The organism is Streptomyces sp. NPDC003077, from assembly GCF_040611095.1.
Lineage (GTDB): Bacteria > Actinomycetota > Actinomycetes > Streptomycetales > Streptomycetaceae > Streptomyces.
The window spans coordinates 57672-98446 of sequence record NZ_JBEXNM010000016.1 but is presented as its reverse complement, the minus strand read 5'-3'; the positions used below and the strand labels follow the sequence as shown (position 1 = coordinate 98446).

34 protein-coding genes, 1 CRISPR repeat array and 1 riboswitch (1 of these 36 only partly in view) are annotated in these 40775 nt (G+C 73.2%); of the genes, 18 read left to right on the top strand and 16 right to left on the bottom strand.

Annotated elements, in window-relative coordinates; translation table 11 throughout:
• Positions 1-164: 164 nt before the first annotated feature.
• From ABZX96_RS14165 to ABZX96_RS14155, 3 genes are all read right to left on the bottom strand, one after another.
• Positions 165-254, bottom strand: coding sequence for a class III lanthipeptide (locus ABZX96_RS14165; protein ID WP_355543112.1), 90 nt, complete (start codon positions 252-254; stop codon positions 165-167).
• A 76-nt stretch (positions 255-330) separates the two neighbouring features.
• Positions 331-2976 (bottom strand): class III lanthionine synthetase LanKC, encoded by a 2646-nt coding sequence (gene lanKC / locus ABZX96_RS14160; protein ID WP_355543109.1) that lies wholly within the window; start codon positions 2974-2976, stop codon positions 331-333.
• Positions 2977-3083: 107 nt separating this feature from the next.
• The gene (locus ABZX96_RS14155) at positions 3084-3629 is read right to left on the bottom strand and encodes a hypothetical protein (RefSeq protein ID WP_355543106.1); all 546 of its coding nucleotides are present in this window, start codon (positions 3627-3629) and stop codon (positions 3084-3086) included.
• 261 nt (positions 3630-3890) lie between these two features.
• Here ABZX96_RS14155 and ABZX96_RS14150 point away from each other — a divergent pair, with 261 nt between their 5' ends.
• Positions 3891-4550, top strand: a complete 660-nt coding sequence (locus ABZX96_RS14150; RefSeq protein ID WP_355543104.1) for a response regulator transcription factor — start codon at positions 3891-3893, stop codon at positions 4548-4550.
• Positions 4551-4587: 37 nt separating this feature from the next.
• Positions 4588-4842: an acyl carrier protein gene (locus ABZX96_RS14145; protein WP_355543101.1), complete on the top strand. Its 255-nt coding sequence runs from the start codon at positions 4588-4590 to the stop codon at positions 4840-4842.
• A gap of 126 nt (positions 4843-4968) precedes the next feature.
• On the opposite strand, the gene ABZX96_RS14140 is transcribed toward ABZX96_RS14145, so the two are convergent.
• Entirely contained in the window at positions 4969-5631 is a 663-nt protein-coding gene (locus ABZX96_RS14140; RefSeq protein ID WP_355543098.1) for a flavoprotein, read from the bottom strand.
• Positions 5632-5820: 189 nt separating this feature from the next.
• On the opposite strand from ABZX96_RS14140, the gene ABZX96_RS14135 reads away from it, so the two are divergent.
• Positions 5821-6750: an acyl-ACP desaturase gene (locus ABZX96_RS14135; protein ID WP_355543095.1), complete on the top strand. Its 930-nt coding sequence runs from the start codon at positions 5821-5823 to the stop codon at positions 6748-6750.
• A 338-nt stretch (positions 6751-7088) separates the two neighbouring features.
• Here the strand turns inward: ABZX96_RS14135 and ABZX96_RS14130 are convergent, their stop codons facing one another.
• The 4 genes from ABZX96_RS14130 to ABZX96_RS14115 form a co-directional block, all read right to left on the bottom strand.
• Positions 7089-7427 carry a hypothetical protein gene (locus ABZX96_RS14130; protein ID WP_355543092.1) on the bottom strand — a complete coding sequence of 113 codons (339 nt, stop codon included), beginning with the start codon at positions 7425-7427 and terminating at the stop codon, positions 7089-7091.
• A 735-nt stretch (positions 7428-8162) separates the two neighbouring features.
• Positions 8163-9707: a hypothetical protein gene (locus ABZX96_RS14125; RefSeq protein ID WP_355543089.1), complete on the bottom strand. Its 1545-nt coding sequence runs from the start codon at positions 9705-9707 to the stop codon at positions 8163-8165.
• A 288-nt stretch (positions 9708-9995) separates the two neighbouring features.
• Positions 9996-11123: a hypothetical protein gene (locus ABZX96_RS14120; protein WP_355543086.1), complete on the bottom strand. Its 1128-nt coding sequence runs from the start codon at positions 11121-11123 to the stop codon at positions 9996-9998.
• 386 nt (positions 11124-11509) lie between these two features.
• A complete protein-coding gene (locus ABZX96_RS14115) occupies positions 11510-12316 on the bottom strand; it encodes a class II aldolase/adducin family protein (protein ID WP_355543083.1) in 807 nt (268 codons plus the stop codon).
• Positions 12317-12563: 247 nt separating this feature from the next.
• On the opposite strand from ABZX96_RS14115, the gene ABZX96_RS14110 reads away from it, so the two are divergent.
• The 3 genes from ABZX96_RS14110 (at position 12564) to ABZX96_RS14100 (ending at position 15244) form a co-directional block, all read left to right on the top strand.
• Positions 12564-13469, top strand: a complete 906-nt coding sequence (locus ABZX96_RS14110; protein ID WP_355543080.1) for a lysozyme — start codon at positions 12564-12566, stop codon at positions 13467-13469.
• A gap of 139 nt (positions 13470-13608) precedes the next feature.
• The gene (locus ABZX96_RS14105; RefSeq protein WP_355543077.1) at positions 13609-14895 is read left to right on the top strand and encodes an inorganic phosphate transporter; all 1287 of its coding nucleotides are present in this window, start codon (positions 13609-13611) and stop codon (positions 14893-14895) included.
• Positions 14896-15007: 112 nt separating this feature from the next.
• Entirely contained in the window at positions 15008-15244 is a 237-nt protein-coding gene (locus tag ABZX96_RS14100; RefSeq protein ID WP_355543074.1) for a hypothetical protein, read from the top strand.
• A 100-nt stretch (positions 15245-15344) separates the two neighbouring features.
• Here the strand turns inward: ABZX96_RS14100 and ABZX96_RS14095 are convergent, their stop codons facing one another.
• The gene (locus ABZX96_RS14095; protein ID WP_355543071.1) at positions 15345-16676 is read right to left on the bottom strand and encodes an amino acid permease; all 1332 of its coding nucleotides are present in this window, start codon (positions 16674-16676) and stop codon (positions 15345-15347) included.
• A 105-nt stretch (positions 16677-16781) separates the two neighbouring features.
• On the opposite strand from ABZX96_RS14095, the gene ABZX96_RS14090 reads away from it, so the two are divergent.
• On the top strand, positions 16782-17270 hold the full coding sequence (locus tag ABZX96_RS14090; RefSeq protein WP_355543068.1) for an Lrp/AsnC family transcriptional regulator: 489 nt from the start codon (positions 16782-16784) through the stop codon (positions 17268-17270).
• A 46-nt stretch (positions 17271-17316) separates the two neighbouring features.
• Here the strand turns inward: ABZX96_RS14090 and ABZX96_RS14085 are convergent, their stop codons facing one another.
• The 3 genes from ABZX96_RS14085 to ABZX96_RS14075 all read right to left on the bottom strand — a co-directional run bounded on the left by ABZX96_RS14085 (position 17317) and on the right by ABZX96_RS14075 (position 22162).
• Positions 17317-18699, bottom strand: coding sequence for an extracellular solute-binding protein (locus tag ABZX96_RS14085; RefSeq protein ID WP_355543065.1), 1383 nt, complete (start codon positions 18697-18699; stop codon positions 17317-17319).
• Positions 18700-18832: 133 nt separating this feature from the next.
• Positions 18833-21571: a caspase family protein gene (locus tag ABZX96_RS14080; RefSeq protein WP_355543062.1), complete on the bottom strand. Its 2739-nt coding sequence runs from the start codon at positions 21569-21571 to the stop codon at positions 18833-18835.
• Positions 21572-21577: 6 nt separating this feature from the next.
• Complete coding sequence (locus ABZX96_RS14075; protein WP_355543060.1) at positions 21578-22162, bottom strand: hypothetical protein; 585 nt, start codon at positions 22160-22162, stop codon at positions 21578-21580.
• Positions 22163-22366: 204 nt separating this feature from the next.
• A riboswitch (cobalamin riboswitch) is annotated at positions 22367-22516 on the top strand.
• A gap of 131 nt (positions 22517-22647) precedes the next feature.
• Here ABZX96_RS14075 and ABZX96_RS14070 point away from each other — a divergent pair.
• The 5 genes from ABZX96_RS14070 to ABZX96_RS14050 all read left to right on the top strand — a co-directional run bounded on the left by ABZX96_RS14070 (position 22648) and on the right by ABZX96_RS14050 (position 30002).
• Complete coding sequence (locus ABZX96_RS14070) at positions 22648-23631, top strand: cobalamin biosynthesis protein (protein ID WP_355543057.1); 984 nt, start codon at positions 22648-22650, stop codon at positions 23629-23631.
• A 212-nt stretch (positions 23632-23843) separates the two neighbouring features.
• Positions 23844-25421: a cobyric acid synthase gene (locus ABZX96_RS14065; RefSeq protein ID WP_355543249.1), complete on the top strand. Its 1578-nt coding sequence runs from the start codon at positions 23844-23846 to the stop codon at positions 25419-25421.
• 136 nt (positions 25422-25557) lie between these two features.
• Positions 25558-27783, top strand: a complete 2226-nt coding sequence (locus ABZX96_RS14060; protein WP_355543054.1) for a putative cobaltochelatase — start codon at positions 25558-25560, stop codon at positions 27781-27783.
• Positions 27783-28379, top strand: coding sequence for a cob(I)yrinic acid a,c-diamide adenosyltransferase (gene cobO, locus ABZX96_RS14055; protein WP_355543051.1), 597 nt, complete (start codon positions 27783-27785; stop codon positions 28377-28379). The genes ABZX96_RS14060 and cobO overlap by 1 nt, the downstream gene beginning before the upstream one ends.
• A gap of 72 nt (positions 28380-28451) precedes the next feature.
• Complete coding sequence (locus ABZX96_RS14050; RefSeq protein ID WP_355543048.1) at positions 28452-30002, top strand: cobyrinate a,c-diamide synthase; 1551 nt, start codon at positions 28452-28454, stop codon at positions 30000-30002.
• Positions 30003-30054: 52 nt separating this feature from the next.
• On the opposite strand, the gene ABZX96_RS14045 is transcribed toward ABZX96_RS14050, so the two are convergent.
• A complete protein-coding gene (locus ABZX96_RS14045; RefSeq protein WP_355543246.1) occupies positions 30055-30780 on the bottom strand; it encodes a ZIP family metal transporter in 726 nt (241 codons plus the stop codon).
• 284 nt (positions 30781-31064) lie between these two features.
• Here ABZX96_RS14045 and cobC point away from each other — a divergent pair, with 284 nt between their 5' ends.
• Both cobC and ABZX96_RS14035 read left to right on the top strand, forming a co-directional pair.
• The gene (cobC, locus tag ABZX96_RS14040) at positions 31065-32690 is read left to right on the top strand and encodes an Rv2231c family pyridoxal phosphate-dependent protein CobC (protein WP_355543243.1); all 1626 of its coding nucleotides are present in this window, start codon (positions 31065-31067) and stop codon (positions 32688-32690) included.
• Between the two features lie 422 nt (positions 32691-33112).
• Positions 33113-33629: a CRISPR direct-repeat array (repeat unit 29 nt; unit sequence GGGACCACCCCCGCACGCGCGGGGACCAC).
• A 309-nt stretch (positions 33630-33938) separates the two neighbouring features.
• The gene (locus tag ABZX96_RS14035) at positions 33939-34937 is read left to right on the top strand and encodes a bile acid:sodium symporter family protein (RefSeq protein ID WP_355543240.1); all 999 of its coding nucleotides are present in this window, start codon (positions 33939-33941) and stop codon (positions 34935-34937) included.
• A 24-nt stretch (positions 34938-34961) separates the two neighbouring features.
• On the opposite strand, the gene ABZX96_RS14030 is transcribed toward ABZX96_RS14035, so the two are convergent.
• Positions 34962-36053 (bottom strand): amidohydrolase family protein, encoded by a 1092-nt coding sequence (locus ABZX96_RS14030; protein ID WP_355543045.1) that lies wholly within the window; start codon positions 36051-36053, stop codon positions 34962-34964.
• Positions 36046-36465: a pentapeptide repeat-containing protein gene (locus ABZX96_RS14025; RefSeq protein WP_355543042.1), complete on the bottom strand. Its 420-nt coding sequence runs from the start codon at positions 36463-36465 to the stop codon at positions 36046-36048. The genes ABZX96_RS14030 and ABZX96_RS14025 overlap by 8 nt, the downstream gene beginning before the upstream one ends.
• 562 nt (positions 36466-37027) lie before the next feature.
• On the opposite strand from ABZX96_RS14025, the gene ectA reads away from it, so the two are divergent.
• The 4 genes from ectA to thpD all read left to right on the top strand — a co-directional run bounded on the left by ectA (position 37028) and on the right by thpD (position 40424).
• Entirely contained in the window at positions 37028-37513 is a 486-nt protein-coding gene (ectA, locus tag ABZX96_RS14020; RefSeq protein WP_355543237.1) for a diaminobutyrate acetyltransferase, read from the top strand.
• A gap of 127 nt (positions 37514-37640) precedes the next feature.
• Positions 37641-38909: a diaminobutyrate--2-oxoglutarate transaminase gene (gene ectB, locus ABZX96_RS14015; RefSeq protein WP_355543039.1), complete on the top strand. Its 1269-nt coding sequence runs from the start codon at positions 37641-37643 to the stop codon at positions 38907-38909.
• A gap of 67 nt (positions 38910-38976) precedes the next feature.
• On the top strand, positions 38977-39417 hold the full coding sequence (locus ABZX96_RS14010) for an ectoine synthase (protein ID WP_355543036.1): 441 nt from the start codon (positions 38977-38979) through the stop codon (positions 39415-39417).
• A gap of 107 nt (positions 39418-39524) precedes the next feature.
• Positions 39525-40424, top strand: a complete 900-nt coding sequence (gene thpD, locus ABZX96_RS14005) for an ectoine hydroxylase (protein ID WP_355543034.1) — start codon at positions 39525-39527, stop codon at positions 40422-40424.
• A gap of 162 nt (positions 40425-40586) precedes the next feature.
• Here thpD and ABZX96_RS14000 read toward each other — a convergent pair whose 3' ends face one another.
• On the bottom strand, positions 40587-40775 hold the final stretch of the coding sequence (locus tag ABZX96_RS14000) for a maleylpyruvate isomerase family mycothiol-dependent enzyme (RefSeq protein ID WP_355543031.1). Its footprint extends 1335 nt past the window's final position; only the last 189 of its 1524 coding nucleotides appear in the window; its start codon lies beyond the right edge, outside the window; the stop codon is at positions 40587-40589.

Genomic DNA, 40775 nt, shown 5'->3' with positions numbered 1-40775 from the left:
GACCGTGCTGGCCGCCATCAGGGCCGACTCCTCCTGAGAGGTCTCCAGCTCCTGCAGCTCGAGGATGGACTCCACGTTGATCACCTCCTTCCGGGAAACTCGTGCCCGCGCCGCACGGGCGGCGCCGGGATACGGGGGCGGTCACACGGACCGCCGGGAACAGGTCAGCAGCTGTTGCTGACCGTGCTGGCCGCCATCAGGGCCGACTCCTCCTGAGAGGTCTCCAGCTCCTGCAGCTCGAGGATGGACTCCACGTTGATCACCTCCTTCCGGGCATCGCCGGGACGACCCCGCCGGGGCGGCGGGGCCACGACTTGGGATGGGCTCGGCTCAGCCAGACCCGGACGTGACCGGGCGCGGGCCGAAGAACGGCAGGAAGGGCGCTGCGCCGTCGACCGCCGCGGTGATGCCGAGCAGGACGCCCGCGGATCCGGTCGCCAGGTCCGACGACAGGCGGTAGGACTGCTCCCCGGCGAACGCCAGGTGTCCCCGGTGGGCGAGCGCGTGCCAGGCCAGGCGCTCCAGGTGCAGGGCCACGGCCGCCCTCGCCCGGCCCTCCGTGTCGCGCCGGGCCAGCCGGGAGACCACCGCCATCAGTCCCGAGCGTCCGTTCAGCAGGTGGGGTTCGATGACGAACTCCGCCTCGCAGGCGCGCCGGATGCCGGTGACGGCCTCGGCGAGAGCCGGATCGTCACGGTGCTCCAGCAGTTCGTCGGCGACCAGGGCGATACCGCCACTACCCACGTCGAGGTAGGCGAGCGTGCGGACGCCCCGGTCCGCCACCTGGAGGCTGCCGTTGCTCTGGGGCACGCATCCGGCGAGGTCCAGGCCGAGGGCCCGGGCCGCGCGCTCGAGGTGCCGCTCGTCGCCGGTCGCCTCGTACATCCGTATCAGGAACAGGGCGGGGCCGGACCATCCGCGCATCAGCCCCGCCTGGGCGGTGCCGGGCGCGCCGGGCAGCGCCGGGTCGTCGATGAGGGCGGCAACCCGCTCGGCGAGGCCAGCGGCACGGGCGAGCAGCCGGTCGTCGCCGTAGCGCCGGGCCAGGTGGACGAGGTTCAGGCCGACCCCGGACAGGCCGCGGAAGAGTCCCGGGTCGCGGAGCCGGTCGACGTTCGCGTCGGCCTGCCCGACCAGCCGCAGAGCCTCCTCGTCATGACCGAATCCCGCCAGGACGTGCGCGGTTCCGTGCAGGCCCGTGTAGAACCCGGGCACCGGGTGGAGGCCGTCCCGCACCCGCTCCAGCAGCCACTCCTCGTGGTCCGGGAAGCGTCCCCGACCGGCCGCGTCGAGGGCCCAGAGCACGCCCGCCGCTCCGTACGCGAAGCACGCCCCGTCGGTGGAGAACTGCTCGGCGTCGCCCGGGAAGAGACGGTCACGGCGGTGCGGGGTGGCACCCGCCAGGATGCCCTCCGCGAGGGACTGGCGCACGGCGTCCCAGTCGGTTCCCGGGCCCCCTGGCGTCACCTCGCAAGGCAGGCCGAGGAGTTCCTCGCGGCGACGGCGCAGCCGGGCCCGCCGCGGCGACATCGGCGCGCCGCCGGCCGCGTCGGACGGCCGGGGCGGGGTGAGCCGTTCGGTGATCGTCTTCAGTACGCCGGGGGCGAGCAGGTGCCCGAAGCGCTGCTCCGCCGCGTGAACCCAGCCGAGCTCCCTGCCGGGGGACAGGGCAGCGAGCCGGTTCAGCGGAAGCAGGAACCAGGCGCGCAGGACGGCGAGCGCGTAGTGGTCCACTGCGGGGCCGTGGAAGCCCTCCGGCGCCATGAACCCCTGGGCCCCGAGGGCGGAGCGGCCGGTCGGCTCGTCGGCGGGGAAGGCGGCCTCGAAGTCGATGAGGCCGACCCGCCCGTCCTCGGTGACCAGGATGTTGCCGGGGTGCAGGTCACCGAAGACCACACCGCGCTCGTGCAGGGCGTCGACAAGCCGCTCCACCCGGTCCGCGAGGGCCATGGCGCGGTCCGCGTACGCGGCTTCCTCCGCGTGGCCGGAACCGGAGAACAGCAGCGGGTGGTACGTCGCCAGCCAGAGCCACAGCATCTCGCCGTCGACGTACTCCATCGCGAGGAAGCGGTGTCCGCCCACGGTGAAGCGATCGTACAGCTCGGGCACGCCCTCGACGTCGGTGAGCCGCTCCAGGGCCCAGCCCTCGCGCTCCAGCCGGGCGACCGCGTCGCGTCCCTGAGAGTCCAGGCCGGCGCCGGGGCGCGCCTCCTTGAGGACCACCGTGCGCCCGTCGGCCTCGCGCTCCGCGAGGTACACGCCGCCGCCGTTGGAGAAGTGCAGGGCTCGCAGCACGCGGTAGCCGTGCTGCTTCAGGTCTCCGCCGCTCGCGGGCGGCTGCTCCGTGAGGAAGGCGGGCACCTCGACCCACGCCGGGGCGTAGCGGCCCGGCTTGCGCTCGTCGGGCACGAGCGTGCCGCCGGGGCCGACCAGGGCGGGGACCCGGTGGCCCCGCTCGTCGACGAGGTAGCGCTCACGGAACGCGCCGTAGCGGACGGACAAGGGGCCTTCGTTCCAGCGAAGGTCGGTGAGCACGTGGGGGCTGGGGCGGCCGTTGAGCAGGGCGTCCAGTCCCCGCAGGGTCCGCTCCAGCTCCGCTTCGTCGGCCGGGTAGACCGTGATGAGCTTCCCGCTGCCCTGCCGAGGCATGTACTTGGCGTTGAACAGCTCGAACAGGTCCATGCCGCCGAGGAATTTGTGCGCCGTGCCGTGCTCGGTGCAGTACTCCGACACCGTAGAGACGGTGTCCTCGGCGTCCTCGCCGACGGCCGATACATGGATCTTCCAGCCCTGATCGGGCAGGTTCGCGCCCGGCGGCCGCAGCACCGTCCACACGCCTCGCGCGGTACGGGTCCAGCCGTCCGGCAAGTCGCGCACGGCGGCGCCGAACTTTCTTGTCTCGCCATGCTGTTCGCCCGGCGCCTCGTAGAACACCGGGTCCGCCCACCCGTACAGATGGCGCTGTTCAATCATCATCTACCTAATTCCGAACAGGGGGGAGCGAATGTGTGGGTCAGGGAACGCAGGCCACGTAGGGCTCCGCGCGTACGCGATGTTCCGGCTCTCGGCGTGGGTCGCAGCCGCTATTCCCCGGTATTACGGGACGCCGTCTCTTCCGGTTTCCGTCCCGGCCGGATCGTCACGATGACCGGCCACACGAGGCTGTAGATCAGGATTTTGGTCAGGGGGTTCAGCCACGCCAGAAGAAGCGCCCCCCGTTCAACGCCGCCTACGAACCACGTCATTCCGATGAGCAGTGCGCAACTCACCGCGTAGGCAAGCAGGAATCGCAGCCACGAGCGCCATTCGCGCATGACGCGGTCCCTGCCGTACAGAATCTCTCGCGGCCTTTCCGGGACGCCACCGAAGCGCCGGCCGAACTTCTCGTCCGCCCACCGCAGAGTGTCGTGACCGAAAGCAACGGTGAACCCCAGATACGCGGCCGAAAGCCCGTGCCAAATGTCGACCTCAGCTCCGTCCTTGAGGCTGATGACCGTGGCAACGAACAGGACGATATCCAGCAGGGGAACACAGAGCAGGATGCCGCCGCCGAGCCGCTTCCACCCCTTGACATAGCGAGCGGTCAGGCCAGCTGCCAGCAGGACCCAGAAGAGGATGTCACAAAGCATGATCAGGTACAGAATGGCTGGCTCACCTCTAAGCCTGGTTCTTGCCGCTTGGCCGGAAAGTCATGCTTTCTCGGCGGCGGAACCAGTCTGGGGCCTCGCCCGAACCGGCGTCCTCCACCTTGATGAGTACTCCCCGTAGTCCTTTAGTTGACCAACGCATTACCCCCCCCGAGGTTGGTGCGCTGGCTCCACCTGCCAAGATCAACTTGCAAGGTGGTGACGCCCCGCAACCCGGGGCAACCGCGATAAGGGGGAAGTGTCATGGGCATCAAGTTAGTAGTCTTCCACGAAGAGGACCTGGTCCGGGCGGCGCTCTCGCAAGTTCTGCAAGGCTGGCCGGAAACCGAGGCCGTGGTGGAGGCCGCGGACGCCGACCAGGCCGTGCGGGCCGCGGAGGTCCACCAGCCCGATCTCGTCATAATGGAGGCGCGTGGGAAGGCTTCCGAACGGGCGGCCGCGATCCGGGCCATCAAGGAGCAGAGTGACGCCGACGTTCTGATGCTCGCCGAGGAGGGCCGCGATCGGGATGCGCTGCATCTTCTCAGTTCCGGTGCCGTGGGCTGGTTATATAGTAGTGCGACCGCCGAAGAATTGATCGGCGTGGCCCAACAGATAGTGTCCGGGCGCGGATTCATCGAGCCGGCCGCCGTACGTACACTGGTGGAAACTGTTGCCGACCACAACATATCCACTGTCGACCGCATCGACGAGGGACGGCTCAGAAGCGCATTGACCTCGCGCGAGCTCGAGGTGATGGAGCACGTCAGCCGAGGGCTGTCGAATCAGCAGATCGCCTCGCGTCTTTCCGTTTCTGAGAACACCGTCAAGACGCATGTCAGTCGCACGCTCAACAAGTTGGGAATGCGCAGCCGAGTGGAAGCTGCGCTCGTCGTGCGCAATCTCCATGCAACCGCTCGCTGACATCACGTCAGCCAGTCTCAAAAAGGGGAACTTCAGAATGTCCAGCACCATCACCACCGAGAAGCTCTTCGAAGCAGTGACCGCCCTGCTCGAGGAGATCGCGGAAGTTCCGGCCGACACCGTCACCCGCGAGAGCCACTTCCGGGACGACCTCGACGTCGACTCCCTGCTGATGGTCGAGCTCAGCGCCGCCATCGAGGACCAGTTCAACGTGGACATCGCCGACGACGAGTACAGCACCATCCAGACCGTCGGCAACCTCGTCGACATCATCGCGCGGGCCCAGGCCTGACACGGCGCGGAGTCGCCTCCGCGCGGAAGACGCCGGTGTACGGAGCAGATCTCTCCGGACACCGGCGTCTTCACGTTGCCGGGCACGCGGCCGCGGGGGAAGTGGGCCCGCGTGCCCGGCGGCTCCTCACCCCTGCTCCGGGGCCTCCTCCCGGCCCTGCTCCAGGACCTGCTGCGTGAAGCGCAGTGTGGCGACGAGGTCCGGCATGCCCGAGGCGATCTCCCCTCCCTTGTGGGCGGAGACGCCGGGCCGCGGGGGCACGACATGGAAGCCGTCCTGCCGCAGGGACTCCAGGTTGCGGCGCACGGCTGGCCGCTCCAGCGTGCTTTCCGGGATGCTGGGGGCGATGACCACAGGCGCACGGGTGGCAAGTACGGCGCTCAGCACGAGGCTGTCCGGCATGCCCAGGGCGCACTTGGCGATGAAGGCCGTCGTCGCCGGCGCCACGATGACCAGGTCGGGCCACTCCGCGAGTTCGAGGTGTGGCACGATGCCCGCCGAGGTCCGCCATTCCGGCCCTTCGACGGGAGCCTGGGTGGCAGCCGCCAGGGCGTCGCCGGACACGAGTGCGGCCGCCGAGTGTGTGAGTCCGGCGCGCAGCGACCACCCGTACCACATGCGCATAAGCAGGGCCCAGCTCGGCAGGCCAGTGACCCCGAAGGCGCCGGTCCCCACCAGGAGTACCCGGCCGCGCGGCAGAGTGATCTCGGGCCGACCCCCCGCCGCCTTGCCGGCGCTGCCCACAGCCTGTTCTCCGCCGGTGCGGTCTGCGTCCTGCTTCGTCACCATAAGGCCTTCCACTACTCCACGCGAACATGAGCCAAAGGCCACTCGATCACTTTCACCGGTCCTTGAAATCCTCCCAGAAGGACAACTTCAGGTCACCTTTCGAATGACATCGACAACCTTGTCCGTGCCATGCGCGCCGCTTTATCCTCCACTTGCCATGCCCTGACGTGCGCGGGAGAGAACAGCATCATGCACATATCAGATTCCGGCATTCTCGATTCCCTCGAAGAGGTGGTGGAGAGGGAACTGAACCGGCATCTCGCCGCCGCCCGTGAGTGGTTCCCCCACGAATACGTGCCCTGGAGCCGGGGCCAGGACTACGACGGTCCGCTCGACGGATCGGCTTGGTCCCCCGAGGACTCCCCCGTCTCCAGGGCAAGCCGCACCGCCCTGGTGGTGAACCTGCTGACCGAGGACAACCTCCCCTCCTACCACCACGAACTGGCCGCCGCCCTGGGCCGCGACAACGCCTGGGGCGCATGGCTGCACCGCTGGACCGCCGAGGAGGCACGCCACTCCATCGTCATCCGCGACTACCTGCTCGCGTCACGGGCGGTCGACCCGGTGGCCCTGGAGCGGGCCCGCATGGAGCACATGTCGCACCAGTCCCGGGGGGACGAGGGCGGCGTCCTGGATTCGATCGCCTACGTGACGATCCAGGAACTGGCCACGCGGGTCTCCCACCGGAATACCGGCCGGCTCGCGGAAGACCCAGTGTGCGACCGAATTCTGGGTCGGGTCGCCATGGACGAGAACCTCCACATGCTGTTCTACCGGAATGTCCTCGACTCCGCGTTTTCCCTCGCCCCCGACCAGGCGATGCGCGCCCTCAGGGACGTCGTCATCGGATTCCACATGCCCGGAAAGGGAATGCCTGGATTCGAGCGCGCCTCGGCGAACATGGCGCTCGACGGCATCTACAACCTGCGCATCCACCTCGACGAGGTGGTCCAGCCGCTGCTGCGCAAACTCGATGTGCTGGACCGCACCGACCTCGGCCCGGAGGGCCGGCGGGACCAGGACGAACTCGGCACCTTCCTGGCCGCCGCGGAGACACAGGCCGCCTCCTTCGACGACCGCCGCGCCGCCATCCTCGCCCGCCGCACCCCCTGCCGCTGACCCCTGCCACCCACCGCACAGCCCCCGCTGGCGTCAGCCCTTCGCGACGGGCGCCAGGGCCGCCACACACTCCACGTGGTGTGTCATCGGAAAGATGTTGGCCTGAACGGATCCCAGATAAGCCAGGTCAGAGCGGCTCATCACGCTTTGTGCGGCGCCCGGAGCGTCAAACGAACGTCAAGACCGTGAATCCGTCCTGCTCAGGGCGGGGCAGACTGCGACGACCAGCTCACCCGGGGGATCTGCCCCCGCTCGCTCCGTAAGCCGACTCGCGTATCTTGACCCGCGCCACATCTCCGGCCGCCATAGGTGAGTCATGCCCTTCAGCTAGTGCCGCATCAGAGAATGTTCGCCCTGTTGACCAGACGGCAGAGGCTCGGGGGTGGCAGTGGAGTGGCTCCGAAGGTCGTGGCATCGGATACAGAGCCGGAGTTCGGGCCGGGGATGCTCTGGTGGCGAAATGGCCAGCTTTCGATGCCGGAACCTGCCAGGATCCCCGAATGGAGATCCGTCGCGTCACTCAGGCCGAAGCCGTCAACGCCGCCGGGCACCTGTTCGACACCGGCCCAGGACAGAAGGCGACTGAACGGTTTCTGGCGGATGAGCGCCATCACCTCCTGATCGCCTACGTGGATGATGTCCCAGGAGGGATGGTCACCGGCGTCGAGATGACGCACCCGGACAAGGGGACCGAGATGTTCCTGTACGAGCTGGGGTTGTCGGATCACGAGCGGCAGGTGCTGCAATTGGGCCCGGGCCGATCGGCCTCGCTGATGAGTTCCCGTTCTCAGCGGTATGGTCCCGCGGAGCCCGGCCCAGCATGCGCAGCACTCACGGCGATTCCAGGACGGCTGCGGAGATGCGCTTCGCCGATGTCCTGGTACGTCACGGCATGGCGTCCTCGACTGCTTGCCGAGCACGGGTCCCGCCGACGAAACGGATTCTGCCTCGGTGCGTCACTGTAACCACCCGTGGTTGTAGCCACCGGCCATCACTGCCCCATGAAACCGGTGCCATGCATCGCCCCGCTCCGTCCGAAGACGGCTGCTCGTGCCACTCCAGCCAGAAGCCCCGCGCGGGCCCGGCCGGGGACCAGGTATGCGCAGCGGGCAGGCCGCTCCACCCTGAACCAGCAGAAAAGCTGAAGCTCACCTCCGTCTCGTCGACGCCGTCCGGTCCCTGGAGGAAGCCGCAGTCGCGGCGAACGACAGCCGTGCCCGTCCCTCCACCGTCACAACAGCGCCGACACGGAGATCAGCGCTTCCCGAGCCACCAGCCATGTTCGGTGGCTCCCGCCGGGGAGCGTAACGGCGGGTCGCGCGGCACGGCGGTGCGGAAGAGGTCCGCGTCGCCCGTTCGGGGGCGGTGTCCGGGCGGGCGGGGACCGGTGTGCGGTGCGCCCGCCCGGGACGTCAGGCGCCGCCGGTGTGGACCTGGAAGGCGGCCCGGCGCACGGCTTTGGCGAGGACCGGGTCGGGGTGCGCGGCGGCCAGGGCCACCAGGACCTGCACGGTGCGCGGATGGCCCACGGCCCGTACCTCTTCCAGGAGGCGCGGTATCGAGCCCTGGACCGCCGATTCCAGGTGGCGGACGAGGAGGTGGGCCTCGCCGTGGTCCGCGACCACCGCCGCGGTGTCCACCCACAGCCAGGTCGCCTCTTCGCGGGTGAGCACGTCCGGGGCGGTCTCGGGGTCCGCGCCCTCGTGCTCGGCCAGCCACAACAGCGCGTACGGGCGCAGGACCGGTTCCTCACAGGCGGCCCGTACGGCGGGTTCCGCCTGTGCGCCGGCGGCGCGCAGCGCCTCGAAGGCCAGGCCGCGCAGCAGGGCGTCCTCGCCGCGGGCCACGTCGAGCAGTTCCTCGACCGCTCCGGTGGCGGACCGGGCGGCGAGCCAGGCGCGGTACTCGGCGCGCGCCGGGCCCGGGGTGAGGCGGGCGCAGCCGCGCAGCATCGCCTCGGCGGACCGCTCGATGTTGCCCGCCGGGCTCTGGGCCGCGACGCAGATCTGCTCCAGCTTGATCCACACCGCCCAGCTCCCCAGGGGGGTGAGCACCGCTTCGGGCTCCGCGGGCGCGGGGACGGCGGCGGACGCGTGGGCCGAAGGGGACGCGGGGGCCGACGCGGGGGTGGATGCGCCGGTTCGTGCGCCGTCGTGCACCACGAGCGCTCCCACGGCCGTGAGCGCGTCCAGCGCCCAGTCCAGGAGCACCGCCAGGGGTGTCCCCTCGGCGTCACCGGTCGCGCCGGCCAGGTCGTACCGCTCCGTCGCCACCGACGCCCCGCCCCGGCAGGGGGCCTGGTCGCCGCCGGCGGTCCGCGCGCTGCCGTACGGCACCTCGCACCGCTCCGTCCGCAGCTCGGCGACGCGCTGGTCGAGCAGGTCCAGCAGCATGGCGAGCCGGACCGGGCCGTCGGAGAGGTACAGCACCGAAAGCAGCTGCGGCACCGCCTCGACGACTTCGGCGACCACCGTCGTACTGGCCCCGGCCGGGGCCGGACGCGCCAGTGACCAGGCGTCGAAGAGGGCGACCCAGCCGCGCAGCGCGGCGCTGTCGTCGCGGTCCCAGGCGCGCAGCCGCCAGCCGGGGCGGGCGGTGCCGCCGTGCAGTTCGACCAGTCCGGCCAGCCGGGCGCGGTCCCAGTCCGCGCGCACCTGATCGGGCGTCAGCTCGAAAGCCCGGGCCGCGCGGTCGACGACGGCCGTGGGCAGGGCGCCGCCCGACGCGGTCCGGGGCCCGGCGTCCGCGCCGCGTTCGCCGTCGGCCCACCGGGCGAGCCGCACGGCGCCCGCCAGAGCGGCGCGGGCCTGCCGCGCCAGCTCCGCGGGCGGTGGTGTGCCCTCGGGGGGCCGGGGCGCCGGCCGGGCGGCCCGGGAGCGCACCGCCCGGTGGGCGGCGGCGATCGGTTGTCGGGGGACGAGTCGGAGCCGGGAGTCGCGCGGAGTACGGGACGTCACAAGAGCAGTCTTGCCGCTGACGGCCCGAAAGCCCAATCGGAAGCCGTGCGGGATCTCGCCATCGCGGTACGGCGGGCCGCCAGAGCGGTGCGAGCTGCGGAAGCGGCGCGTGTCACGGGCCGCCGGAGCGGTCCGGTGCCCGGGAGCGGAACCCCGGCCGTGGCGGAGCCGAACTCCGGGCCGCGGCAAGGCGGAACCCGGTCCGCGGCGAAGTGGAACCCCGGCCGCGGCGGAGCCGAACTCGCCGCGGCGAGGCGGAACCCGGTCCGCGGCGGCGTGGGCCTCCGGCTACAGCAACGGCGTGAGGAAGCGGCGGAGGGCTTCCTCGTATCCGGCGGGGTCGGCGTTCCACATCGCCCCGTGCGGGGCGTCGGGGACCTCGTGCAGGGTGAACAGGTCGGAGCGGAGCGCGACCAGGTTCCGGGAGGCGGACCACGGCGCGATGGTGTCGCCGGGGCCGTGCGCCAGGAGGGTGGGGAAGGCGAGGAAGCGCGGGCTCACCACGTCGGTCAGCCGCCCGGCGTGCAGGCCGGTGCTCCCTTCGGCGGCGCGTACGGCCAGAGGGAGCAGCGGCCCGGGCACCCGCCGGGCGGCGGCCAGCGCGCGGACGGTCGCCCGCCAGTCCAGGACGGGCGAGTCCAGGACGAGCCCCCTGATGTGGTCGCGCAGGCCGGTGCCGGCCGCGGCGTGCAGGGCCATGGTGGCGCCGGTGGACCAGCCGTAGAGGATGACGCACTCGGCGCCGTGCGCGCACGCGTAGCGGATGGCGGCGTCCAGGTCCCGCCATTCGCTGTCGCCGAGGTGGTTGATGCCGTCGGCGGTGTGCGGGGCGCCGGGGTCGTTGCGGTAGGCGAGATTCAGGATCGGCAGGTGGAAGCGCTGGAGCAGCGGCATGATCACCATGGGGTGTTCCCGGGTGGTGCCCAGGCCGTGGGCGGTGATGACCCAGGTGGCGCGGCGGCCGGGCAGGTACCAGGCGGGCAGCGGGCCCAGCTCTCCGGGGATCAGCACGTCCTTGTAGGGCAGGCCCAGGGCGTCGCGCGGGTTGCCGATGTGCACCTGCGGGGTGACGCGCAGCTTCGCGCCCGGCTCCAGGTCGCCGCGGACGATGGCCTTGAGCCGGCGGACGACCGTGTCGGCGGGGCGCGGGACGCCGTCCATCACGTCGCCGATCACCACGTGGCAGCCGTCGCCGGTGAGCCCGTAGGTGCCCGGGCGCAGGGAGGCGAGGGAGCGGGTCAGGGTGACGTGCTCGATGCCGACGGCGTGCACCGTGAGGCGCGGGTCGCCGGGGAACGGGCGGTCGGGGGACGGTTTCAGAGCGGTGTCGCTCGCGTACCGGCCGGCCGCCACCGCGGCCATCCCGGCACCCAGCACAGTGGTGGCGGCCGTTGCCGCCGCGGTACCCAGGCGCATCTTCCCCAGTGTGCGCAGGCCCCGCGGACCCGGCCAGTGGAACGGCGACGCCGGGGTGACGGAGGGGGCGCCCGCCGGACGGCGCGGGGGCTGTCGCCGGACAGGGCGGGTGGGGTTTCCGGTCCGGCCGGGAGTGGTTTCCGGACGTTCCGGGGGCGGGCGGGCAACCCGGGGCGGGGCCGGGTGCCCTGAGGGCCGGATGCCCTGAGGGGCGGGTGCCCTGAGGGGGCGGACCCGCCCGTGCGGGTTTCCGAGCGGCGCGGGCCTGTCCGGCCGCGTTTCCGAACGGCACAAGCCCGTCCGGCCGGGTTCCCGAGTCGCACGGACCGGTCCGGTTCCCCGAGCGGCGCGGGCCCCTCCGCATCCGCGAGCGGCGCGGACGCGGCTTACGGCTCCCGCTGCCCGTAGCCGCGGAAGCGCACGCGGGCCGCTTCCATCTCGTCCGGGGAGAGCAGGGTGGGCGTCCGGCCCGGGACGGAGTGGGCGGTGAGCCAGACGCGGCACATCCACTCCAGTTGGGCGGTGCGGTCGTACGCCTGGTCCAGGGTGTCCCCGTACGTGAGGGCGCCGTGGTTCCGCAGCAGGCAGCCGGTGCGGTCGCGCAGCGCGGTGAGCGCGTGCGCGGCCAGTTCCTCCGTGCCGAAGAGGGCGTACGGGGCGACCCGCACGGTGCCGCCGAGCTCCGCCGCCATGTAGTGGATCGGCGGGAGTTCGGGGACGAGGGCGGAGACCGCGGTGGCGTGCACGGCGTGCGTGTGCACGACGGCGCGCGCCTCGGTGGCGCGGTAGACGGCCAGGTGGAGGGGGAGTTCGCTGGTCGGCTTGAGGGAGCCGTGCCGGCTCCGTCCGGCGAGGTCCACGGCCGTCAGGTCCTCCGGCCCGAGCCGGTCGTAGGGGACGCCGCTGGGTGTGACGAGGACGAGGTCGCCGACGCGTACGGAGACGTTGCCGGAGGTCCCGACGACGAGCCCGTCGGCGACGGTGCGCCGCGCGGTGGCCACCAGGTCCCGCCAGGCGCGGTCGAGGGCGGCGGGGTCGGGACAGTGGGAGGGGTCGTCGGCGGCCGACGCTCCTGGATCCCCCGGCGTGTGCCAGGAAGCCGCGGCCCGCTCCCCCTCCGTCCCCGGCGTCCTCGTCCCCCTCACCCCTCCCGTCCTCGTGCCCTCCGCCGTCCCGTCCGTCCGCTCCGTCATGACAGCTCCCCTCGTGCCCTCGCGGCGCACAGGTGCGCCGATGTGCGTACGTGTGTTCGTACATCATCGCGGTCACCGTACGGCGCGGCGGATCGGCGCACTGTAGTCCGGACCGGAGGGCTCCGGTATCCCCTATGTACGGATACATGGATCAGTGCAGGTGATTGGCCGGAGATTACCGGTCTTTTGCTGATCATCCAGTAATCTCGCGTCGATTTGTCATGGACGTCGTCATCCGGGGGGAAAGATGGCTCATGATCAGCGATCGGCCCGCACCTCGGACCACCGGCCGGCCCCGGCGCCGCCCCGGCCCGGCCGGCCGTCCCCTGCACCCGCACAGCACCTGATCCCCGCACCACCAGAGGTCCCACCGTCACAGGTCCCACCGTGCGCGGCGGCCGACGGCCCACCCGCGGCCACCGCGCGGCCCCGCGCCAGGCGGCGCCGGCTGGTCGCCGCGTCGGTCGTCGCGCTCGCGGTCGGCGGGACGCTGCTGAGCGAGGTACCGGCCGCCGCGGCGGGCGTGCCGCGCGGCCACGACGTCTCCTCGCACCAGAAGAACGTCAACTGGTCGGGAGCGCGGGCGAACGGCGCGCGGTTCGTGTACGTCAAGGCGACCGAGTCGCACTTCTACCGGAACCCGTACTTCACCCAGCAGTACAACGGCTCGCGCGCGGCCGGGCTGCTGCGCGGCGCGTACCACTTCGCCGTGCCCAGCGCCTCGTCCGGCACCGCGCAGGCCCGCCACTTCCTCGCGAACGGCGGCGGGTGGCGGGGGGACGGCTGGACGCTGCCGCCCGCGCTGGACATCGAGCACAATCCGTACAACCGGTCCAAGCCGTGCTACGGGATGGCCGGGGCGCCGATGGTCCGGTGGATACGGGCCTTCAGCAACGAGGTCGTCCGCCAGACGGGCCGGCACCCCGTGATCTACACCACTACGGGGTGGTGGAACCGCTGCACCAAGGGCAGCCGGGCGTTCGGCCTGAACCATCCGCTGTGGCTGGCCAGCTGGCACAGCGCCCCCGGGCCGCTGCCCGCGGGCTGGTCGCTGCTGAGCTTCTGGCAGCACGGCAACAGCGGGTCGCTGCCCGGCGACCAGAACCGCTGGAACGGCTCGATGGGAGCGCTCAAGAAGTTCGCCAGGGGGTGACCGGCGCGTGACCGTCGGGGCGCCTCCGCGTGAACACCTCGGGGGCGCCCCCGCCTCGCCCGCCCCCGTTCACCTTCCGTTCACCCGTTCTCCGTACGGTCCGCAGCGTCACTGCCCATCGAACTGATTGCCCGGGTGAATGGAACACATCACGCTTCTCATCGGGATCGTGATCGTCACGGCCTTGGTGTTCGACTTTACGAACGGCTTCCACGACACGGCCAACGCCATGGCCACCACCATTTCCACCGGGGCACTGCGGCCCAAGACAGCGGTGGCGATGTCGGCGGTCCTCAACCTCGTCGGCGCGTTCCTGTCGGTGGAGGTCGCCAAGACCATCTCCGGCGGCATCATCGACGAGAGCGCCGGGATCAGACCAGAAGTGATCTTCGCGGGGCTCGTCGGCGCCATCGTCTGGAACCTGCTGACCTGGCTGGCGGGACTGCCCTCCAGCTCCTCGCACGCCCTCTTCGGCGGTCTCATCGGCGCGACGCTGGTGTCCGTGGGCGGCGAGGGCGTGCACGGCTCCGCCGTCGTCATGAAGGTCCTCATCCCGGCGGTGGCCGCGCCGATCGTGGCCGGTCTGGCCGCCATGGCCGCGACCCGCCTGACGTACCGCCTGGCCCGCGACCGCGACGACGAGGAGACCGCCAAGGGCTACCGCGCCGGGCAGATCGCCTCGGCCGCGCTGGTCTCCCTCGCGCACGGCACCAACGACGCGCAGAAGACCATGGGTGTGATCACCCTCGCGCTGATCACCGGCGGGGTGGTCGCCCCGCACTCCGACCCGCCGCTGTGGGTCATCGCCTCGGCCGGTATCGCCATCGCGCTCGGCACCTACCTGGGCGGCTGGCGGATCATCCGCACCATGGGCAAGGGCATCACCGACATCCAGCCGCCGCAGGGCTTCGCCGCCCAGACCGGCGCCGCCGCCACCATCCTGGCCTCCTCCCACCTCGGCTTCGCGCTGTCCACCACCCAGGTCTGCTCCGGCTCGGTCATGGGGTCCGGGCTGGGCCGCAAGGGCGGCGTGGTGCACTGGTCCACGGCGGGCCGGATGGCCGCCGCCTGGGTCCTGACGCTGCCGGCCGCCGGGCTGGTCGCGGCGGGCGCGGCGCTGCTGGCCGACCAGGGCGACTGGGGCGTCGCGACGGTCGCGGTCCTGGGCCTCGCGATCGGCGGCGCCATCTGGTGGGCGTCCCGCCGCAAGCCGGTGGACCACACGAACGTGACCGCCGACGGCGACGCCGCCGCGCCGGTGTCCGCGACCGCCGAGCCCGTGGGCGCGGTGGCCGTCACCCCGCTGACCGTCGTCCCGCAGCCCGCCGGCACCAGCGGCCCGTCGACCGCGTCCCCGGCGGTGCCCTCGACCGCGCCGGAGCCGGTCGCGCTGGCTCCCGAGCCGGCCGCGGCGGCCACGCCGTAAGGCTCCCGGCACTCCCGTCGCTCCCGGCGCCTCCCCCTGTGCGGCGCCTCGCCGTGAAGCGCCTCGCCGTGAGGCGCGTCCCCCTCCCCTCCCCAGCTAAGGAACCCCCGCAATGAGCATCGACTGGGCGGCCCTGGGCCAGGTCTTCGCCGTCAGCCTCCTCGTGACGGTCGGGATCGTGGGCCTGTTCACCGTCGGCATCGTCGGCACCTCCCGCAAGCCCCGCCACGACGGCCAGGCCGCGGTCGCCGAGGGGCCGGGCACGGCGGCGCGGGTGGGCGGGTACGCCTGCTACGCGCTGTGCGCGGCGGCCGTGGCGTTCGGCATCTACCTGATCGTCGCCGGCTGACCGCACGGCCGCGCTTCCGGCAGCACCGGCCCCGTCCCCGCCCGACCGGCGGGCGGCGGGGCCGTTGTCGTCTGTCAGAGGGAGGGACCGGCGGCTTACGTCAGAGGGATGGGTCGGCGTCGCGGGGCCGCTTCTCCACCGCGGCGGCGAGAACGCCCGCCCGCCGTGTCGCGGCCTGCCCACCGCCTCCGGGTGCGGTCGCGGCCGAACGAGGACGGGCCCGGGCCCCCGCCGCCAGGGCCACGGCGGCAGCGGCCAGGACGGACCAGCCCGCGTTCGCCAGGAGCAGGAGCACCACGGCGCAGGCCGTCCCCGCCGCGAGGCGTACGGCACCGGTCAGGACGCGTGCGGCAGCCGCCATACAGCCCAGGTAGACGACGAGGAAGAACGTGGTGGGCACCGCGACGAGGTGCGTGGTCGTCACCAGACCGCTCCCGGCAAGCCCCAGCAGGAGCGCGCCCGCGGCGGCGATGGCCACGACGATGCCCACCGGGCCGCGCCGCCCGGGCCGCTCGCGTCGGCCCGCGCCGTTGACCAGGGCGGCGGTCATCGTGGTGGCGCCCGCCAGGTACGCGTTGGTCGCGGCCAGGGTCAGGACGATCGCGCACGCGGCGGCCGGCCACGGGCCGTACGCGCCGATCGCGACGCGCAACAGGTCGGCCAGCGGCACCGACCCGCCCGCCCCGGGCCCCAGGACGGCGACGGTGGCCGCCGCCATGGCCAGGTAGAGCACGGCGGTGACGACGAAGGCCACCGCGACGACCCGCGGGAGCTGCCGGCGCGGATCGCGCAGCCGGGCCGTGAGCGAGGCCGCCGCCTCCCAGCCGACGAAGGCGAGCATCAGCGGCGGGGCCGCCCGCACGGCCCCGTCCCACCCGTACGGGGCGAAGGGCGTCCAGTGGGCGGCCCGTGCCTGGGGAGCCGCGCCGGCGACGGCGAGCACCACCAGGGCGACGAGCACGGCCACCAGCACCAGTTGGAGCCCGGCGCCCGTCCGCACACCGGCCAGCCGTATGGCCAGGACGAGGACGAGCAGGCCCATGGCCGCCACGTACGCCGTCTCTTGACCGGCCCCGAGCACCTCGGCGACGTACGTGCCGCCGATGAGGCAGACCACGGGGGCGCCGGTGACGACCCCGGCGAGGAAGCACCAGGCGGCGGCGCGCCCGGCGCGCGGACCGAGTCCGGCGGCGGTGTATCCGGCGACGCCGTCCGCCGATCCCATGCGGGTCCCGAGGCGGGTGAACACGACGGCGATGAGGCCGGACAGGACCAGCAGCGCCAGCCAGACGAGCAGGGAGGCGGGCCCGGCCGCGCGGGCGGCGAGCCCCGGGAGCAGCAGCATGCTCGGGCCGAGCAGGGCGCCGATGTAGAGGGCGGCGGCCCCGGCCGTGGACAGGTGTGAACGCGGTGTGAGTGATGTCGGGGACATGGGCCGAGCATGGCGTGGACGGCGTGGCACCCGATGGCGAGTCGCGGCCCGCCCGGACGGTGCGGCGCAAGATCCTGCGGCGGAGCCGCGCTTATCCTGCACGCCATGCCAACTCCCCAGTACGACCGCGTCGATCGGGCCATCCTGGAGCACCTCCAGCGCAACGGGCGGACGCCCAACGTCGACCTCGCCGAAGCCGTGCGGCTCTCCCCCTCGTCCTGCCTGCGGCGCACCAAGGCGCTGGAGACGGCGGGCGTCATCTCCGGCTACCGCGCCGAACTGGACCGGGGCCGGGTCGGGCTGGGCCTGACGGTCTTCGTCGCGCTGACGGTCGAGCAGCATTCCCGGGCCACGTCCCGGATGATCGAGGAGGCCCTGACCGCGATATCCGCCGTCGTCTCCTGCCACGTGGTGTCCGGGGAGGCCGACTTCCTCGTCGAGGTGGTCGTGCCGGACCTGGCCGCCTACGAGCAGGTGCTGCTCGACGAGATCCTCGCGATCGGCCCGGTGCGCGACGCCCGCAGCACCTTCGCCATCCGCACGGTGCTCAGCCGGGGGCCCCTGCCGGTGAACCGCTGGCCGGGCCGGCAGTGAGGCGGAGGGGGACGCCGACGTCCGGCACCCCTCCCTCGGTGCTCCCTCAGTTCCGCCCGCTCAACGCCTCGTCCGCCTCCCTGGCCAGCCGGTCCGCGATGGCCGTGCCGAGCGTCGTCCCGAGGTACTCCGACACCCTTATCTGCACGACCTTGCTGAACATCTGGTAGTGGACGCTGCGGGGGCGCGGCTCGGCCGCCCGCAGGGCCGCGTACAGGGTCCGCTTGTAGGGCGGTTCGCGGCCCTGGCCCGGGTCGTGGTCCGGCGGGGCGTCGCGCTCGGCGCGTTCGGCCTTGCCGGGCGGCAGGTGGCAGGCGGGGGCCCGTCCGGGGTCCCGGTAGGACGAGTCGCGGGTGGCCGCGAACCCGCGCTCCAGGAGGCAGCGTTCGCTGTGCGGGTCGGTGAGCGCCCGGATCAGCTCGCGGGCGGCCTCCGGGTGGGCGCTGTCCGCCGCCACGGCGAGGTTCTGGCCACCCAGGACGGACATCCGCTTGCCGTCCGTGGGGCGGCCCGGCAGCTCGGCCACGTCGAAGTCCTTGCCCGGCCGGAGCTTCTCGGCGACCGAGGCGTACTCCACCGGCCAGTTGCGCATGAACAGCGCGCGGCCGTCGGCGAACCAGCGGCGGCTCTCCGTCTCGTCCATGTCCGTGGCCTCGTGCGGCATGATCGAGTCCAGCCGGGTCTTGAGGTCGGCGACGCCCTGCTGGAGCGCGCCGACCTGCTCGCCCTTGGTGAAGCTGGTGGCGTCCGGGTCGCCGCCGTTGGCCCAGGCGGACTCCAGGGTGTTGACGGTCAGCCCTTCGTACGGGCGGAGCTGGGTGACCAGGCCGTACATGGTGTTCCGGCGCTTGCCCAGACGAGCGGTGTCGCGGTTGTACGCGGCGGCGACTTCCTCGGCGACGTTCTTCAGCTCGCCCCAGTTGGTGGGCGGCCGGTCGTGGCCGTAGCCCTCCAGGATGTCCTTGCGGTAGTAGAGCAGCCCGGCGTCCGTGTTGAAGGGGACGGCCCACACCGTGCCGCCGCCGTCCACCGCCGTCTTGGCCACGCTGTCCAGGAAGTCCGGGTCGAGCTTGGCGCCCCAGGGCTGGATGACGCCCGCCTTGGCGAACTCCGCGGTCCACGCCACGTCGATGTTGAGCACGTCGTAGCCGCTGTTGCCGGACTGCCCGGCCGCCAGGAGCTGGCTGCGCTGCCCGTCGGCGGTGTCCGGGAGTTTGACGATCCGCACCCGCTGCCCGGTCCGCCGCGACCAGTCCTCGATCAGGTCCTGGCGGACGCCGGTGCTGCTCAGGTCGCTTCCGGTGGCGAAGACCAACTCGCCCTTCTCCGGCCCGGGGCCCGGCCCGGGCGGGGCGTTTGAGCACCCCGCCGCCAGCAGCAGCGCCGCCAGCCCCAATGCCACCGCCGACCGCCCGCGCGCAGCCTTCATGCCGCCCTCCTCGTTCCGGACTCGCCCGCGTCCGCGTCCGCGTCCGTAGGGAGCCACGCCCGGTCCCCGGGGGCGAGACGGCCGCCGATCATCCCTCCCGCCCGGCCGGACGAGGGGCCCGCGCACCCGCTCCTCATCCCGTCCCCCGCCCGCCGACCCCGACCGACGCGATCACCCCGGCCAGCAGGTCGGCGGCGTCCGGGCCACCGGGGTAGCACTCGCCGCCGGAGGTGGACTTCAGGCCGCTGAGGACGAGGGACTTGCAGCCGTCCGAGCCCAGGGCGAGGGTCAGCACGGGGATGCGGGGCCGCTCCCCCAGCAGTTCCATCAGCTTGGGCTCGACGCCCTGCGCCCGGCCGGCGGCGCCGTCGTCCTTGTCCATGATCAGCACGATGGCCTTGTTGGTGCCGGACGTCTTCCGCATCTCCCGGACGGCGGTGGTCAGCGCCTCCTCCATGGACGCGCCGTACTCGACGAGTTCCCCCTTGCCGATCCTGGCCAGCGCGGCCTTCCCCCGCTCCGGGTCGTCGGTGCCGAGGGGGACGATCCGGCGCGGCCGGTCGGCGTCCTGGGGACGGTCTCGTTGGGGGAAGGTCCACAGGCCGTACGTGTGGCGGGGGCCGGTCATGTCCAGGGCGCGGCTCGCGGCGGCGAGGGCGACGGAGAGTTTGCCGCCCTCGGCCATGGAGGTGGAGGCGTCGAGGAGGAAGAGCACCTGACTGGTCTCCTGGGCCTTGTCGTAACCGCTCAGCACGCCGGAGACCTGCTCCTGGTCCGCCGTCAGCCGGTGCACCGGGGCGTCGATGTCGACGTCGGCGCGGCTGTTCAGCAGCGGCGAGCCGGCCACGGGACGGGGGGCGGGCGCGCCCTCGGGCGTCACCCCGCGGTAGCCGTCCTGGACGATCGTCCGCTGGCCGCCGTCCGGCGAGCGCAGCCACCGCGCGAACCGCTCGACGGCCGCGCGCCGGGCGGTGCCGTCCGTTGCGCCGCGCCAGTCGACCCGGACCATGGGGTGGTCCAGGGCCGGGACGTTCTTCGGGTAGTAGGCCGCGTACCGGTCGCCGTGCGCCAGGGCGGTGTCCCGGGCCGGGCAGTCGCCGATGGCGTGGCCCAGGTTGAAGTCCATCAGCGACTTCTCGGAGACCAGCGGGGCGGAACCGGCCCGCTCGCCCGGCGAGGCCCGGTCACCCGACGAGCCCCGATCGCCCTGCGCGTCCCGGTCCCCCGCCCGGGCCTCGTCGGGGCCGGGGCGCAGCGAGCACAGCAACTGGGTGCTGCCCGCGTACTGGCTGCCCGGCGCGGACATCCGCTGCTCGGCGTCCTTGGCCAGCGACTGGTCCGGCGCGCCGGAGGAACCGATGCGCGAACCGTCGTTGGCCAGGTACAGGCCGAGGGTGTGCAGCAGTCCGGTGCCGGAGAGCACCGGACTGGGGCGCAGCAGTCTGAGGTTCCGGTGGTCGGTGTCGGTGGCGGTGAGGATGTCCCGCCAGGTGCCGCCGACCTGCTCGACGTTGTCCAGCCGCTTGCTCTCGGGGATGCCGACGACCAGCGGGGAGTACGCGACCGGGCCGATGACGTGCAGCGTGGCGGGCGATCCGGCCGCCTTGGTGGGCGATCCGGCCGCCTTTGCGGCCGTGGCCTGTCGCGGCAGCCCCATGGCGCGCCGGGCCTCCAGATAGTCGGCGCCGGACTCCGGTACCCACAGGTCGGGCTGCGGGCCGGGCCGGTGCAGCGGGTCGATGCCCTCCGTCTCGCCGCCCCGCGCGCCGCGGGCCTCGCCCTGCCAGCGGCCGGCCGCCGCGAACCCCTTGGTGGTCTCGTCCTTGGCCGCCGAGTAGACGGTGATCTGGGTCCGCCGGCAACCGTCCGGGGTGTCCCGTTCCCCCTTGAGCGGACGGGTGTTGAGCTCCGACATCTCGTACTCGAACGCCGCCCGGCGCAGCGTCGGCTCGGCCTCCGGCGCGGTCAGCAGCCGCAGTTCGAGCGGGACCGGGCAGGACGGTTCGGGCTGGAGCAGGTCGGCGGCGACGAGGCCGCCGGCGGTCAGCGCGCCGGCCGTCACCAGGGCGAGCAGCAGCCGCATCCGGGGCAGGACGTGCCGCCGGTACCAGCGGCGCAGCCGGACCCGCAGCGGTGTCGGCGGCCGTACCTCGGGGGTGGCGAAGGAGAGGATGACGTCGTCGTCGGTGTTCTGCTTCGCCGACCGGGGCTCCCATTTGTCGCCCATCGGCGTTTCCTCGTCCGCGAGCAGTTCGCGCAGTTCCCGCACGAAGTCCTCGAAGGTGACGAAGGGTTTGCCGGGGATGCCGTCGCGCAGGACGCGCACCATGGCGCGGGTGAAGATCGTGCCGCCGGCCGGTTCCTCGCCGCTGAAGATGCGCCGGTTGGGTTGTGCGGCCATCAGGAGGGACATGGGTTTGCGGCGGGAGTGGAACGCCTCGTCGGCGTTGCCGGAGAAGCAGCACTCCAGGACGACGACGACCCGGTCGGCCCGGGAGTTGTCCAGGTAGGGCAGCACCGTGTCCTGCCAGGAGACGGCCTTGTGGGAGTGCCCCGGCTGCGAGACCCCGACCATCAGCTGGAGATCGCCGCCGTCCAGGCGGACCCGGCCGTGCCCGGAGAAGTGGACGAGCAGCAGGCCGCGCGCCTCGGCGGTGACCTTGTCCAGCGCCTGGTCCAGTTCCCAGGGCTCCCGGGGGCTGCAGACGACGATCTCGTGCGCGGCGAAGAGATCGGTGGCCTGCCGGGTGAGCGCGCTCTTCAGCTCCTCGGCGTTGCCCTCGACAGCCGGGAGCGGGGGCAGCGTCTCGTAGTCGCTGACGCAGATCAGCAGTGCCCGGTTTCTCTTCCCGCGTGCGTCGTACACGGACATCGCGGGTCACTCCTCGCCGGTGCCGCCGCCCTCGTCCGTCCTGCCGTCGGGGTCGCGGCGCCGGCGTGGTGGGTCGTCGGCCGGGCGCTCGTCCCCGGTCCGGCGCGGGCCCCCGCCGTCACCGTCACCGCCGCAGGTCCGGCGCGGGCTCCCGCCGTCGCCGTCGGCGATGGGCCGCAGACCGCCGCCGCTGTCGAGCGTGACGTCCGGCCGCTCGTTCCCCGCGGTCTCCTCCCGGCGCCGCTGCCGCCACTCTCGGAGGGTGATCAACAGGGCCTTGGTGACCTCGGCGGCGGCGGCGCCGGTGATGACCAGGACCAGATCGTCGACGCCGACGGCCATGTCCCGGCGCGTCTCACCGGCTCCGCCTTCCCCTCTACGAGCCGGGGCGTCCGGCCCGTCACCCTCCCCCTTCTCCCCCGTCCCGGCGTCGGACTCCGGGCCCCGGGGGCGGACGTCCCAGGTGTGCTTCCGGTCGTGCAGCCAGGGCTCGCGTTCCAGCCACACCCTGAGCCTCTCGATGTCCTGCTGCGGATCGTGCGTCCCCGTGATCCTGATGCGGAACTCGTGGCGTTCGGTGCTCTCCGGCATCCCGGCCCCCTCCCGACCGCGTCATCGCGTGCCGTGTCCCAGATAGTGACGTGGAAACGACGGCCCGGGCAACCGTCCGTAATGGTCTCCACACCCTCTGGAACACTCCCGTAACCCGCCGCATGCGAAGACTCGTCGCAGGTCACGGGCGAGTTGACGGGCGTTCGCGGGGCGTGGTGGACTGCCAGGGCCATTCGGCGACAGATGAGGAAGTCCGGTGAGAATCCGGCGCGGTCCCGCCACTGTCACCGGGGAGCGCCCCTCCAGGGGAAGGTCACGGTCCGCAGCGCGTACGAGGTGCGTGGGACGGACGGGAAGGCCGGGGGGAGCGCCGATCCGGGAGCCAGGAGACTCACGTCGCCGGTCACGTCGAACCAGGGCGCGGACCCTGAGTGAGGACATACCAGCCATGCCCGGCCGCAGTTCGCGATCTCCCGTACGTGCCGTACCGACGCCCCTCCGAGGCGCGACGGCGGTCTGATCCGATGCGTGCCGAACACGCCACCTACGCGTGCGGCGCGGCCCTCGGCTTCCTCGGCGACCTGATCGCGGGCGATCCCCGGCGCGGCCACCCCGTGGCCGTCTTCGGGCGTGCCGCGGCGGCCGTGGAGCGCGGGCTGTGGCGCGACCACCGGGGCCGCGGGGCGGTGCACACCCTCGTGTGCGCGGGTACCGCCGCGGCCGGCGCCGCGCTGCTCGTCCGCGTGACGCGCGCCTGTCCCCCCGCCTCCGTCGCACTGACCGCCGCCGCCACCTGGACGGTGCTGGGCGGCACGTCCCTGGGCCGCGAGGCACGGGCCATCGGGCGCGCGCTGGAGGCCGGCGACCTGGAGGCGGCCCGGCGGCGGCTGCCGCACCTGTGCGGGCGCGACCCGCAGGCGCTGGACGGCCCCGAGATGGCGCGCGCCGTGGTGGAGTCCGTGGCCGAGAACACCTCCGACGCGGTGGTCGGCGCCCTCGTGTGGGGCGCGGTGGCCGGCGTGCCGGGGCTGGTGGGCTTCCGCGCGGTGAACACGCTGGACGCGATGGTGGGCCACAAGTCGCCGAAGTACCGGCGCTTCGGGTGGGCCTCGGCCCGTCTGGACGACGTCGCCGGGTGGCCGGGCTCCCGGCTCACGGCGGCGCTGGCGGTGCTCGCCGGGGACGACCGGGCGGGCGCGTGGCGCGCCTGGCGGCGGGACGGTTCCCGGCACCCGAGCCCGAACGCGGGCCCGGTGGAGGCGTCGTTCGCGGGCGCGCTGGGCGTCCGGCTGGGCGGCACGCTCGCGTACGGCGGACGGGTGGAGCACCGGCCGGTGCTCAACGGGGACGCCGGGCGGCCGGTGGAGGTGACCGACATCGCGCGGGCGGCGCGGCTGTCGCGCCGGGTGGGCGCGCTCGCGCTGGCGGCGACGGTCGGGGCGCGGCTGGTGGCCGGGGCGGTCGTGCGGAAGCGGTCCGGACGGCCGCGCTCCGGGGGCGCGCGGTGAACTCCGTACGCTCCGGAGCGGGCGGCGGGGAGCCGACAGTGACGAAGAGCGCGGCACACGATGAGGAGAGCGCTGTGGAGAGCCCGGCGAACGGACGGCACGGCGCGGCGCGCCCGGTGGGGAGCCCGGTGAGCGAACGGCACGACGCCCCGCACCACGCGAAGAGCCCCGCGAACGGACGGCACGGCGCGGCGCGCCCGGTGGAGAGCCCGATGAGCGGACGGCGCGGCGTGGCGCGCGACGGCGTGGGCGGCGGGCTGCTGGTCGCCGGGACCACGTCGGACGCGGGCAAGAGCGTGGTCACGGCGGGCATCTGCCGGTGGCTGGCGCGCCAGGGCGTCCGGGTGGCGCCCTTCAAGGCGCAGAACATGTCCCTGAACTCCTACGTCACCCGCGACGGCGCCGAGATAGGCCGCGCGCAGGCGATGCAGGCCGCGGCGGCCCGGGTCGAGCCGACCGCGCTGATGAACCCGGTGCTGCTCAAGCCCGGCAGCGACCGCACGAGCCAGGTCGTGCTGCTCGGCAAGCCGGTGGGCGAGATGAGCGCGCGCGGCTACTTCGGCAGGCCGGGCGGCGGCCCCGGGGGAGCGACCCCGTACGCGAGCCGCCGCGAAGAACTGCTGGGCACCGTCACCGAGTGCCTGGCCGAGCTGCGGCGCACGCACGACGTGGTGATCTGCGAGGGCGCGGGCAGCCCCGCCGAGATCAACCTGCGCCGCACCGACATCGTGAACATGGGGATCGCGCGGGCCGGGCGGCTGCCCGTCGTGGTGGTCGGCGACATCGACCGGGGCGGCGTCTTCGCGTCCTTCTTCGGCACCACGGCGCTGCTGTCCAAGGAGGACCAGGCGCTGATCGCGGGCTACCTCGTGAACAAGTTCCGGGGGGACGTCTCCCTGCTGGAGCCGGGCCTGGACATGCTCAAGGGCATCACCGGCCGCCCGACGCTGGGCGTGCTGCCGTTCGCGCACGGGCTGGGCATCGACGAGGAGGACGGTCTGCGCGTCTCGCTGCGCGGCGCGGTGCGCGAGAGCGTGGTGGCGCCGCCGCACGGCGCGGACGTGCTGCGGGTCGCGGTCGCCGCGGTCCCGCTGATGTCGAACTTCACCGACGTGGACGCGCTGGCCGCCGAGCCGGGCGTCGTCGTCCGCTTCGTGGACCGGCCCGAGGAACTGGCCGACGCCGACCTGGTGGTCCTCCCGGGCACGCGCGGCACCGTGCGGGCGCTGGAGTGGCTGCGCGAACGCGGCCTCGCCGACGCGATCCGGCGGCGCGCCGCCGAGGGCCGCCCGGTGCTGGGCATCTGCGGCGGCTTCCAGATGCTCGGCGAGCGGATCGAGGACGAGGTCGAGTCGCGGGCCGGGACGGTGGACGGGCTGGGCCTGCTGCCCGTCCGCGTCCGGTTCGCGGCGGACAAGACGCTGGCCCGGCCGTCCGGCGAGGCGCTGGGCGAACCGGTGGAGGGTTACGAGATCCACCACGGCGTCGCCGAGGTCGGCGGCGGCGAACCCTTCCTGGACGGCTGCCGGGTCGGCCCGGTGTGGGGCACGCACTGGCACGGGTCGCTGGAGAGCGACGGGTTCCGCCGGGCGTTCCTGCGGCGGGTGGCGGCGGACGCGGGGCGGGCCTTCGTCCCGGCCCCGGACACCAGTTTCGCGGCGCTGCGCGAGGAGCAGCTCGACCGCCTGGGCGACCTGATCGAGGAGCACGCCGACACGGACGCGCTGTGGCGGCTGATCGAGAACGGCGTGCCGGAGGGGCTGCCGTTCGTCCCGCCGGGGGCGCCGTGAACGGCCTCCACCAGCGCGCTTGCGGGTGGTCGTACGCGCCCCTACGTGCCACGGCACGTACACCACGGGCCGAAGCACAAACCCCCCGCCGCCCCCGCACCGTCGCACGAGAAACACCCGAAGGAGTGATCACCGCGTGAACACGCCCTATCCGCTCACCGCGATCGTCGGCATGGACGATCTGCGGCTCGCCCTGCTGCTCAACGCGGTCAGCCCCGCAGTGGGCGGGGTGCTCATCCGCGGCGAGAAGGGGACGGCCAAGAGCACCGCGGTGAGAGCGCTGGCCTCCGTCCTCCCGGACGTGCCGGTCGTCGCCGGGTGCCGGTTCAGCTGCGACCCGGCCGCGCCGGACCCGCGCTGCCCCGACGGGCCGCACGAGATCGAGGCCGGCACCACGCGGCCCACGCGCATGGTGGAGCTGCCGGTCGGCGCGTCCGAGGACCGCGTGGTGGGCGCGCTGGACATCGAGCGGGCGCTCGCGGAGGGCGTGAAGGCGTTCGAGCCCGGCCTGCTGGCCGACGCGCACCGCGGCATCCTGTATGTCGACGAGGTCAACCTGCTGCACGACCACGTCATCGACCTGCTGCTGGACGCCGCCGCCATGGGCGCCTCGCACGTCGAGCGGGAGGGCGTCTCCGTACGGCACGCGGCCCGGTTCCTGCTCGTCGGCACGATGAACCCCGAAGAGGGCGAGCTGCGCCCGCAGTTGCTGGACCGCTTCGGCCTGACGGTGGAGGTCGCGGCCTCCCGCGAGCCGGACGAGCGCGTGGAGGTCGTCCGGCGGCGGCTGGCCTACGACGACGACCCGGCCGGTTTCGCGGCCCGCTGGGCGGACGACGAGGCGGCGCTGCGCGCCCGCGTCGTGGCGGCCCGCGCCCTGCTGCCGTCCGTGCGGCTCGGCGACACGGCGCTCCGTCAGATCGCCGCGATCTGCGCCGCCTTCGAGGTGGACGGGATGCGCGCGGACATCGTCATGGCGCGCACCGCCACCGCGCTGGCCGCGTGGGCGGGCCGGGACGAGGTGCGCACCGAGGACGTACGGCAGGCCGCGCTGCTCGCGCTGCCGCACCGGCGCCGCCGCGCGCCCTTCGACGCGCCGGGTCTGGACGAGGACAAGCTCGACCGGATTCTGGACGAGTTCGCGGCGGACGAGCCCGAGCAGCCCGAGGGGGAGGACGACGGGCCCGAGCCGGAGCCGGACGGGCCCGGGGACGGCGGTCCTGAAGGGGGCCCGGACGACGGCGGTCCCGAGGGCGGCCCGGACGGTGGGCCCGGCGGTCAGCCGCCCGCCGACCCCGGTCCGCAGGGCCCGGCCGGTGACGGGCGGGAGCAGCCGGAGCAGCCCCAGGTGCCCGAACAGCCGGGTTCCCCGGAGGCTTCGGAACCCGCTTCCTCCGGGAACGGAGCTGCCGCCGCCGAACAGGCCGCCGTCGGCGCCGCCGACCCGTTCAAGACCCGCCGGCTGGACGTGCCCGGCATCGGCGAGGGCGCGGACGGCCGTCGCTCCCGGGCCCGCACGGCCCACGGACGCACCACCGGCGCCCGGCACCCGCAGGGCGCCCTGGGCAAGCTGCACCTGTCGGCCACCCTGCGGGCCGCCGCGCCGCACCAGCGGGCGCGCGGGCGCCGCGGCCCCGGCCTGGTCGTGCGCCGGGACGACCTGCGCGAGGCGGTGCGCGAGGGCCGGGAGGGCAACCTCGTGCTGTTCGTCGTGGACGCGTCCGGCTCGATGGCGGCACGGCAGCGGATGAGCGTCATCAAGGGCGCCGTCCTCTCCCTGCTGCTGGACGCCTACCAGCGGCGCGACAAGGTCGGCCTGATCACCTTCCGCGGCTCCGGCGCCGAGCTGGCGCTGCCGCCGACCTCCTCGGTGGAGGCCGGGGCCGCCCGCCTCCAGACGCTGCCGACCGGCGGCCGGACGCCGCTGTCCGAGGGCCTGCTCAAGGCCCACGAGGTGCTGCGCGTCGAGAAGATGCGGGACGCCGCCCGCCGCCCGCTCCTCGTCGTCGTCACCGACGGCCGGGCCACCGGCGGCAGGCAGCCGCTGGAGCGGTCCGCACGCGCCGCCCGGCTGCTGGCGGCCGACGGCGTCGCCTCGGTGGTCGTGGACTGCGAGACCGGCCCCGTACGGCTGGGCCTGGCGGCCGAACTCGCCCGCGACCTGCACGGCACCGCCGTCACCTTGGACGAGCTGCGCGCGGACAGCGTCACCGCCCTCGTCCGCGACGTGCGCGGCACCCGTACCCCGGCGCCGTCCCCCTCCCCGTCCTTGACGGGCGGGCGCGCCGGGCACACCATGCGCACCGCACCCCACTCCCCCACCCACACCACTCGCAACCAAGCAACCCGGAGGGTCGCCTGATGCCGCAGGGACAGCCGTCCGTCGTACCGAACGACGGACTCACCACCCGCCAGCGCCGCAACCGCCCGCTGGTCCTGGTCCACACCGGCCAGGGCAAGGGCAAGTCCACCGCCGCCTTCGGCCTGGCGCTGCGGGCCTGGAACCAGGGCTGGCCGGTCGGGGTGTTCCAGTTCGTCAAGTCGGCGAAGTGGAAGGTCGGCGAGGAGCGCGCGCTGCGCGTCCTGGGCGACTCCGGCGAGGGTGGCACCGTCGCCTGGCACAAGATGGGCGAGGGCTGGTCCTGGGTCCAGCGCGACATCGCCTCCAGCGAGGAGGCCGCGCGCGAGGGCTGGGAGCAGGTCAAGCGCGACCTGGCCGCCGAGACCTACCGGCTGTACGTGCTGGACGAGTTCGCGTACCCGATGCACTGGGGCTGGGTGGACACCGAGGAGGTGGTCTCCGTGCTGCGCGACCGGCCGGGCACCCAGCACGTCGTCATCACGGGCCGCAACGCCCCGCAGCCGCTGCTGGACTACGCCGACCTGGTCACCGACATGACCAAGGTCAAGCACCCGATGGACGCGGGGCAGAAGGGGCAGAAGGGGATCGAGTGGTGAGCTCCGGCAGGAGCGTGTGATCCAGCGCGTTTCGAGTTCTTCGAGTTCAGCGCGTTTTCGAGTGAGGACTTCTTGAGCACCATCCCCCGTCTGGTCATCGCCGCGCCGTCCTCCGGCAGCGGCAAGACCACCGTCGCCACCGGCCTGATGGCGGCGTTCACCGCGGCCGGGCTGTCGGTCTCCCCGCACAAGGTGGGCCCCGACTACATCGACCCGGGCTACCACGCCCTGGCGACCGGCCGCCCCGGCCGCAACCTGGATGCCTACATGTGCGGGCCGGAACGCGTCGCCCCGCTGTTCCTGCACGCCGCGGCGGGCGCCGACCTGGCGCTCGTCGAGGGCGTCATGGGGCTCTTCGACGGGGCCGCAGGCCAGGGCGAGCTGGCCTCCACCGCCCAGGTCGCCAAGCTGCTCCGGGCCCCGGTGGTGCTGGTCGTGGACGCCTCCTCGCAGTCCCGCTCGGTGGCGGCGCTGGTGCACGGCTTCGCCTCCTGGGACCCGGGCGTCCGGCTGGCCGGGGTGATCCTCAACAAGGTCGCCTCCGACCGCCACGAGGACCTGCTGCGCACCGCCATGGACGACTCCGGCGTCCCCGTACTGGGCGTGCTCCGCCGCGCCGAACAGGTCCGTACGCCGTCCCGTCACCTGGGCCTGGTCCCGGTCGCCGAGCGGCAGACGGAGGCCGTGGAGTCGGTGCGGGCGCTGGCGGACCGGGTGCGCGCGGGGTGTGATCTGGACGCCCTGCTGGCTCTGGCCCGGTCGGCGCCGGCGCTGCCGGGGACGGCCTGGGATCCGGTGGAGGCGGTGGCGGCTGTCGGCGGGCTTCCGGGCGGGGGTGCGAGTGCGGGTGCGCTTCCGGGTGCGGGTGCGGGTGCGGGCGCGAGTGCGAGTGCCGGTGCGGGTGCGGATGGGGCCGGCTCGGCGGTCAGGCAGGGGACCACCGCCAGGCCGATGACCACCGCCAGGCCGGTGATCGCCGTCGCGGGCGGTGCCGCGTTCACGTTCTCGTACGCCGAGCACACCGAGCTGCTGACCGCGGCCGGTGCCGAGGTGGCCGTTTTCGACCCGCTGCGGGACGAGCGGCTGCCCGAGGGGACGCGCGGGCTGGTCATCGGCGGCGGGTTCCCCGAGGTCTACGGGCCCGAGCTGTCCGCGAACGCGCCGCTGCGCGCCGCCGTGGCCCGGCTGGCCGCCTCCGGCGCGCCGGTCGCGGCCGAGTGCGCCGGACTGCTGTACCTGTCCCGCTCTCTGGACGGCAGCCCCATGTGCGGGGTGCTGCCCGCCGACGCGCGGATGTCCGGGCGCCTCACCCTCGGCTACCGCGAGGCGGTCGCGCTGGCGGACAACGCGCTGGCCGCCGCCGGGACGCGGGTGCGCGGCCACGAGTTCCACCGGACGGTGCTGGAGCCGGGCGCCGGCGCCGCGCCCGCGTGGGGGATGACGCACCCGCAGCGCCGCGTGGAGGGGTTCGCCGAGGGCGGGGTGCACGCGTCGTACCTGCATCTGCACTGGGCGGCGGAGCCGTCGCTCGCCCGTCGGCTGGTGGCCGGTGCCGCGTCCGGGGCCGGGGCCGGGGCCGGGGCCGGGGGGACGGTCGCGGTGAAGGCCGCCGGGAGTGCGTGAGCATGTAGTGGTGCTCGCGCATCCGGTACGACGGGAACGTTGCACGGCGCCCTCAGTCCGCCAGGCCGACCACCAGCCATATGAAGCCCACCCCGGCCACCGTGCAGGCCAGGGTGGACCGCGCGGGGTGATCGTGGTGGGCCTCCGGCAGGATGTCGGAGGTCGCCAGGTAGAGCAGCACCCCGCCGAAGAACCCCAGGTACACCCCGAGCAACTGCTCCGGCAGGGTGAACAGCAGAGTGGACGCGGCCCCGAGGACCGGGGCCACCGCGTCCGCGCCGAGCATCGTCAGCGCCCGCTTCCGCGCGTTCCCGTACAGGCTCGTGATCGTGTACGTGTTGAAACCGTCCGCGAAGTCGTGGGCGATGACCGCGAGCGCCACGGCCACCGCCATCTCCTGGCCGACTTGATAGGCAAGGCCTATCGCGAACCCGTCCATGACGCTGTGCACCACCATCGCCGTCGCGGCCGTCAGCCCCACCTGCGGAACCCGCTCCTCGGGATCCATCCCGTGCGCCGCCTTGCGGAGCGCCAGCCACCGTTCCAGCAGGTGCGCGGCGAGGAACCCAGCCACGAAGCACAGCAACGCCGCCGGCACCCCGAACACCTCGCGCCCGGCGGCCTCCAGCGCCTCGGGCAGCAGGTCCAGCCCCACCACGCCCAGCATCAGCCCGCCGGCCAGCCCCAGCACCAGGTGCCTGCGGTCGGTGACGCGCTGGGCCACCAGGCCCCCGCACAACGTCATCAGGAACGCGCCCAGCGCGATGACGACCGGCACGGTCTCACCTCTTTCCAGGGGCACCGGCTTTCCTGTCACCGGTCGATCCACCGCCGGCGCCCCTGTCACGGGCGTACCCGGCGTCGGCACCGTGACGCCCGCCCCGCCCGCCACCGGTCACTCGGCCGCCTCCGTGGGCGCCTGGTGGTCGTCGGGCGGCGTGCGGGCGGTTCGCGGGCCGGAGGGCGGTGGGTTCCGTCCTGGCCTTCCCGTACGGCCCATACAGAACGGGCGCGGGCGTGAGGGACGACGTACGCGGCTCCGGGCACGGGTCTCCGGAGCCGGTGACCGGCGACGGCCGAAACCGGCTGAGCATTGGGGTAGGCGCCCGCCGGGGAGTGCCCGCCGGGGAGGTCCTCGACCTGATCGCCGACGCCCTCTCGTCGGTCGCCGCCCCGGCGCGTCCGGACTCGTCGTCCATCGCCGTGCTGGCCACGGTGGACGGCAAGGCTGACGAACCCGGCGTGATCGAGGCGGCGCGGCGGCTCGGCGTGCCGTTGCGGACGTTCCCGGCCGAGGTGCTCGCGGCGGTGCCGGTGCCACGGCCCTCCGCCCTGGTCGCGGCCGTCACCGGCACGCCGAGCGTGGCGGAGGCCGCCGCGCTGGCCGCCGCCGGTCCCGGGGCCACACTGCTCGTTCCCAAACGGAAGTCGGTGCCTGGAGGACGTGCCACCTGCGCCGTCGCCCTATGCCCCGCCACCTCACCGAAGCCATCCGCAACACACGCACCACCTGCACCGCACCAAGGAGACCCCGTGTCCACTCCTCCCGCCCCCCGTTCCGGCACTGCGAACGAGCCGGACCTCCGCCACCACGGCGACCGCGAGGTGCGGGACGCGGCCGGGGAGCTCACCGACCTCACCGACCTCGCCGTCAACGTGCGGGCCGGTACGCCTCCCGCCTGGCTCAAGGCCCGCATCGCCGCGTCACTGGACGGCCTCGCCGCCTACCCGGACGGCCGGGCGGCCCGCGAGGCCGTCGCGGCCCGGCACGGGCTGCCGCCGGAGCGGGTGCTGCTGACGGCGGGCGCGGCGGAGGCGTTCGTCCTGATCGCCCGCGCCATACGGGCCCGGCACCCGGTCGTGGTGCACCCGCAGTTCACCGAGCCGGAGGCGGCGCTGCGGGACGCCGGGCACGTGGTGGAACGGGTCCTGCTCACGGAACGGGACGGTTTCCGGCTGGGGGCGGACTCGGTACCCGAGGACGCCGACCTCGTCGTCGTCGGCAACCCCACCAATCCGACCTCCGTCCTGCACCCGGCCGAGGCGCTGGCTCGGCTGGCGCGCCCCGGGCGCACGCTGGTCGTGGACGAGGCCTTCATGGACGCGGTCCCGGGCGAACCCGCTTCCCTGGCCTCCCGGACCGACGTCCCGGGCCTGGTCGTGCTGCGCAGCCTCACCAAGACGTGGGGACTCGCGGGCCTCCGCGTCGGGTACGTGCTGGCGGCCCCAGAGATCATCGCCGCCCTGGAACAGGCCCAGCCCCTGTGGCCCGTCTCCGCACCCGCGCTGGCTGCGGCCGAGGCGTGCTGCGAACCGGCCGCGCTCGCGGAGGCCGCCGAGGCGGCCGAGACCATCGCCGCCGACCGGGCGTACCTGCTGTCGCGGCTGCGCGAGTTCCCGGGCATACGGGCCATGGAACCGGCCGCGGGTTCCTTCGTCCTGATACGGATGCCGAAGGCGGCGGCCGTCCGCGAACGGCTGCGCACGCTGGGGTTCGCGGCGCGGCGCGGGGACACGTTCCCGGGGCTGGGGCCGGAGTGGCTGCGGCTGGCGGTTCGGGATCGGGGGACTGTGGATCGGTTCGTGGTGGCGTTGGAGAAGGCGGTGGGGGAGGTTGGGGGGCCGGGCGGCGCGGCCGAAGCTGCGGATCAGCCCCGCACAGGCGGGGAGCACCCGGCGCGGCTGTAGAGACGCACCCGCCCCTTGGGGCCATCCCCGCACACGCGGGGACCACGCCGAACACCTCGGCCGGTTCGCGACCGGCTGGGGACCACCCCCGCACGCGCGGGGACCACTCCGCCGTCTCCTTCTTCCCCGGCAAGAAGTCGGGACCACCCCCGCACACGCGGGACCACTCCGCCGACCGGTCCCACACCACGGACCACTCGGGACCACCCCCGCACGCGCGGGAACCACTGGTGCTCACCAGCGACGGCGTGCACGACGCCGGGACCACCCCCGCACGCGCGGGGACCACCAGGGGCATCTGCAAGGCCCGAAGACCGTGGTGGGACCACCCCCGCACGCGCGGGGACCACTTGATCCGCTCCCCCAGCGCCTCCCCTCTCCGGGGACCACGCCCAGATCGTCCCCGAGCGGCCGACCGTTGAGGGACCACCCCCGCACGCGCGGGGACCACGCCTCTGGATCGTCGTCCTCGTCCGTCGGCAGGGGACCACCCCCGCACGCGCGGGGACCACGAGCACCCGCCCGAGGAACCCACCACGTGCAGGGGACCACCCCCGCACGCGCGGGGACCACAGTGTGGAAAGGCGGTTGATGGCGCCGCGGAGGGGACCACCCCCGCACGCGCGGGGACCACCCGTGCGCCGCAGTCGGGCCCTGGGGGCCCTTGGGACCACCCCCGCACGCGCGGGGACCACCGGAACGATTGCTCCGGTGATAAGGGGCAGGCGGGACCACCCCCGCACGCGCGGGGACCACTTGTGGCGATCACGCGCCCGACTGTCAACGCCGGGACCACCCCCGCACGCGCGGGGACCACGCCGCCGCCCTCGCCCTCCTCGCGAAGATCGCGGGACCACCCCCGCACGCGCGGGGACCACCGCCCGCTCCTCGGCCGCCCGCCGTGCCTCCCGGGACCACCCCCGCACGCGCGGGGACCACAGGCCGCGACCTGCGGATTTACCGGCGCCGACCCCTGTTTTTACTCACTTTCAAAGATTCGCGCACATCAGCCATTTCGGGCCTCTCCGGACACCCTCCACCGCAGCGCAACCTCCATCCCTCCCCCGGCCGCTCAGTGCCCCCATCCAACCAGCCCGCCCCCTGCCCCAGTTGCCCAGGTTGCCCCCACGAAGCCACCGCACCACGCCCCGCGCGGAAGCCCGTCCAGCATCCGAAACCCCGTGCTCCCTGCAACCACACCACCGCTAAGGTGCCGCCGTGCCGACCGAGCAGACGAAACCCCCGACCGTGCCGCAGCCGTCGAGCCCGCCGGGCCGGAAGACGAACACAGCGCCCGCCCACAGCGACCTCCCCTCCTCCGACCGCGCCGCGCGTCGCGCGGTCACGGTCTTCCCGCTGCTGGTGATCGCCGCAGGGGCGATCGGGCTGCTGTGGCCCGCGCAGTTCACCGGCTGGGCGCCCGCCGTGCCGTGGCTGCTCGGGGTCGTGATGTTCTCCATGGGGCTGACGCTGACGCCGCCGGACTTCGCGGCGGTCGCCAAGCGGCCGTGGGCCGTGGCGCTGGGCCTTGTGGCGCATTACGTGATCATGCCGGGGCTCGGCTGGCTGGTCGCTACCGTGCTGGACCTGCCGCCGCAGCTTGCCGCTGGGGTGATCCTCGTCGGCTGTGCGCCCAGTGGCACCGCGTCCAACGTCGTGACCTACCTCGCCCGGGGCGATGTCGCCCTCTCGGTCTCGGTGGCCACCGTCTCCACGCTCGTCGCCCCGCTCGTCACCCCTCCCTTGACGCTGCTGCTCGCCGGGCAGTTCCTGGACGTGGACGCGGGCGTGATGGTGACCGACATCCTGAAGACGGTGTTGCTGCCGGTCCTGGGCGGACTCGTCGTCCGACTGCTCGCGGGTCGTTACATCGACAAGGCGTTGCGAGCGCTGCCGTGGGTCTCGGCGCTCACCATCGCGGTCATCGTGCTGACCGTCGTCTCGGGCAGCGCCGCGCGCATAAAGGACGCGGCGGCGCTGGTGCTGCTGGCGGTCGCGCTGCACAACGGGCTGGGGCTGGCCCTCGGGTACGCGGCCGGGAAGGTGGCCCGGCTGGGCGCGCCCGCCTCCCGGGCGATGGCCTTCGAGGTCGGGATGCAGAACTCCGGCCTCGCCGCTTCCCTGGCCACCGCCCACTTCAGTCCGGCCGCCGCGCTGCCCGCCGCCGTGTTCTCCGTCTGGCACAACATCTCCGGCGCGCTGACGGCGGCATGGATGGGCCGGAGGCGGCGGCGCGGCGAGGACTGATCCGGCTCCGCCCCCGTACGCCTCTCAGCGCACCACCCGCCCCCGCAACACCACCCGCTGCGGCGCCCCCAGGACGCGGACATCGGCCCTCGGGTCGGCCTCGTACACCACCAGATCCGCGGAAGCGCCCTCCGTGAGCCCGGGGCGGCCGAGCCAGGACCGGGCGCCCCAGGTCGTCGCCGAGAGGGCGGCCACCGGCGGGAGGCCCGCCTTGACCAGTTCGGTCACCTCCTGGGCGATCAGGCCGTGGGCGAGCGAGCCGCCCGCGTCCGTGCCGGCGTAGATCGGCACCCCGGCCTCGTACGCCGCCCGGACGGTCGCGTAGCGGCGCTCGTGCAGTCGGCGCATGTGGTCCGCCCAGCGCGGGAACTTCTTCTCGCCGCCCTCCGCGAGCCGCGGGAAGGTCGCGATGTTGACGAGGGTGGGGACGATGGCCACGCCCCGCTCGGCGAAGAGGGGGATGGTCTCCTCGGTGAGTCCCGTGGCGTGCTCAATACAGTCGATGCCCGCCTCGACGAGGGGTCGGAGGGATTCCTCGGCGAAGCAGTGGGCGGTCACCCGGGCGCCCAGCCGGTGGGCCTCGGCGATCGCCGCCGCCACCTCGCCGGGTGGCCAGCAGGCGGACAGGTCGCCGGACTCGCGGTCGATCCAGTCGCCGACGAGCTTGACCCACCCGTCGCCGCGCCGCGCCTCCTGGGCGACGTACGCGACGAGGTCCTCGGGCTCGATCTCGTGGGCGTAGTTGCGGATGTAGCGGCGGGTCCGGGCGATGTGGCGGCCCGCGCGGATGATCCGGGGCAGGTCCTCCCGGTCGTCGATCCACCGGGTGTCGGAGGGCGAACCGGCGTCGCGCAGCAGCAGTGTTCCGGCCTCGCGCTCGGTGAGCGCCTGCTCCTCGCTGGTCGCCTTGTCGACGGGGCCGTGGGCGTCCAGGCCGACGTGGCAGTGGGCGTCGACCAGGCCGGGCAGCGCCCAGCCCCGTACCGTCCTGACGTCCCGTGCCCCCACCGGCCGTTCGTACGTCACCCGGCCGCCGACGACCCAGAGTTCGTCGTGGACCTCGTCCGGCCCGGCCAGGATCCTGCCCTTGATGTGCAGCACCGCGCTCTCACTCATGAACGCACTGTATGCGCAGGGGTGTAGGGGTCCGCCAGGGGCTTCGGGCCGTACATGCGGGAGTCTCGGGAGGATAGGTCTGGCGTCTCCTCGCCGACGAGCCGACGAGCCTGTGGCCGGTGGCGCGTCCGCCGGTCCTTCCGGCAGGTCCTCGTCCTCCTGCACGCCCGGCGGTGACCGTCACACCCCCGGAGGCGACCGCCACACCTCGGCGGCGACCGTCACGCCCGGGAGACAACCGTCCGGCAACGCTCGCCCGGCCGACACCACCCGAGGAAAGCGGACGCCAGGAACCGGACACCGGAAACCGGGCGCCACGAAAACGAGCACCATGAAAACGAGCACCATGAAATCGGGCCCCGGAAAAGCGAACGGCCCACTCATTCCCCGTTCCCCGTTCCGCGCTTCTCATGCGTTTATCGCCGCCAATTCCCCTATTCCCTCTCCCGGCGGTTCCCCGAGTTCTCCTGCCCGGCCTTCCCGGGCCCAAACGCAAGAATTTGAGAAACCGGCAAGCCCGGCGATTCCGACATCATTCACAGCCGCGCGAAGCTGTGATCGACTCCACAGCACGCCCGTTTCGCCCGGATATAACCGACCAAAAACCCCACCGAACCGCCCGCTTCGCGCACCCGCGCACCTCCGCGCGATAACACAACACACCCCGCCCACGTAACCCCATCCCCCGATGCAATTTCTTTTTCCGCTGGGTACATTCCTCTCGCATGACCGCCGCACAAGCAGACCTTGTACGTGCCCGAGGCAGAAACGGAGAAATACCGGAGAGCCCGGAAGGCCATCCACCGGAAACACCGGACGAGACATCACTCGAAACGCAGAGCGGAACGCCGAGCGAAACGCAGAGCGAAACGCAGAGCGCGACACGGAGAAGAACCTCGGGCGGGACGCCCGGCGCAGCCCGGGGCGGTGCCGACAGCCCCGCCCCCGCGCTCCCCGCCGGCTGCGCCCTCGACATCCCGCGCGTCGCGGACGGGGCCGCCATCTGGCGCATCGCCCGCGACTCCCAGGTGCTGGACCTCAACTCCTCCTACAGCTACCTGCTGTGGTGCCACGACTTCGCCGCCACCTCCGCCGTCGCCCGCGACCCGCACGGCGAGCCGGCCGCCTTCGTCACCGGCTACCTGCGGCCCGAGTGTCCGCGGACGCTGGTGGTCTGGCAGATCGCGGTGTCCGGCGCGTACCGCGGCCGGGGGCTGGCCGCCGCGCTACTGGACGGGCTGGCCGACCGGGTGGCGCGGACGGCGGGGATCGACCACGTCGAGACCACGATCGCGCCCGGCAACGCGGCCTCCAACCGACTGTTCGCGTCGTTCGCCGAGCGGCACGGCGCGTCCGTGGAGCGACGCGTCCTGTTCGACGCCGGGCTCTTCCCCGAGCAGGGGCACGAGCCGGAGGTGCTGCACCGCATCGGCCCGCTGGCGCCCGTCGCCCGCAACTGACAACACGTCACGTACCGCATCGGACCGTTGGCGCCCGTCGCCCGCGACTGACAGCACGTCACGTCCCGCACAGCACCGGTCGTCTCACCCACCCCACCAGCCCCTCACCCCCAGGAGCAGCGACGTCATGACCATCACCCAGCCTGATCTGAGCGTCTTCGAGACCGTGGAGTCGGAGGTGCGCAGCTACTGCCGCGGCTGGCCCACCGTCTTCGACCGGGCCCGGGGCAGCCGGATGTACGACGAGGACGGCCACACCTACCTCGACTTCTTCTCCGGTGCCGGGGCGCTCAACTACGGCCACAACAACCCCGTACTCAAACGCGCCCTGCTCGACTACCTCGAACGGGACGGCGTCACCCACGGCCTGGACATGTCGACGACGGCCAAGCGCGCGTTCCTGGAGAGCTTCCAGAACCACGTGCTGCGCCCCCGCGACCTGCCGTACAAGGTGATGTTCCCGGGCCCCACCGGCACCAACGCCGTCGAGGCCGCGCTCAAGCTGGCCCGCAAGGTCAAGGGCCGCGAGTCGATCGTGTCCTTCACCAACGCCTTCCACGGCATGTCGCTGGGCTCCCTCGCCGTCACCGGCAACGCCTTCAAGCGCGCGGGCGCCGGCATCCCGCTCGTGCACGGCACGCCGATGCCGTTCGACAACTACCTGGAGGGCCGGGTCCCGGACTTCCTGTGGTTCGAACGGCTCCTTGAGGACCAGGGCTCGGGCCTGAACCGGCCCGCCGCCGTGATCGTGGAGACGGTGCAGGGCGAGGGCGGCATCAACGTCGCCCGTCCCGAATGGCTGCGCGGGCTCGCCGACCTGTGCGCGCGTCGCGACATGCTGCTGATCGTCGACGACATCCAGATGGGCTGCGGACGCACCGGTGGCTTCTTCTCCTTCGAGGAGGCGGGCATCGTGCCGGACATCGTCACGCTCTCCAAGTCCATCAGCGGCTACGGGCTGCCGATGTCGCTCACCCTCTTCAAGCCGGAGCTGGACGTGTGGGCGCCGGGCGAGCACAACGGCACCTTCCGCGGCAACAACCCGGCCTTCGTCACCGCCGCCGCGGCCCTGGACACGTACTGGGCCGACGGCGGAATGGAGCACCAGACCCGCGCCCACGGCGAACTCGTCCGCTCGCACCTGAGCGCCATCGCCGCCGAACACCCCCGGCTGGGCGCGACCTTCCGCGGCCGGGGCCTGGTCTGGGGCCTGGAGTTCGCCGACAAGGGGCTCGCCGAAAAGATCGCCGCCCGGTGCTTCGAACTCGGCCTGCTGATCGAGACCTCCGGCCCGGAGAGCGAGGTCGTCAAGCTGCTGCCCGCCCTGACCGCCACTCCGGACGATCTGGACGAGGGCCTGCGCATCCTCGCCCGCGCCGTCCGGGACTGCGCCTGAGCCGGACCGAACCACCGCATTCCCTCATATCACCGACATATCACCGACCGAAAGGCACCATCGCACCATGATCGTCCGTTCGTTCAAGGACATCGAAGGCACCGACCGCCACGTCAAGGCGAAGTCCGGCACCTGGGAGAGCAAGCGCATCGTGCTCGCCAAGGAGCGCGTCGGTTTCTCCCTGCACGAGACCGTCCTGTACGCGGGCACGGAGACGTCGATGTGGTACGCGAACCACATCGAGGCCGTCCTGTGCGTCGAGGGCGAGGCCGAGCTGACCAACGACGAGACCGGCGAGCGGCACACGATCACGCCGGGCGTCATGTACCTGCTCGACGGGCACGAGCGGCACACCCTGCGCCCGAAGACCGACTTCCGCTGCGTGTGCGTCTTCAACCCGCCGGTCACCGGACGCGAGGACCACGACGAGAACGGCGTGTACCCGCTGCTCACCGAGCCGGAGGCGGAGACGGGGACGGAAAGCGGAACCGGCGCCGAGGCCGCCTGAGGCCCGTCAGGACCGGGACGAGGCCGAGACCGCCTGCGGCCAGGCCGCCTGGAGCCGGGGCCGAGACCGAGGCACCCACGAGAAGAACAGGAGAGGAAGGCACCACCATGACCACCGCACCCGAGCAGACCACCGACCTGTACCCGACGCGCGGGGCCACCGAGGTGATCACCCCGCGGCAGGACCCGGTGGTGTGGTCGCGCCCCGGCGAGGACGGCCCCTTCCAGCCCTCCGAACTGGCCGACTACGAGCGCGACGGCTTCTTCGCCATCGACGAACTGCTCACCGGGCAGGAGGTCGCCCACTACCGGGCCGAACTGGACCGGCTGGTCAACGACCCGGTGGTCCGGGCGGACCCGCGCGCGATCGTCGAGCCGCGCTCGCAGGACGTCCGGTCCGTCTTCGAGGTGCACCGCGTCAGCGAGGTGTTCGCCGAGCTGGTCCGCGACCCGCGCGTGGTGGGGCGGGCCCGGCAGATCCTCGGCTCGGACGTGTACGTCCACCAGTCCCGGATCAACGTGAAGCCCGGTTTCGGCGCCTCCGGCTTCTACTGGCACTCGGACTTCGAGACCTGGCACGCGGAGGACGGCCTCCCTCGCATGCGGACGGTGTCCGTCTCGATCGCGCTGACCGAGAACTACGACACCAACGGCGGCCTCATGATCATGCCGGGTTCGCACCGCAGCTTCCTGGGGTGCGCGGGCGAGACGCCCAAGGACAACTACAAGAAGTCCCTCCAGATGCAGGACGCCGGCACGCCCTCGGACGAGGCGCTGACGGAACTGGCCGACCGGCACGGCATCCGCCTGTTCACCGGCAAGCCCGGATCGGCGACCTGGTTCGACTGCAACGCCATGCACGGTTCCGGCGACAACATCACGCCGTACCCACGCAGCAACGTCTTCATCGTGTTCAACAGCGTGGAGAACGCGGCCGTGGAGCCGTACGCTGCACCGGTGCGGCGCCCTGAGTACATCGGGGCACGCGACTTCACGCCGGTGCGGTAGGCAGGGGACGGGCACGCCGATGCGGTAGGCAGGGGACGGGCCGGGGTGGCATCGAGACCGGGCCACCTCGGCCCTGATGCCACCCCCGGCGCCGAGGTCAAGAGGCCCGGCCCCGAGATCAAGAGGCCCGGCCCCGAAGTCAAGAGGCCCCCGCCTCTCACCTCACAGCCACGCCAGCGACGCGGCCGTCTCCAGCACCCGTTGGGAGGCGACCGCGTCGCCCGCGTGCCCGCGCGCGATCTCGTCCGGTGTCCGCCGCCCGCCGAAGAGCAGGCAGAAGTCCTCGGCCTCCAGCACCAGTTCGGCGGCGATCGGCTCGGCGTCGGAGCCCAGCACCCAGTCGCCGCCCGC

Coding starts and splice junctions, on each gene's coding strand:
- lanKC (WP_355543109.1), bottom strand. CDS start 2,976: ATGATGATTGAACAGCGCCATCTGTACGGGTGGGCGGACCCGGTGTTC.
- ABZX96_RS14155 (WP_355543106.1), bottom strand. CDS start 3,629: ATGCTTTGTGACATCCTCTTCTGGGTCCTGCTGGCAGCTGGCCTGACC.
- ABZX96_RS14150 (WP_355543104.1), top strand. CDS start 3,891: ATGGGCATCAAGTTAGTAGTCTTCCACGAAGAGGACCTGGTCCGGGCG.
- ABZX96_RS14145 (WP_355543101.1), top strand. CDS start 4,588: ATGTCCAGCACCATCACCACCGAGAAGCTCTTCGAAGCAGTGACCGCC.
- ABZX96_RS14140 (WP_355543098.1), bottom strand. CDS start 5,631: ATGGTGACGAAGCAGGACGCAGACCGCACCGGCGGAGAACAGGCTGTG.
- ABZX96_RS14135 (WP_355543095.1), top strand. CDS start 5,821: ATGCACATATCAGATTCCGGCATTCTCGATTCCCTCGAAGAGGTGGTG.
- ABZX96_RS14120 (WP_355543086.1), bottom strand. CDS start 11,123: ATGCGCCTGGGTACCGCGGCGGCAACGGCCGCCACCACTGTGCTGGGT.
- ABZX96_RS14115 (WP_355543083.1), bottom strand. CDS start 12,316: ATGACGGAGCGGACGGACGGGACGGCGGAGGGCACGAGGACGGGAGGG.
- ABZX96_RS14110 (WP_355543080.1), top strand. CDS start 12,564: ATGGCTCATGATCAGCGATCGGCCCGCACCTCGGACCACCGGCCGGCC.
- ABZX96_RS14105 (WP_355543077.1), top strand. CDS start 13,609: ATGGAACACATCACGCTTCTCATCGGGATCGTGATCGTCACGGCCTTG.
- ABZX96_RS14100 (WP_355543074.1), top strand. CDS start 15,008: ATGAGCATCGACTGGGCGGCCCTGGGCCAGGTCTTCGCCGTCAGCCTC.
- ABZX96_RS14095 (WP_355543071.1), bottom strand. CDS start 16,676: ATGTCCCCGACATCACTCACACCGCGTTCACACCTGTCCACGGCCGGG.
- ABZX96_RS14090 (WP_355543068.1), top strand. CDS start 16,782: ATGCCAACTCCCCAGTACGACCGCGTCGATCGGGCCATCCTGGAGCAC.
- ABZX96_RS14085 (WP_355543065.1), bottom strand. CDS start 18,699: ATGAAGGCTGCGCGCGGGCGGTCGGCGGTGGCATTGGGGCTGGCGGCG.
- ABZX96_RS14080 (WP_355543062.1), bottom strand. CDS start 21,571: ATGTCCGTGTACGACGCACGCGGGAAGAGAAACCGGGCACTGCTGATC.
- ABZX96_RS14075 (WP_355543060.1), bottom strand. CDS start 22,162: ATGCCGGAGAGCACCGAACGCCACGAGTTCCGCATCAGGATCACGGGG.
- ABZX96_RS14070 (WP_355543057.1), top strand. CDS start 22,648: ATGCGTGCCGAACACGCCACCTACGCGTGCGGCGCGGCCCTCGGCTTC.
- ABZX96_RS14065 (WP_355543249.1), top strand. CDS start 23,844: ATGAGCGGACGGCGCGGCGTGGCGCGCGACGGCGTGGGCGGCGGGCTG.
- cobO (WP_355543051.1), top strand. CDS start 27,783: ATGCCGCAGGGACAGCCGTCCGTCGTACCGAACGACGGACTCACCACC.
- ABZX96_RS14030 (WP_355543045.1), bottom strand. CDS start 36,053: ATGAGTGAGAGCGCGGTGCTGCACATCAAGGGCAGGATCCTGGCCGGG.
- ABZX96_RS14025 (WP_355543042.1), bottom strand. CDS start 36,465: ATGAGAAGCGCGGAACGGGGAACGGGGAATGAGTGGGCCGTTCGCTTT.
- ectB (WP_355543039.1), top strand. CDS start 37,641: ATGACCATCACCCAGCCTGATCTGAGCGTCTTCGAGACCGTGGAGTCG.
- ABZX96_RS14010 (WP_355543036.1), top strand. CDS start 38,977: ATGATCGTCCGTTCGTTCAAGGACATCGAAGGCACCGACCGCCACGTC.
- thpD (WP_355543034.1), top strand. CDS start 39,525: ATGACCACCGCACCCGAGCAGACCACCGACCTGTACCCGACGCGCGGG.